We start from the raw sequence: 56,729 nt of genomic DNA, 5'->3' as shown, positions 1-56,729 counted from the left end.
AGCTGCCCCGCGACGACGCGGCGGCCGGCGATAAAAACGTAGTCCGCGAAGAGCGTGCCGCGGCGCCAAGCCGCCCTGCGCCGCAGCCGCGCGCCGCCGATAACGGCAGCAGCGCCCCTGCCCGCCGCTCAACGCCGCGCAAGCGTCCTCCTTTCCCCCTCGCCGAGAGCAACGACTCGATGACCGTGATCCCGCGCGAACAGCACTCGATTTCCCGCAAAGACATCAGCGAGAATGCGCTGAAAGTGCTTTATCGCCTGAACAAGTCCGGCTACGAGGCCTATCTGGTCGGCGGCGGCGTACGCGATCTGTTGCTCGGCAAAAAGCCGAAAGACTTCGACATCACCACCAACGCCACGCCGGAGCAAGTGCGCAAGCTGTTCCGCAACTGCCGCCTGGTCGGTCGCCGCTTCCGCCTGGCGCACGTGATGTTCGGGCCGGAGATCATCGAAGTGGCCACTTTCCGCGGCCACCACGAACAGAATCAGGAATCCGACAAGAACTCCTCCCAGCAGGCGCAAAACGGCATGCTGCTGCGCGACAACATCTTCGGCTCGATCGAGGAAGACGCCCAGCGCCGTGATTTCACCATCAACAGCCTGTACTACGGCGTGGCGGATTTCACCCTGCGCGATTACGTCGGCGGCCTGAACGACCTGAAACAAGGCGTGATTCGCCTGATCGGCGATCCGGAAACCCGCTACCGCGAAGATCCGGTGCGCATGTTGCGCGCGGTGCGCTTCGCCGCCAAACTGGATATGCGCATCAGCGAAGAAACCGCCGAGCCGATCCCGCGTCTGGCCTCGCTGCTGCATGAGATCCCACCGGCGCGTCTGTTCGAAGAATCCCTCAAGCTGCTGCAGGCGGGTTACGGTTTCCAGACCTACCTGAAGCTGTGCGAATACCAGCTGTTCCAACCGCTGTTCCCGCTGATCGCCCGAAACTTTACGCCGAACCACGATACGCCGATGGAACGCATTCTGGTGCAGGTGCTGAAGAACACCGATCATCGTCTGCAGAACGACATGCGCGTCAATCCGGCGTTCCTGTTCGCCGCCATGCTGTGGTACCCGCTGCTGGAGCACGCGCAGAAGCTGGCGCAGGAAAGCGGCCTGGCCTATTACGACGCCTTCGCGCTGGCGATGAACGACGTGCTCGACGAGCAGTGCCGCTCGTTGGCCATCCCGAAACGCATCACCACGCTGGTGCGCGATATCTGGCAGCTGCAGCTGCGCCTGTCCCGCCGCCAGGGCAAACGCGCGCACAAACTGATGGAGCATCCGAAATTCCGCGCAGCCTATGATTTGCTGGCGCTGCGCGCGGAAGTGGAAGACAATCAGGAAATGTTGCGTCTGGCCGAGTGGTGGGGCGAATTCCAGGACGCCACGCCGGCGCGGCAGAAAGCCATGCTGAGCACCCTGGGTGACGATCCGGCGCCGCGCCGCGCGCGTCAACGCCGCCCTCGCCGCCGGGCACCGCGTAAAGAAGGGGCATAATGATCCGCGTTTATATCGCGCTGGGCAGCAACCTGGCGCAGCCGCTGCAACAGGTTAAAGCCGCACTGGAGGCGCTGGAGCATCTCCCGCGCACCCGGTTGGTCACCTGTTCTTCGTTTTACCGCACCAAGCCGCTGGGGCCGCAAAACCAGCCGGACTTTCTCAATGCGGTGGTGGCACTGGATACCCTGTTGCCGCCCGAACAGCTGCTCGACCATACCCAGGCGATAGAACGCAATCAGGGGCGCGTGCGCAAGGACGAACGCTGGGGGCCACGCACGCTCGATCTGGACATCATGCTGTACGGCGACAAGGTGATCCATACCGAGCGTCTGACGGTGCCGCATTACGGCCTGAAAGAGCGCGAATTCATGCTCTACCCGCTGGCGGAAATCGCCCCTGACCTGATTTTCCCCGATGGCGAACCGCTCGCCAGCTGCCTCAAGCGCGTGCCGGAAAACGGCATGGCGCTGTGGCATCAGCCCAAACCGAAGTCCTGACCCGCCTACAGCGCCAGCCGCGCAACGAACCCGCCCGCCGGGCGATTGGCGAAGCTGACCTGCAAACCATGCAGCCCGGCGATGCGCTGTACGATCGATAATCCCAGCCCGCTGCCGGTTTGTTCCTGCCCCGGCGGGCGATAGAAGCGTTCTCCCAGCCGCGCCAGATGCTCCGTGGTCACCCCCGGACCGTCGTCCTCCACCGTCAGCGAGCGTTCGCTCAATGTCACGGTGACCACGCCGCCCTTCGGGGTGTAGCGCACCGCGTTGTCCAGCAAGTTGCGCAATAGCAGCGACAGCAGTAAGGTCTGGCCCTGACGCGCCGGCGGCGTTCCCTGCTGTTCATAACGCAGCGTCACGCCCGCCGCATGAGCCTGCTTATCCTGTTCCGCCAGGGTCATCGTCACCAGTTCGTTCCAGTCGACCGGCGCCAGCTCGGCCAAATCCGACAGCGAATCCAGCCGCGACAGCGTGAGCAGTTGATCCACCAGCCGGGTGGCGCGATCGATGCCCACCGTCAAATTGTCCAGCGCATGCTCGCGCATCGGCGCATCGTCCCCCGCCAACTGCACCACTTCGGTCTGCACCCGCAGCGCCGCCAGCGGGCTACGCAGCTCGTGCGCGGCATCGGAGGTGAAGCGCCGTTCCCGCACCAGCAAAGCGTTGATGCGGGCGAACAGCGCATTGAGCGCATCCACCAGCGGACGCACCTCGGTCGGCACCTGGCGCGCGTCCAGCGGCGTCTCGTCATCGGGTGCGCGCCGGCGCAAACCGGCCGCCACCGCGCGTAGCGGCCGCAGCTCGCGCCCTACCATCAGCGCGATCAGCAGCATCAGCACCGGCAGCGTCACCAGCCAGGGCACCAGCTGGCCGGTCACCATGCCCAGCGCCATATCGCGCCGGTAATCCCATTCCTGACCAACCACGATACGGTAACGACCATCCGGGCTGGTCAGCCACAGCAGACGCCAGCTGTCGTCATCACCTTTGCGCTCGCCGTCGGTAAAACCTTCTCGCTCTTCGTCAAACAGGAAGTCGGCGCCGTTCTCGCCGTCGTTGAGCAGCATCTTGCCCTGGCGATCGAAGATGGCGAACGCCAGCGCGTCGTCGTCCTGCTCGCCACGCTTGCCGTGGTGCACCAGCTTCTTGGTTTTCGGCAGGCTGCGCGCGCTTTCATCGGCCAGCAGATCGCCAAGGTTGGCGGTCGCCAGCCGTTTGGCGAACAGCATCTGTTGGGTGTCGAACACTTCGTTGATGGTGTTGCGCGACATCACCCAGGCCACCACGCTGGCGGTGCTCCAGGTCAGCAGCGCCAACAGGCTGAAGATCAGGATCAGACGCAGCCGCAGGCTGAGACGCTTCACGGCGCATCCCCCAGCGTGTAACCCACGCCGTGGATGGTGCGGATGAAACCGTTGCCCAGCTTGCGCCGCAGGTGATGAATATGCACTTCCACCGCGTTGCTGCTCACCTCGTCGTCCCAGTTATACAGCTTCTCCTGAATCAACGGCCGCGCCAGCACCCGCCCCTTGTTGTGCAGGAACAGTTCCAGCACCGCCAATTCACGCGGCGTCAGCGTCACCGGCTCGCCGTTGCAGCTCACGCTGCGGGTGGCGCTGTCGAACACCACGTTGCCGTGCGTCAACTGCGGCATCAGTTGGCCGTGGCGACGACGGATCAGCGCCTGCAGCCGCGCCGCCACTTCGGCCAACGCGAACGGCTTGCACAGGTAATCGTCGGCGCCGCTTTGCAGCCCGCTGACCCGCTGCTCCAGCGCGTCGCGGGCGGTGAGGATCAATACCGGCACATCCTGTCCGGCCTGGCGCCACTGGCGCAGCAGATCCAGGCCATCGAGGCCCGGCAGACTGAGATCGAGGATCACCGCGTCGTAGGGCGCGCTGTCCAGCGCGTTTTTACCGACGGCGCCATCGGTGAACCAGTCCAGATTGAAGCCGAGTTTGGTCAGCCCGGCCTTGATGCCGTCCCCGATCAGTTTGTCATCTTCGATCAGCAAAATTCGCATGAGTATCCCTTTTAAGTCATGGCGCCATTGCACCACAAGGTTCTTAAGAACCGCTTAAGCATGGCGATCCGCGCTACCCACCCCGATCGGGTTACAGTAGAATGGCTGCACTTTTTTTGCAGCCTGGGCCTGCGTACGCCGCACGGCCCGTTTCAGGAGACGTTGTGATGAAACCCACCACCGTGACCCATTTGCGCCAGTGGAAACAGGAGCAACGCAAGTTTGCTACCCTTACCGCCTACGATGCCAGCTTTGCCAAACTGTTTGAAGAGCAAGGCATCAAAGTCCTGTTGGTGGGCGATTCGCTGGGCATGACGCTGCAGGGCCACGACTCCACGCTGCCGGTCACCGTCGCCGACGTGGCCTATCACACGCGCGCCGTGCGCCGCGGCGCGCCGGCCTGCCTGCTGCTGGCCGATCTGCCGTTCATGAGTTACGCCACCCCCGAACAGACCTTCGCCAATGCCGCCGAGCTGATGCGCGCCGGCGCCAACATGGTGAAACTGGAAGGCGGCAGTTGGCTGTGCGACACGGTGAAAATGCTCGCCGAGCGCGCGGTGCCGGTGTGCGGCCACCTGGGCCTGACGCCGCAGTCGGTCAACGTGTTCGGCGGCTATAAGGTGCAAGGGCGCGACGAACTGGCCGCCAAACAGCTGCTGCAGGACGCGCAGAATCTGGAGCTGGCCGGCATTCAGCTGCTGGTACTGGAGTGCGTGCCGACCGAGCTGGCGCGCCAGATCACCGAAGCGCTGTCCATTCCGGTCATCGGTATCGGCGCCGGCAACGGCACCGACGGCCAGATCCTGGTGATGCACGACGCCTTCGGCATCACCGGCGGCCACACGCCGAAGTTCGCCAAGAACTTCCTGGCGCAGAGCGGCGATATCCGCACGGCGGTGCAGCACTACATTCAGGAAGTGGAGCAAGGCCTCTACCCGGCGGCTGAACACTCTTTTAACTAAGCGATGGTTCCAGGAGTCACCCAATGATTATTATCGAAACCCTGCCGATGCTGCGCCAGCAGATCCGCCGCTGGCGCCAGGAAGGCAAACGCATCGCGCTGGTGCCGACCATGGGCAACCTGCACGACGGCCACATGACGCTGGTCGATGAAGCGCGCGCCCGTGCCGACGTGGTAGTGGTGAGCATCTTCGTCAACCCGATGCAGTTCGAGCGACCGGACGATCTGGCGCGCTACCCGCGCACGCTGCAGGAAGACAGCGAGAAGCTGACCCGCCGCGGCGTCGATCTGGTGTTCGCGCCGGCCCCGGCCGCGGTCTATCCGCAGGGGCTGGAGCAGCAGACCTACGTCGACGTGCCGGGCATCTCCACCATCCTGGAAGGCGCCAGCCGGCCGGGCCACTTCCGCGGCGTTTCCACCATCGTCAGCAAGCTGTTCAACCTGGTGCAACCTGATTTGGCCTGTTTCGGCGAGAAGGATTACCAACAGCTGGCGCTGATCCGCAAAATGGTGGCGGACATGGGTTACGACATCGACATCGTCGGCGTGCCGACCGTACGCGCCAAAGACGGCCTGGCCCTCAGTTCGCGCAACGGTTACCTGACCGCCGAAGAGCGCAAGATCGCGCCGCAGCTGAGCAAGATCATGAACGCGCTGGCGCAACAGCTGGCCAATGGCGAACGCCATGTCGAAGAACTGCTGGAGCAGACTGCCGAGCAGCTGCGCGCCGCCGGCTTTACGCCGGATGAGCTATTCATTCGCGACGCCGACAGTCTGCAGCCGCTGACGGTGGACAGCCAACGGGCGGTGGTGCTGATGGCCGCCTGGTTGGGCAAGGCGCGTCTTATCGACAACCAGCAAGTCGATCTGACGCTGTAAGCCATTTTTTATACTGTCGTCACCCTGAAGCCAAGACCATTGGTAGACAATCGCGGGGCAATCGGTGACGATAGAGATTGCAGGGATGCAGGAGAGATGTTCAACCCCAGCGCCTGTGAAGGCCGATATTCAGTTAGGTAAAGCTATGATACGTACTATGCTGCAAGGCAAGCTGCATCGCGTCAAAGTCACTCAGGCTGACTTGCACTATGAAGGGTCCTGCGCCATCGACCAGGATTTCCTGGAGGCCGCCGGCATTCTGGAATATGAAGCGATCGACATCTACAACGTGGATAACGGCCAGCGCTTCTCCACCTACGCCATCGCCGCCGAGCGCGGTTCGCGCATCATTTCGGTCAACGGCGCCGCCGCGCGCTGCGCCTGCGTGGGCGACAAGCTGATCATCTGCTCCTATGTGCAGATGACCGACGCCGACGCTCGCCAACATCACCCGAAAGTCGCCTATTTCGAAGGTGACAACAACCTGCAGCGCAAGGCGAAAGCCGTGCCGGTTCAGGTCGCCTGACAATAAAAACGGGCGCCTTGCGCGCCCGTTCTCCCTTACTGCACCACCACCGTGCCCGGCTTGTTGGCTATTCGATCCGCCATGGTCTGGATCGAATCGGTGCGCAGAATATACAGCCGCTTCAGCGTATAGGGATTATCCCCCGGCTTCACCTTGCCCTGCACCGTGGTCACCGCCATATGGAAGCCGGCATCCTGCGCCGCCTGAATCGCCCGCTGATTGTAGCCGCCGAACGGATAAGACAGATACAGCACGTGCGGATTGAACTGCGACAGCGCGCGGCGTGAACGCTCAAAATCTAACTCGATATTGTGCAGCGAGCGGCTCAGCAAAATCGGCTGGCGATTGCCGTCGGTGCGGTGCAGGAAGTGGGTATGCGACTGTACGTCGAACACATCCTGAATCTGCTTCAGCTCCGAGATGCTCATAAACTGCAGCGAGTCCGGGTTCCATTTTTGCGGGTGGCGCTTGATGCGCGAAGAGATGATGAACGCCGTCGCGCGGAAACCGTAATCCTTCAATACCGGATAAGCGTAGCGATAAACCGATTTCAGCCCGTCGTCGAAGGTCAGCACGATCGCCTTGCCCGGCAGGTTGATCTGGTTCTTCAGGTAGGCTTCCAACTGATACAGCGAAATGGTGTCGTAGCCCGCCTGTTTCAGGTAGGTCATCTGGTTGCTGAACGCCGCGTCTGAGGTGGTGGTCGACGTGTGGCGGAAGCGCTTGTTCTCTTCGTTTTTCAGCAGGTGGTGGTAAGTCAGCACCGGTATGCCGTTATCGATCTCGCAGTCCAGTTCATTGACGAACCCCAGCCGATCGCCGATGTTGACCTCGTACCAGGTGTTGTTAAGCCGATCCTTCAGCTTGCCGATGATCGGGTAACGCAGGTTGCCTTCCAGCGTGCCAAAGACCTCGCTCTCTTTGTCCGCCGCAGTGTAAACGTCGATCGCCTTTTGGGTGATCAAATTCTGGTTGGTCAGCGGCTTGTTCAGTTCGCCCAGATCGTCTTGCACCTTGCGCGACTTCTTCAGCTCACGCACGTCATCTTTATCGATAAAGCCGGTGCCGTGCCCGAATTTGAATTCGTAGTATTCCGCATCTGCCGGGAACACCTGGATCAGCTGCCCGCGTTTCACTTCCCCTACCGGGATCACATGTTCGCCCACCAACGCATAAACTTCGCTGTCGCGTTGCGCTTCCATGTATTCAGATTTAACCGCGCTGTCTTCCGACAGCAAATTCGCCAGGCTCACAGGGGAAACCAACGACATCAGAATGCCGAGTAACCCAGCCGCTAACTTGTATTGAGGCCGCATGATGATGTTCTGCTTACGAGTGCGTAATGACAAAAGTGAAGGAAATGTGGAGCGCCAGCATAGCACGATTTGAACAACGGGGAACTAACGGTTATTTGAGCAATTCTATTGATTTACGCGCCGTCTGCGCCAGATCAAGGAAAGCGCCCCCGCCGGGAAAGCGAGGGCGCGCCGGGATCAGCTGCGCAGGCCGCGGCCGCGCTCGATCAGGTACCAGGACGCCAGGTAGAACACCGCGATAAACGCCACCAGCACCGCCATGGTGAAGACCAGCGGCACGTCGTTAACGCCGAGAAAACCGTAGCGGAAACCGCTGATCATATAGACGATCGGGTTCAGCTTGGACACCGCCTGCCAGAATGGCGGCAGCAGCGACAGCGAGTAGAACACCCCGCCCAGGTAGGTCAGCGGCGTCAGCACGAAGGTCGGGATCAGACTGATGTCGTCGAAGGTGGTGGCGAACACCGCGTTGATCAGCCCCGCCAGCGAGAACAGGATCGCCGTCAGCAGCAGCGTCAGCGCAATCACCCACCAGGCGTGCACCTGGAGCGGTACGAAGAACAGCGAGATGATGGTCACCAGCACACCGACGCAGATGCCGCGCGCCACGCCGCCGCCGACATAACCGGCGATCACCACGTGGGTCGGCACCGGCGCCACCAGCAGTTCCTCAATGTTGCGCTGGAACTTGGCGCTGAAGAACGACGAGGCGACGTTGGCGTAGGAGTTGGTGATCACCGCCATCATGATAAGGCCGGGCACGATGAACTGCATGTAGCTGAAGCCGTGCATATCGCCGATGCGCGAACCTATCAGGTTGCCGAAGATGATGAAGTACAGCGTCATGGTAATCACCGGCGGCACCAGGGTCTGGATCCAGATGCGCGCGAAGCGGTTCACCTCTTTGGCCCAGATGCTCTGCAAGGCCACCCAATACAAACGCGTCATGCTTTCTCTCCATTGCCGTTAACCAGGGTGACAAACAGCTCTTCCAGGCGATTCGCCTTGTTGCGCATGCTCAGCACCTGCACGCCCTGCGCGCTCAGCTGGGCGAACAGGCCGTTCAGCCCCTGCTCGCGCATCACTTCCACTTCCAGCGTCGAGGTATCCGTCAGGCGGCTATGATAACCGTCCAGCTTCGGCAGCGGGCTTTTCGCCGCCAGATCGAGGATGAAGGTTTCCGACTTCAGTTTGGCCAGCAGCCCCTTCATCGACGTGTTTTCCACCAGCTCTCCGTTCTGGATGATGCCGATGTTGCGGCACAGCATTTCCGCCTCTTCCAGATAGTGGGTGGTGAGGATGATGGTAGTGCCCTGGGCGTTCAGCTCTTTCAGGAAGCCCCACATTGAGCGGCGCAGCTCGATATCCACCCCGGCGGTCGGTTCATCGAGGATCAGCAGCTTCGGCTGATGCATCAGCGCGCGGGCGATCATCAGGCGGCGCTTCATGCCGCCGGACAGCATGCGGGCGCGCTCGTTGCGCTTGCCCCACAGGTCCAGCTGATTGAGGTATTTTTCGGCGCGGGCCATCGCTTCACGCCGCGTGACGCCGTAGTAACCCGCCTGGTTCACCACGATCTGCAACACGGTCTCGAACGGGTTGAAGTTGAACTCCTGCGGCACCAGGCCGAGCTGGCGCTTGGCGTTGACGATGTCTTTATCGATGTCGTAACCGAACACCCGCACGCTGCCGGCGGTTTTGTTCACCAGCGAGCTGATGATGCCGATGGTGGTGGATTTTCCGGCGCCGTTGGGCCCCAGCAGGGCATAAAAATCCCCCGCTTCGACGCTCAGGTCGATGCCGCGCAGCGCCTTGACGCCACCGGCGTAAGTCTTGGTCAGCTGCGCTAATTCCAGTGCATAATTCATATGTAAAATAGTACCTTATGACGATGAGTATGCCGCCGCGCCCCTGTTTGCGAGGCTTGAGACAATAACAATAATCCTAGCATTAGCGGCGTTTTCACTGAGTCGAATCCGTGCGGAAAATGAGGTTGCGCCACTGTTCCGATTTCCAAATTGTGACGCTTACCCTATATTACCCCAACGCAATCTGTTCGTTACGAGTCAATAACCTCCATGAAAGAAATCGAAGAGCTTATCGCCAACAACCAGGCTTGGTCGGCCAGCATCAGCCAGGAAGACCCGGAATTTTTTGAACGTTTAGCCCAGGCGCAAAAGCCCCGTTTCTTATGGATTGGTTGCTCTGACAGCCGCGTTCCCGCAGAACGCCTGACCGGTCTTGAGCCGGGTGAACTGTTCGTCCACCGCAACGTAGCGAACCTCGTTATCCATACCGATCTTAACTGCCTGTCGGTGGTGCAGTATGCGGTAGATGTGCTGGAAGTCGAACACATCATCATCTGCGGCCACCTGGGTTGCGGCGGCGTACAGGCGGCGGTGGAAAACCCGGAGCTGGGTTTGATCGACAACTGGCTGCTGCACATTCGCGATCTGTGGTACAAGCACAGCTCGCTGCTGGGCGAGCTGCCGCCGGAACAGCGTTTCGACATGCTGTGCGAGATCAACGTCATTGAGCAGGTATACAACCTGGGCCACTCCACCATCATGCAGTCCGCCTGGAAGCGCGGTCAGAAGGTGATGATCCACGGCTGGGTATACGGCATTCAGGACGGCCGTCTGCGCGATATGGAAGTGCTGGCGACCAGCCGCGAGAGCCTGGAGATGGGCTACCGCAAAGCGATAGCCAAACTGAAGCAGGATAAAGGCGTATAACCCCGCTGCGGGCGCGGTTTGCCGCGCCCCACATCGATCACTCGTCCAGCAGCACCACTTTGCCGACGTACGGCAGGTGACGATAGCGCTGAGCGTAGTCGATGCCATACCCCACCACGAACTCATCCGGGATCGAGAAGCCGACATATTCGACCGGCACCTGCACTTCACGGCGCTCAGGTTTGTCCAACAGGGTGCAAATCGCCAGCGATTTCGGCCCGCGCAGCGCCAAAATCTCGCGCACCTTGTTCAGCGTATTGCCGGAATCGATGATGTCTTCCACGATCAGCACGTCTTTGCCACGAATGTCTTCGTCCAGATCCTTGAGGATCTTCACGTCGCGGGTGGTGGACATGCCGCTGCCGTAGCTGGAGGCGGTCATAAAGTCGACTTCGTGCGGCACGTCGATCGCGCGGCACAGATCGGCCATGAACATGAAGGAGCCGCGCAGCAGCCCGACCAGCACCATGTCACTGCCGCTGTCGCGGTAATGTTCGGTGATCTGGCGGCCAAGTTCGGCGATACGGGTCTTAACTTCCTGCTCGGAAATCATTACGTCTACAGTGTGTTTCATAGTATTCAGGTCAGTTGCCGGAAGAAAGGCGCAGAGTTTAGCATAGCCTTTCGCCGGTGGCGACGCGAGCGCACCGCCACCTGAGCGCCGGACCGCGATCAATCGGCGACGGTGAAGCCCATCATCATGCCGGTATCTTCGTGCTCCAGCAGGTGGCAGTGGGCCATATACGCATGTTCGCTGCTGGCCGGATGGTCGAAACGCACCAGCACTTCGCTGCGCCATCCTTCGACGCGCACCGTGTCCTTCCAGCCACTGCGGTGCGCCGCCGGCGGTTTGCCGTTTTCCGACAAGATGCGGAACTGAGTGCCGTGAATATGGAACGGGTGCAGCATCATGTCGCCCTCGCCGGAAATGGTCCATTTTTCATACTGGCCCCGTTTGGCGGCGAACATCGGCTTGGCCATATCGAAGGCCTTGCCGTTGATCATGTTGCCATGGCTGAAATCGAACGGTTTGGCTTTGCCCTGCGCACCACCGTGATCCATACCGGCCATCTTGCCATGATCCATGCCTTTCATGTTGCCCATGTTGCCATGGTCCATGTTCTGCATGCCGCCCTTTTCCATACCCGGCATGTTGCCGTGGTCCATGCCTTTCATGTCTGTGCCGCCCATCGCGCCGTGATCCATGCTCATGCCGGCCATCGCCTGGTGGCCATAGCGATCCATCAACGCCTGCATGCCCAGCATATCCAGCTGCGGATCCATCATCAGCTGTAGCCAGCGCTCCTGGATGCCGGCGGTGGCAGGCAATGTCGGCAGCTTCACCAGGCTGTCCGGCATGGTTTTGACGCCCTGCGCCAACGATGGCTGAATGCGCAACACCGGCAGCGCTTGATCGAACGGCGCCAGCGTCATGCCCATCTGCTTAACCGGCAGCGTCACGATATCGAACGCTTTCCCGTCGGAAGCATCGACCAGCACTTCAAAGCGTTCGCCCATCAACATCGGCAACTCGGTCAGTTTCACCGGCTCCGCCAGGAAACCGCCGTCGCTGGCGATGACGAACAGCGGACGATTGTCGCTGGCCGCCAGATTCAACGAACGGGCGTTGCAGCCGTTAAGGAAACGCAGACGCAGCCAACCGCGCGGCGCCAGATGCTGCGGATACTGCGCGCCGTTGGTGAACATGCGATCGCCAAACCAGCCCACCGCCGCGCTCATTACGTCCAGGCGGTATTCGATCTGCGCGTCTTTGCCCAACCGCTTATCCTGCAGGATCACCGGAATATCATCCTGCCCCCAGGTTTTCGGCAGCGGCAGTTTGGCGCTTTCTTCATCTTCCAGCAGCACCAGCCCCGCCAGCCCCATCATCACCTGGCTGCCGGTTTTACCGTGGGTATGCGGGTGGAACCAACAGGTGGCCGCCGGCTGTTCGACGGTGAAATTCACCGTGCGCGTCGCGCCGGGATGGATCAGCGCCTGCGGGCCGCCATCGACATCGCCGGGAATTTCCAGACCGTGCCAGTGGACGGTGCTGGCCTCCGCCAGGCGGTTTTTGATATCGACCGTCACCGGTTGGCCCCGCTGCAGTTTCACCGCCGGCCCGAGCAACGCGCCGTTGAATCCCCAGGTTTTGGTCGCGGCACCGGGCACCCAGCGGGTTTCCCCCGCCTGCAGCGCCAGCGCAATCTTTCCCTGCGCGTCCGGCGTCAACAGCGGCGGCACCGGTAAAGACGGCCGATCGGCCGCCCAGGCGGCCCGGCTCCATAACGGCAGTGCGCTCGCAGCGCCCAGCGCGGCGGTTAATTTAATAAAATCACGGCGTAACATCGCTGACTCCCTTTTCCCAGTGACATAGCTCAATGCCGCCAGCCTAAACCTTCCCCTTGGCGGAAGGTCAAGCCTTTCCTGGCGGTATTTTAAGCTATGCCTCACAATCAAGAGAGTGCGACTGGCGAACGTGACGCTGGCCCGCCGGTAATAAAATTTGGTGCCTTTACAGGCAAGTGTGGTAACGTCTGCAGACGACAAACAGGTCTATTTCATGATGAAAAAAACAACGTTATCGATGCTGCTGCTGGCGATGCTGGGCTTCTCCAACGCCAGTCTGGCGCTGAATGAATCCGAGGCGGAAGATCTGGCCGATCTGACGGCGGTATTTATTTATTTGAAAAATGATTGCGGCTACAACGATTTGCCAAACGCGCAAATCAAACGCGCCATCGTCTATTTCGCGCAACAAAATCGCTGGGATCTGAGCAACTACAACAGCTTTAACATGAAGGCGCTGGGCGAAGACAGCTATCGCGATCTCAGCGGCATCGCCATTCCAACGCCTAAAAAGTGCAAATCGCTGGCGCGCGACTCTTTGAGCCTGCTGGCTTACGCCAATTAATTCCTCCCCCTTCTCCCGTCCGCCTTCCGCTCCCTCTGTCTGAAATTCAACCGTGCATCGCCAGGCAGAGTTAGCTATTATGTTGCGCCGATTTTTCATGGCTGTTATTACGGAGTTTCCCGCACATGACCCAGAAAGAAATTTGGTACGAAACGCTGCATACGGGCTTCGGCCAGTACTTCTCGGTAGAGAAGGTACTGTACCGCGAGAAGACCGATCATCAGGATCTGGTGATCTTCGAGAACCCGGTGCTGGGGCGCGTGATGGCGCTCGACGGCGTGGTGCAAACCACCGAGCGTGACGAGTTCATCTATCACGAAATGCTGACCCATGTGCCGCTGCTGGCGCACGGCGCGGCGAAGAAAGTGCTGATCATCGGCGGCGGCGACGGCGGCATGCTGCGTGAAGTCAGCCGGCACCCCGGCGTGGAGCAGATCACCATGGTCGAGATCGACGCCGGTGTCGTCGAATTCTGCCGCCAGTACCTGCCCAACCACAGCGCCGGTGCCTATGACGATCCGCGTTTCAAACTGGTGATCGACGACGGCGTCAATTTCGTGAATCAAACCGACGAAACATTCGATGTGATCATTTCCGACTGCACCGATCCGATCGGCCCCGGCGAAAGCCTGTTCACCTCGGCGTTTTATGAAGGCTGCGCCCGCTGCCTGAATGAGGGCGGCATTTTCGTCGCGCAAAACGGCGTCTGTTTCCTGCAGCAGGACGAGGCGGTCAACAGCCACGCCAAACTGAGCCGCTATTTTACCGACGTCAGCTTCTATCAGGCAGCGATCCCGACCTATTACGGCGGCATCATGACCTTCGCCTGGGCGAGCCAGAATCCGGCGCTGCGCCAGCTCGGTCTACCTGCCTTGCAACAGCGCTTTAACCAAAGCGGCCTGCACTGCCGTTACTACAACCCGGCAATTCACGTCGGCAGTTTTGCCCTGCCGCAATATTTGCTCAATGCCCTGAACGTAACACGTTAAGCGAGAAGATAAAGGAGGTGACCCAAATTGCATAAGCTAAAACTGCACGGCTTCAACAACCTGACCAAGAGCCTGAGTTTTTGTATTTACGATATTTGTTACGCCAAGACCGCAGACGATCGCGACGGCTATATCGCCTACATTGACGAACAATATAATGCCAACCGGCTGACCGAGATCCTGAGCGAAACCTGCTCGATCATCGGCGCCAATATTCTGAATATCGCGCGCCAGGACTACGATCCGCAGGGCGCCAGCGTCACCATCCTGGTCAGCGAAGAACCGATCGACCCGAAAGACGTCGATACGTCGGAACACCCCGGCCCACTGCCGAATACGGTCGTCGCGCACCTGGACAAGAGCCATATCTGCGTGCACACCTACCCGGAAAGCCACCCGGAAGGCGGGCTTTGCACCTTCCGCGCCGATATCGAGGTTTCGACCTGCGGCGTCATTTCGCCCCTCAAGGCGCTGAACTACTTAATTCACCAGTTGGAATCCGACATCGTCACCATGGACTATCGCGTGCGCGGTTTTACCCGCGACGTGAACGGCGTGAAACATTACATCGATCATGAGATCAATTCGATTCAGAACTTTATGTCGGAAGACATCAAAGCGCTGTACCACATGATGGACGTGAACGTTTATCAGGAAAATATCTTCCATACCAAGATGTTGCTGAAAGACTTCGATCTGAAGCACTACCTGTTTAACGCAGAACCGGAAGCGTTGAGCGCCGCCGAGCGCAAACAGATCACCGATCTGTTGTGGAAAGAGATGCAGGAAATCTATTACGGCCGCAATATCCCGCATCTGTGATGGAAGGGGCGCGACGCGGTGCGCCGCGCCCCGATGCTTAATACTTCAGCATGAAAGAACGATAGGCCTTCAACACCAGCAGGAAATCCTCAACGCCGCAGAATGAGAGGCTTTCTTCGTCGTAGTAATTCATCCCCTCTTCCATTTCATCGCCTTCGAACTCCAGCTGATTGGCGCGGATCATCACCTCTTCACCATCCATCAACAGCGTATATTCATGGCCTTCCAACTGCCATTGACGCTCGCTGCCTTTTACCTCGGCCGCACCGGCTTCAATGCGGTCCAGCAGGTTGAAATCGCCTTTGACTTCTTCGTTGATCCAGTGGCCAATCGCTTCATGCCCCATCGAAAATCTGACGATCACCTGACCGGTAACGTCACGCAGAAATTCGTAATCCATAGCATGCCCTCCTGAGCCCTTTTTCTTAGTGTAAACATAAATTGATTGCTAACTCAGTGAGCGCTCGCAAAGTTGGCAACTCGGCAAAATAAAACCTCGGCGGCGCGCAATATAGCGGCTTGCGGCGGTGATGGGAAGACGCCGGATGCGATCTATCAAGGAAAGGGAAATGAATACATCATCGCCGTGCGGCGCAGGCTCGCCATGCGGAAAGTGTGCCGAGCGTCGGCAGATAACAGGCTATTTATTTGAATCATGTAGAGACCGTGAAGATGTATGTCATGATTTTATCAGATTAATTATTTCCATTTAAAATAAACAAGTTACCAATTAATGATGCGAGGAGGCTTGATTGACATCTCCTCAATATCGATTAGCTTTTAAATAAAGGAGCTTGAATTGTGTTCACTAGCGGCCAGAGGTGTCCTCACCTCCTTCATACCTATCACCACGATCAGGATGTGTGCCATGAAATACATAATCTCCATTATCGCACTGAGCGTAATGTTCTCTGCATCGGCGTTCGCCGCCAAGCAAATCACGCTTGAAGAATCAGCCAATTACACCAAACTTGGCGATCTCTCCGTTCAACAGACCGGCCTGCCTACCGTCGGCCATAAATACATTTCCGCAGCCGTTGATAAAAAATGTAATGAACTCAGTGGGCTGGACGGGAAGGACTGCTTCTATCGCATCGTCTCCGCCAGCGGACAAGAGAGCGACCACAAAGACATCCATGTAGAGATATTTAAAAAATAGCCCATGCAGCCGCGTGCCGACCTCGTCTCGCCACCGTGAAGATGTCGCCGGATGCAGACCATTTCCTGTATCAGGAGATTGAAAATGAACGCTATTTTATCGAAATATCCTATGTTGTTGCTGGCGTGTTTGCTGCTGTTGCCCACGACCAGAGCGGCCGCAGACGTCATCGTCAATATCGGCCCGGAACCCGCTTGCCCCTATGGCTACTACGATTATGCGCCTTACTATTGCGCCCCTTACGGCTATTACGGCCCCGATTGGTTTATCGGCGGCAGATTTATCGGCGCAGGGCCCTGGTTCCACGGTCCACGAGAATTTCGCGGCCATGTGGATAACCGCTTCGATCCCAAACACGGCTACCGAGGCGCATTTCCGGAGCGTGGAGATGTCCCCTTCAACCATTTTAGGGGCAACGAGATGCGCAATGGGCGTGGCTAACCGTATGAATATCTGGATGAAAAAAATGGGGCCCTTAATGGGCCCCATCGTTTGATTTAATGCCAATCCGAATTAAACCGCGGTTTGGAAGATCACGCCGTCGGCTTTTTCGGTGTACTGCCCCAGTTGGTCAAAGTTCAGGTAGCGGTAGGTATCCGCCGCCGTCTTGTCAACCTGCGCCATATAGGTCTGGTACTCGTCCGGCGTCGGCAGGCGGCCCAGCAGGGACGCAACCGCAGCCAGTTCGGCAGAGGCCAGATAGACGTTGGCGCCGGTGCCCAGACGGTTCGGGAAGTTACGGGTCGAGGTGGAAACCACCGTCGCGCCGTCCGCTACGCGCGCCTGGTTGCCCATGCACAGCGAGCAGCCCGGGATCTCGATACGCGCGCCGCTCTTGCCGAAGACGCTGTAATAGCCCTCTTCGGTCAGCTGAGCCGCGTCCATCTTGGTTGGCGGCGCCACCCACAGACGGGTCGGCAACTGCCCCTTGTGCTGATCCAGCAGCTTGCCGGCAGCGCGGAAGTGGCCGATGTTGGTCATGCAAGAACCGATGAACACTTCATCGATTTTGCTGTTGGCCACGTCGGACAGCAGGCGTGCATCGTCAGGATCGTTCGGCGCACACAGGATCGGCTCTTTGATCTCGTTCAGATCGATGTCGATCACCGCCGCATATTCAGCATCCGCATCGCCTTCCAGCAACTGTGGATCCGCCAGCCATTTCTCCATGCCCTGAATACGGCGCTCCAGCGTACGGCGATCGCCGTAGCCTTCGGAGATCATCCACTTCAGCAGCACGATGTTGGAGTTCAGGTACTCTTCGATCGGCGCCTTGTCCAGCTTGATGGTACAACCGGCGGCGGAACGTTCGGCGGACGCATCGGTCAGCTCAAACGCCTGCTCGACCTTCAGATCCGGCAGGCCTTCGATCTCCAGAATGCGGCCGGAGAAGATGTTTTTCTTGCCCTTCTTCTCGACGGTCAGCAGACCCTGCTGGATCGCGTAGTAAGGGATGGCATGCACCAGATCGCGCAGGGTGATGCCCGGCTGCATTTTGCCTTTGAAGCGCACCAGCACCGACTCAGGCATATCCAGCGGCATGACGCCGGTCGCGGCGGCAAACGCCACCAGGCCGGAACCGGCCGGGAAGGAAATGCCGATCGGGAAACGGGTGTGGGAATCGCCGCCGGTGCCGACGGTGTCAGGCAGCAGCATGCGGTTCAGCCAGGAGTGGATCACGCCGTCGCCCGGACGCAGCGAGACGCCGCCACGGTTCATGATGAAGTCAGGCAGCGTGTGGTGCGTGGTCACATCAACCGGTTTCGGGTATGCGGCGGTATGGCAGAACGACTGCATGACCAGATCGGCGGAGAAACCGAGGCAGGCCAGGTCTTTCAGCTCATCGCGGGTCATCGGGCCGGTGGTGTCCTGAGAACCGACGGAGGTCATCTTCGGTTCGCAGTATTCGCCAGGGCGAATGCCGGCGACGCCGCAGGCGCGGCCCACCATTTTCTGCGCCAGCGAGAAGCCTTTGCTGCTGGCGGCAACCGGTTTGGCGATGCGGAACACGTCGCTGTGCGGCAGGCCCAGCGCTTCGCGCGCCTTGGTGGTCAGGCCGCGACCGATGATCAGCGGGATGCGGCCGCCGGCGCGCACTTCATCCAGCAGCACGTCGGTTTTCAGCTCGAAGTTGGCGATCAGCGCGCCGGTCTCGTGGTTGCGCACTTCACCTTTGTACGGGTAAACGTCGATCACGTCGCCCATGTTCAGCTCGGACACGTCCACTTCGATCGGCAATGCGCCGGCATCTTCCATGGTATTGAAGAAGATTGGCGCAATCTTGCCGCCCAGCACCACGCCGCCGCCGCGCTTGTTCGGCACGTGCGGGATGTCGTCGCCCATAAACCACAGCACGGAGTTGGTGGCGGATTTACGGGAAGAACCGGTGCCGACCACGTCGCCGACGTAGGCCAGCGGGAAGCCTTTCTTGTTCAGCAGCTCGATCTGTTTGATCGGGCCAACGCTGCCCGGCTGATCCGGCACGATGCCTTCACGTTCGTTTTTCAGCATCGCCAGCGCGTGCAGCGGGATATCCGGGCGCGACCAGGCGTCCGGCGCCGGAGAAAGGTCGTCGGTGTTGGTTTCGCCGGTGACTTTGAACACGGTGACGGTGATCTTTTCCGCCAGTTCAGGGCGCGACAGGTACCATTCGGCGTCTGCCCAGGACTGCATGATCTGCTTGGCGTGCGGATTGCCGGCCTTCGCCTTCTCTTCCACATCGTAGAAGTTGTCGAACATCAGCAGCGTGTGGGACAGCGCTTTGGCGGCGATCGGCGCCAGCTTTTCGTTGTCCAGCGCTTCAATCAGCGGATGAATGTTATAGCCACCTTGCATGGTGCCTAACAGTTCAATCGCTTTCTCGGGGGTAACCAGGGGGGATGTCGCTTCACCTTTGGCGATGGCCGCCAGGAAACCTGCTTTGACGTAGGCGGCTTCATCGACGCCCGGTGGAACACGGTTAATCAGCAGGTCTAACAGGAATTCTTCTTCGCCTTTTGGCGGATTCTTCAGTAGTTCGACCAGCGCGGCCATTTGGGTGGCGTCTAGCGGCTTAGGGGCGATGCCCTCAGCAGCACGCTCGGCTACGTGCTTACGGTATTCTTCTAGCACGACGTTCTCCTCGCTCTCATTGTCATTTATTGTGCCTGGCGTATATGCAAACCGGGTTTATACCCTTGGGTTTCACACTGTGGCTAGGCGATCGGCCCGTAAAGTCCCCGAAACGGTGATTGGGGTAAACAAGCACGGTCAAACAGCGTTGCAGCATGAAAGACTGATGGGTAGAGCGCACGGCGATATTGATGCCATCTATCCTGACGGGGCACTGCTGTCGATGTCCTGGACTGTAAGGTACAGTGCCCGGTTCCGCTCAGCCAGCATATCAGGATTTGAAACGGTTGTTAATTCGTTCACATAAAAGCAACATTAAATCTTTGCTGAATCGTTGAGCGCAGCGTAATCGGCTGCCGGACTAGCAGGGCATTATATCCATAGAGTTAGAATGGATATAAGCATGGGGATCGGAATTTGGCGCAGCGGCCACAAAAAAACCGCTCCCTGAATCTGAGCCCAAAAAAACGGCCCCTTTTCAGGAGCCGCTTGTTAACCGGTCAAGCCAGCAGAATTACTTCTTCTTGGCTTTCGGGTTAGGCAGGTCGGTGATGCTGCCTTCATAGATTTCCGCCGCCAGACCCACGGATTCGTGCAGGGTCGGGTGAGCGTGGATGGTCAGCGCGATGTCTTCCGCGTCGCAGCCCATCTCGATAGCCAGACCGATTTCACCCAGCAGCTCGCCGCCGTTGGTGCCGACAATCGCGCCACCGATGATGCGGTGAGTTTCTTTGTCGAAGATCAGTTTGGTCATGCCGTCTGCACAGTCGGAAGCGATCGCACGGCCGGAAGCCGCCCACGGGAAGGTGGAGGTTTCGTAGCTGATGCCTTTCTCTTTCGCTTCTTTCTCGGTCAGACCCACCCATGCCACTTCCGGCTCGGTGTAAGCGATGGATGGGATCACTTTCGGGTCGAAGTAGTGCTTCATGCCGGCGATGACTTCCGCGGCAACGTGGCCTTCGTGCACGCCTTTGTGCGCCAGCATCGGCTGACCGACGATGTCGCCGATAGCGAAGATGTGCGGCACGTTGGTGCGCAGCTGTTTGTCGACGTTGATGAAGCCACGCTCGTCAACTTCAACACCGGCTTTGCCGGCATCCAGCAGTTTGCCGTTCGGCACGCGGCCGATCGCCACCAGCACCGCGTCGTAACGCTGTGGTTCTGCCGGCGCTTTTTTACCTTCCATCGTGACGTAGATGCCGTCTTCTTTGGCTTCTACCGCGGTCACTTTGGTTTCCAGCATCAGGTTGAACTGCTTGCTGATGCGCTTGGTGAAGACTTTCACCACGTCTTTATCTGCAGCCGGGATAACCTGATCGAACATTTCAACCACGTCGATCTGTGAACCCAGCGCATGGTATACGGTGCCCATTTCCAGGCCGATGATGCCGCCGCCCATAACCAGCAGACGCTCTGGGACGGTTTTCAGTTCCAGCGCATCGGTAGAATCCCACACGCGTGGATCTTCATGAGGAATGAATGGCAGTTGGATCGGACGAGAACCTGCAGCGATGATGGCGTTGTCGAAGTTGATGGTGGTTGGGCCGTTTTCGCCTTCCACAACCAGGGTGTTAGCGCCGGTGAACTTGCCCAGGCCGTTGACCACTTTCACTTTACGGCCTTTCGCCATGCCAGCCAGACCGCCGGTCAGCTGAGTGATGACTTTTTCTTTCCAGACGCGCACTTTATCGATGTCGGTTTTCGGCTCGCCGAAAACGATGCCGTGTTCGGCCAGCGCTTTGGCTTCTTCGATCACTTTGGCAACGTGCAGCAGTGCTTTGGAAGGGATACATCCCACGTTCAGGCAAACCCCGCCCAGAGTGGAATAACGTTCAACCAGAACGGTTTCAAGACCTAAGTCAGCGCAACGAAAGGCTGCAGAGTAACCTGCCGGGCCCGCCCCAAGTACCACGACCTGAGTTTTAATTTCAGTACTCATCATGACCTCTTAATTGATTGTCCGGCGGGTCAGACGTCATTTTTATTGCTAATCGATCTCATAACGCCCTTCATCCACCGGGACGCTTACACCGCGAGCAGTTTACAGAATTGTTAATAATCTGCAAAGCGTGTTCGAGTGACCCGTGTCTCAACAATTTTGTCGAGTAATGCAAAATCCGACAAAACTGCTACAGAATCGTCAGGGGCGCAGCATGCTGCGCCCCTTTTGCATTACATCACCAGACGGCGAATGTCGGACAACATGTTGTTGATGATGGTGATGAAGCGCGCACCATCGGCACCGTCGATAACGCGGTGGTCGAAGGACAGCGACATCGGCATCATCAGGCGCGGCATGAACTCTTTACCGTTCCAGACCGGCTCCATCGCAGACTTGGAGACGCCCAGGATTGCCACTTCCGGCGCATTGACGATCGGCGCGAAGTGAGTCGTCCCGATACCGCCCAGGCTGGAGATGGTGAAGCAACCGCCCTGCATCTCGCCCGCGGTCAGCTTGCCGTCGCGCGCTTTCTTGGAGATGGCCATCAGTTCGCGAGACAGCTCGGTGATGCTCTTCTTGTTCACGTCCTTGAACACCGGAACCACCAGGCCGTTCGGGGTATCTACCGCCACGCCGATGTTGATGTATTTCTTCAGCGTCAGCTTCTGGCCATCTTCGGACAGCGAGCTGTTGAAGCGCGGCATCTGCTCCAGAGCGGCGGCGACGGCTTTCATGATGAACACGACAGGCGTGAACTTCACGTCCAGCTTGCGCTTGGCCGCTTCTTCGTTCTGCTGCTTGCGGAACGCTTCCAGATCGGTGATGTCGGTTTTGTCGAAGTGAGTCACGTGCGGGATCATCACCCAGTTGCGGCTCAGGTTCGCGCCAGAGATTTTCTGGATGCGGCCCATTTCGACTTCTTCGATCTCGCCGAACTTGCTGAAGTCCACTTTCGGCCATGGCAGCATGCCCGGCAGACCGCCGCCGGCAGCAGCCGGGGCCGCTTCGGCGCGTTTCACCGCGTCTTTCACGTAAGTCTGAACGTCTTCGCGCAGGATGCGGCCTTTACGACCGGTGCCTTTCACTTTCGCCAGGTTAACGCCGAACTCACGCGCCAGACGACGAATGACCGGGGTCGCGTGCACGTAGGCCGCGTTCTCGGCGAACTCGCCCTTGTCGTCAGCTTTCGCAGCTGGTGCGGCGGCTTTAGCGGCGGCCGGAGCCGGCGCAGCTTCCGCTTTAGCAGCTGGAGCGGCGGCAGCGGCTGGCGCAGCGCCTTCCACTTCGAACACCATGATCAGGGAGCCGGTTTTCACTTTGTCGCCGGTCGCGATCTTGATCTCTTTCACGGTGCCCGCGAACGGCGCAGGGACTTCCATGGAAGCCTTGTCGCCTTCAACGGTGATCAGGGACTGCTCGGCTTCCACCTTGTCGCCCACTTTCACCAGGATCTCGGTCACTTCAACTTCGTCGGCGCCGATGTCCGGCACGGCAACGTCTTTGGCCGCAGCGGCAGCCGGGGCAGCTGCTGCCGCCGCCGGTTTTTCTTCCGCTTTCGCCGCCGGTGCAGCTTCCGCTGCGCCTGCCGCTTCGAAGATCATGATCAGTTTGCCGGTTTCAGTTTTATCGCCGACCGCCACTTTGATCTCTTTCACCACGCCCGCCTGCGGGGATGGCACTTCCATGGAAGCCTTGTCGCCCTCCACGGTGATCAGCGATTGTTCCGCTTCAACTTTATCGCCGACCTTCACCAGAATCTCGGTGATTTCGACTTCATCTGCACCGATGTCCGGTACGTTGATTTCGATAGACATTATTCAGTACCTCTTAGGCCAGACGCGGGTTAACTTTTTCTGGGTTGATGTTGAATTTCTTGATTGCATCAGCAACCACAGAAGCTTCGATCTCACCGCGTTTAGCCAGTTCGCCCAGAGCAGCAACCACCACGTAAGACGCATCGACTTCGAAGTGGTGACGCAGGTTTTCGCGGCTGTCCGAACGACCGAAGCCGTCGGTGCCCAGTACGCGATAATCGCTGGCCGGCACATAAGTACGAACCTGCTCGGCGAACAGTTTCATGTAGTCGGTAGAGGCTACCGCCGGCGCGTCGCTCATCACCTGAGCGATGTAAGGCACGCGTGGCGTTTCGGTTGGGTGCAGCATGTTCCAGCGCTCGCAGTCCTGGCCGTCGCGCGCCAGTTCGGTGAACGAGGTCACGCTGTAGGTGTCGGAACCCACGCCGTAGTCCTTCGCCAGGATCTGCGCAGCTTCACGCACGTGGCGCAGGATGGCCCCGGAGCCCAGCAGCTGTACTTTGCCTTTGCTGCCTTCCAGCGTTTCCAGCTTGTAGATACCCTTGCGAATACCCTCTTCCGCACCCTGCGGCATCGCAGGCATGTGGTAGTTTTCGTTCAGCGTGGTCAGGTAGTAGTACACGTTTTCTGGGTTGTCGCCATACATGCGCACCAGACCGTCGTGCATGATTACCGCTACTTCGTACGCGTAAGCCGGATCGTAAGAGATGCAGTTAGGGATGGTCAGAGACTGAATGTGGCTGTGGCCATCTTCGTGCTGCAGACCTTCGCCGTTCAGGGTAGTACGGCCCGACGTCCCGCCGATCAGGAAGCCGCGCGCCTGTTGGTCGCCTGCTGCCCAGCACAGGTCGCCGATACGTTGGAAACCGAACATCGAGTAGTAGATGTAGAACGGAATCATCGGCAGATCGTTGGTGCTGTAGGAAGTCGCTGCGGCCAGCCAGGAAGAAGCTGCGCCCAGTTCGTTGATGCCTTCCTGCAGGATTTGGCCTTTCTCGTCTTCTTTGTAGTAAGCAACCTGCTCACGGTCCTGCGGAGTGTACTGCTGGCCGTTCGGGCTGTAGATACCGATCTGACGGAACAGACCTTCCATACCGAAGGTACGCGCTTCGTCAGCGATGATTGGCACCAGGCGATCTTTGATCGACTTGTTCTTCAGCATCACGTTCAGGGCACGCACGAAGGCGATAGTGGTGGAGATCTCTTTGTTCTGCTCTTCCAGCAGCGAGCTGAAATCTTCCAGCGCCGGCATTTCCAGCTTCTGGGTGAACTCCGGCAGACGAGTCGGCACGTAGCCTTTCAGCGCCTGGCGACGTTCGTGCAAGTATTTGTACTCTTCGGAATCTTTCTCGAAGGTGATGTACGGCAGTTTTTCGATGTCAGCATCGGCAACCGGCACGTTGAAACGATCGCGGAAGTGGTGAACCCCTTCCATGTTCATTTTCTTCACCTGGTGAGCGATGTTTTTACCTTCCGCGGTTTCACCCATGCCGTAACCTTTGATGGTGTGGGCCAGGATAACGGTCGGTTTGCCTTTGGTGTCCTGCGCTTTTTTCAGTGCAGCGAAGATTTTCTTCGGATCGTGACCACCACGGTTCAGCGCCCAGATTTCGTCGTCGGTCATGTCTTTGACCAGCGCAGCGGTTTCCGGGTAGCGGCCGAAGAAGTGCTCGCGCACGTAAGCGCCGTCTTTGGATTTGAAGGTCTGGTAGTCGCCGTCCAGGGTCTCGTTCATCAGCTGAACCAGTTTACCGCTGGTGTCTTTACGCAGCAGCTCGTCCCAACGGCCGCCCCAGATCACTTTCAGCACCTGCCAGCCTGCGCCGGAGAAGATGCCTTCCAGTTCGTTGATGATCTTGCCGTTACCGGTGACCGGGCCGTCCAGACGCTGCAGGTTGCAGTTGATGACGAACACCAGGTTGTCCAGCTTCTCGCGGGTCGCGATGGTGATAGCGCCTTTGGATTCCGGCTCATCCATCTCGCCGTCGCCCAGGAAGGCGTAAACGGTTTGATCAGAGGTGTCTTTCAAGCCACGGTGTTCCAGGTATTTCAGGAACTTCGCCTGATAGATGGCGCTGATTGGGCCCAGGCCCATGGAAACGGTCGGGAACTGCCAGAATTCCGGCATCAGCTTAGGATGCGGGTAAGACGACAGGCCGTTGCCATGCACTTCCTGACGGAAGTTGTTCATTTGTTCTTCGGTCAGGCGGCCTTCAAGGAAGGCACGCGCGTAAACGCCCGGAGAGATGTGGCCCTGGAAGTACACCAGGTCGCCGCCGTCTTTCTCGTTGCGTGCGCGGAAGAAGTGGTTAAAGCAGACTTCATAGAAGGTCGCGGAAGACTGGAAGGAAGCCATGTGGCCGCCCAGCTCCAGGTCTTTTTTGGATGCGCGCAGAACGGTCATGACCGCGTTCCAACGGATCGCTGAACGAATGCGGCGCTCCAGATCCAGGTTGCCCGGGTAAGCCGGTTCGTCTTCGACCGCGATGGTGTTGACGTAGTTGTGCGCTGCAGCACCGGCCGCAACGTTAACGCCGCCTTTGCGGGCTTCTCCCAATACCTGATCAATCAGAAACTGAGCTCGCTCAACACCCTCTTCACGGATGACCGATTCGATCGCCTGCAGCCAGTCGCGGGTTTCGATCGGATCCACGTCATTGTTTAAACGTTCTGACATGGTGGTATTCCTTATCTGTCTAATGGTTTGTTTGGAGCCTGTCTTCCTGTGCTCTGTGAAAAAACACACGAAGACAGGCCCATCAGTTTAGTTGCCGCTTAAGTACTTAACTAAGTACCTCGAACTTAACCCCCGCAGGCTGGTGTACCCTGAAGAGGACAGCTCTTAATCCTTGCGTTGCTGGAGACGCCGTAGCGATCTCTCGCGTCGGGTATGCTCCCGGCTGAGATCCAGCAAGATTTCCTCGATAAACGCCAAGTGGCGATGCGAGGCTTCACGGGCCTTTTCCGGCTCGCGTGCCACAATCGCCTCAAAAATTCCGGCGCGGTGGCTGCTCACTTTTGCCAACATCTCACGGCGCGAGTAGAGCAATTCAAAGTTCTGACGCACGTTCTGTTCCAGCATCGGCCCCATGCAGCGTAGCAGGTGAAGTAACACAACGTTGTGGGCGGCTTCGGTCACGGCGATTTGATACTGCATGACCGCATCGGCTTCGGCGTCGAGATCGCCGCTGTCCTGAGCCTGCTGAATCACAATGTGGCAATCGCGGATGCGCGCCAGATCTTCATCGGTGCCGCGCAGCGCCGCGTAATAGGCGGCGATGCCTTCCAGCGCGTGACGGGTTTCCAGCAGATCGAACTGTGATTCGGGATGGTCGGCCAGCAGCTCGGCCAGCGGATCGCTGAAGCTCTGCCACAGATTAGTTTGCACGAAGGTGCCGCCGCCCTGACGGCGCAGGAGCAGCCCTTTCGCTTCCAGGCGCTGAATGGCCTCTCTCAGAGAAGGACGGGAGACATCAAACTGTTTCGCCAGCTCGCGCTCCGGAGGCAGTTTTTCGCCTGGGCGCAGTGTCCCCTCGAGGATCAGATATTCGAGCTGTTGCTCGATAACATCTGACAACTTGGGTTGGCGGATTTTGCTGTAGGCCATGAGTGAATTCTTCTCTGCGAATGGCGCGGAGTCAATTGGTAATACCAATTTCAAAAACGTGACGGTAAAGTAACAAAGTATTCACCTCCTGTCCATACGGGCCTTGATCGAAATCAGGTTACCCGCACATTTTAACACCCCGCTGAAAACCCCGCTGCAAACCGGTAACGCCGTGATGGTATTACCATTTACGCGACGGGTTATGGATTTAACTTTTACCAAACCTTACGCAAGGAAGAGTGCAAACTTTTTGCCCGAGTTTTATTGCATGGTTATTACGCTTTGATGAATGACTATTTGGCGAACAATACGGCGCTGGTTTGTTCATTATTTGAACGCAGCCCACCGCACAGATCTACGTTATTTTTGCGCATTATGTGATTTGTTGCTTATTTCATGCACTGAATCCCCCCCGCCGTCACACAACCCGCATTTTGTTTCCTAAACTGCTGCAATCTTAATCACTCACACGACAAAGCAGGTGCAAACCGACGCACATAACATTATTCTCTGCCAAACGGTAGCGGCGCCGTGGAATTAATAGATATAACGTCGTAAATAAAACAAAACACACATCGTAACCACTGCTTTACAGGCATGTGGGCATTCACAACGACAGAGGGTTAGATTGATGGATGGTCAACAGCATGGTGACCAGCTGAAACGCGGCCTGAAAAACCGCCATATTCAGCTCATCGCCTTAGGTGGCGCAATCGGCACCGGATTATTTCTCGGTATCGCTCAAACAATAAAAATGGCCGGCCCGTCAGTGCTTCTCGGCTACGCCATCGGTGGCTTCATCGCGTTTCTGATCATGCGCCAGCTGGGGGAAATGGTGGTGGAAGAGCCGGTCGCCGGTTCCTTCAGCCACTTCGCCTACAAATACTGGGGCAACTTCGCCGGCTTCGCCTCCGGCTGGAACTACTGGGTGCTGTATGTCCTGGTGGCGATGGCGGAGCTGACCGCGGTCGGCATCTACGTACAGTACTGGTGGCCGGAGATCCCCACCTGGGTTTCCGCCGCGGTGTTCTTCCTGGCGATCAACGCCATTAACCTGGCCAACGTCAAAGTTTACGGCGAGATGGAGTTCTGGTTCGCCATCATCAAGGTGGTAGCGATTATCGGCATGATCGTGTTCGGCGCCTACCTGCTGTTCAGCGGCCTGGGCGGCCCGGAAGCCACCGTCACCAACCTGTGGGCGCAAGGCGGGTTCTTCCCGAACGGCATCATGGGCCTGGTGATGGCGATGGCGGTGATCATGTTCTCCTTCGGCGGCCTCGAGCTGGTCGGCATCACCGCCGCCGAAGCCGACAACCCGCAAAAGAGCATCCCGAAAGCCACCAATCAGGTGATCTACCGCATCCTGATCTTCTATATCGGTTCATTGGCCATTCTGCTGTCGCTGTACCCGTGGGGCAAAGTGGTCGAAGGCGGCAGCCCGTTCGTGCTGATCTTCCACGCGCTGAACAGTAACCTGGTAGCGACCGTGCTGAACATCGTGGTGCTCACCGCCGCGCTGTCGGTCTACAACAGCTGTGTCTACTGCAACAGCCGCATGCTGTACGGCCTGGCGCAGCAGGGCAACGGGCCGAAAAGCCTGCTGAAGGTCGATGGCCGCGGCGTGCCGGTGGTGGCCATCGGCATTTCCGCCCTCGCCACCGCGCTGTGCGTGCTGATTAACTACCTGATCCCGGGCCGCGCCTTCGAANGTGCCGGTGGTGGCCATCGGCATTTCCGCCCTCGCCACCGCGCTGTGCGTGCTGATTAACTACCTGATCCCGGGCCGCGCCTTCGAACTGCTGATGGCGCTGGTGGTGTCGGCGCTGGTGATCAACTGGGCGATGATAAGCCTGGCGCACCTGAAATTCCGCGCCGCCAAAAACCGCGAAGGCGTAGTGCCGAAGTTCAAAGCGTTCTGGTACCCGTTCAGCAACTACCTGTGCCTGCTGTTCATGGCCGGCATCCTGGTGATCATGTATCTGACGCCGGGCATTCAAATCTCGGTGCTGCTGATCCCGGTGTGGGTGGCGATCCTGGCCGTCGGTTACGCCATCAAACAGCGCAGCCAACGCGTCGACGGCGTCACCAGCCGTTGAATCCCGTAACCGCGCAATAAATAAAACGGCCCGCAGATGCGGGCCATTTTTTTGCCTGAACGCCGCTTACTTACGCAGCGCTTTCACCTGCTCGGCGGTGATATCCGCCGGCAAACCGCCCCAGGTCACACGCAGGTAATTCACCAGCTCGGCCACGTCGGCATCGCTCAGCCGCTCACCGAAGCCCGGCATGCTCTGCATGCTTTCACCGTTCGGGAACTGCTGGGCCGGCAAGCCATCCAGCACCGACACGATCAGGTTCTTGCCGTCCGTCTGGCGCAGCGTGGCGTTATCGCGCATCGCCGGCGCGACGTGCGGTTTGCCCTCGCCTTCGCGCGCATGGCAGCCGGCGCACTGATCCAGATAGGTCATGCGCCCGGCATCGCTGCCCTGGCCCACTGTTACCGGCACTGCCGCCGGCGGCTGCTCGCCCATCAGATACAGCGCCAACGCCTGATGGTCTTGCGGCGTCAAATGACGGGTGCTGAGATCCACCACCATATGCATTTCACTGAAGGCGGAACCCTGCGGTGCAAGGCCGGTGCTGAGGAAGCGGCTGACGTCCTGCGGCGTCCAGCCGCGCTGCGCCAGGCCATGCGGCGTAATGTCCGGCGCCATGAAGCGACCGAGATCGCCGCCCTGCATCGGCTTGCCGAGATCCATCTGCCCCAGCGCGCCGCGCGGCGTGTGGCATTCACCACAGTGGCCCAGCACATCGGCCAGATAGCGGCCGCGCTGCCATTGCGGCGAGCTGCCCTGCGAACTGGCCGGCAGCGGATCCTGGCTGCGGAACAGCAGATTCCAGCCGATCAGCGCCATGCGCTGGTTGAACGGGAACGGCATCTCGTTGGCCGGAATGGCCACGTCTACCGCCGGACGCGTCATCAGGTAAGCATAGATATCATCGGCGTCCTGACGCGAAATGCCCTTGTACGAGGTGTAAGGCATCGCCGGATACAGATGGCGCCCGCCCGGTGCCACGCCCTGCGTCAGCGCCAGGAAGAAGTCGTCCTTGCTCCAGCGCCCGATGCCGTGATCGGCCGACGGCGTCAGGTTGCTGCCGTAAATCGTGCCGAACGGCGTGTCCAGCGGATAGCCGCCGGCCAACGGCGCCCCGCCGCTGGCGGTATGACAGGCGGCGCAGTCGGCGGCCTGCGCCAGATAGCGGCCGCGGGCGATCTGTTCGGCGCTGGCGGTCACCTGCTGCACCGGACCGTCGTAACGGCGGTTTTCCCGCCACCACAACAGCGCAATCACCACGATCGCCACCAGCAAAATCAACCCTGCGAGACGTTTTTTCATTGTGCCGTCTCCTTTAACAGCCCCGGCGTTTTCAGCACCACGTCGCGCACCGCTTCGTAGTAACGCACGTAGCCAGTGCAGCGACAGATATGGCTGTCCAGCGCCTGCTCGATGGCGTTTTCCAGCTGATCGCGGGCAATCGGCTCACGCTTGAGCTTTTCCACGAAAATGGTGGCGGCATTGACGAAGCCCGGCGTGCAGTAGCCGCACTGGAAGCTGTAGTGCTCCAGAAACGCCTGCTGGATCGGCGACAGCTCAACCACCTCGCCCTGTTCGTCCACCTTGGCGTGGCCCTCGACGGTGCGCACTTTCTTGCCGTTGAAGAAATGCGCGCCGGTGATGCAGGTACGCACCTCTTCGCTGGTGCCGCTCGGGTGATCGACGATCGCCACGCAAGCGTGGCAAATGCCCTGCCCGCAGCCGAGGCGCGAACCGGTCAGATCGAGATACTCGTGCAGGAAATCGATCATCATCAAGCCTTCCGGCACCTCGATCGGGCCGTACGGTTTCTCGTTGATAGTCAGGGAGATCGGCTGGGTTTTAATGCTCATTGTAATACCTCACGAATATTTTCTGCACGAACGGGCAAATCACGGAAACGGTGGCCGGTGGCGTCGGCGATGGCGTTGACCAGCGCGGCCACGATCGGGATCATCACCACCTCCGCCATGCCTTTCGGCGGATCGGTTTCCGACAGCGCCGGCAGGATGTCGCCGCTCTGTTTCCACACCGCCACGTCGCTGGCGCGCGGCAGGTGGTAACGGTTGAAGTTCCAGGTGCCGTTGCCCGGGCCGTCTTCGTACAGCGGTAAATATTCGTGCAGCGCGTGGCCGATGCCCATCGCCAGCCCGCCCTGCAGCTGGCCGGAAACCAGTTCCGGCACGATCAGGTTGCCGCACTCCATGATCGAATGGTGATTCAGCAGTTCCACCTGGCCGGTGGCGATATCCACCGCCACTTCCGCCAGCGTGCCGACGGCGCTGTAGTAGGTCACCGCCGCATTGTTGCGCTGGGTCGGCGGGTAGTAGACCTGCCCGCGCGCCAGCGGTTTGAATTCGCCGCCGGCGTTGCGCAGCGCCATGCCGTCGACCGGCAGGCGTTCGCTTTTGCCGTTCAGCGTGAAATCGGCCTCCGCCCACTGCCAGCGGTTGAAGACGTGCACCGCCGCGCCGGTGACGCCGCCCATCTTATAAGCCGTCTTGGCCAGCAGTTCGAGGCTCAGCACCGACATGCCCGCCGCCGTCAGGCCGCCTTCGACCCAACGCGCATCTTCGCGCCGCACCACCAACGGCGCCGCCTGGCCGCCGCCGATACCGGCCTGCCACAGCGCCATCGCCGCCGGCCACAGGCCGTGATCGAAGATCAGGCGCGCCGCTTCGCGGGTGCTGTGTGAGAAGTAATAGGCCGAGTTGCTGGCGCTGGACGGCGAACAGTAGCTCGGCGTCCAGTTAGGGTTGGTTTGCAGCTTGTCCTGCTCTTCCTGCGACATCAGGTAAGGATCGCCGCTGGTGACCATCGGCAGCACCGACCAGTCTGTGACCGAGAAGTGCGCTTCGTCGGCCGGTTTGCCCAGCCACTGGGCGCACAGCACCGACTGCGAGGTCGACATGCCGGTGCCCATCTCCGCGCCGCTGTGATGCAGGGTGATGCGGCCATCTTCGCTCAGCTCCACCCGGGCGAACGAAGTTTCCGCCCCGGTGCCGAAATCTTTCTGCACGCAGCCGAAACCAACGCCATAGCGCTTGCCGGGATGACGGCTCTCAAACTCGGCCTTACGTTCGGCGCGCTTGAGCCACATCTCATGCTTCGCCGCCTTCTCCAGCACTTCATCGGCGCGGATCGCACCGGCCGGGATCGCCCCCTGGGTGTTTTTCATACCGGATTTCAGCACGTTGCGCAGGCGAAACTCGATAGGGTCGATCTTCAGCTCGGCGGCCAGTTCATCCACCATCATCTCGGTGGCGGCCATGCTCTGCAGCGTGCCGTAACCACGCGCCGAACCGGCGTCGATGGCGCGTGAAGCTAATCCGACCGACGACAGATCGCTTTTCGGGAAGTAGTAAATCGACTGGGCGGCGGTCGCGCCGACCATCACCACCGAAGGGGTAAAGTTGCTGCGGCCGCCGCCGTCCGCGGTCATGTCACCGAGGAACGACTGCATGACGCCGGTCTGACGGTTCACCGCGATGCGGTAGTTCATGTCGAACGCGTGACGCTTCAGCGCCGTCTGGAACTGTTCGAAGCGGTCGTTGGCCAGGCGCACCGGATGGCCGTCGCCGTACATCGCCGCCACCGCGCCGTAATACGGGAAGTTGTAGTGATCTTTCGAACCGTAGCCCACGGTGTAGCACGGGTGCAGGATCAGCTGTTTCACCGGCGGGTTGCGTTTGGCCAGCATGCGCGGCATTTCGTCGGCCACTTCCTGCGGCGACTGGGTCGGCACCACCAGATGCAGCGTTTGCGTCTGTGCGTCAAACCAGCCGTTGGCGTTGTCCGGCTCCAGCGCCGAGGTGTCGATGGACTGCGTGGTGTAACGGCGCGACATCACCAGCCAATCGGCCGGCGGATTCGCCAGCTCATCGGCGATCAGGCCCGCATAGCGCATGCCTTCCTGATCCAGCTTGCCGCCCTCGCGCCCTTCCGGCCATACCGGCAGGTGTTTTTTCATCGACACCGGGAAAATCGGCGTGTCTTTCAGGCTGGAGAAGCGATCGTCGTCGAACGGCTGCTCACCGCCCACCCGCACATAGCGGAAGCTGCCCCAGGGATCGCGCTCCAGCGGGCCGGTCACCGCGCCGTATTTGATGGTCTCTTCACGGAATTTCAGCTTGTCCTTGGCGAAACGGAAACGGGCGAAGTCGTGATAGATCAGGATTGCCACCGCCTGGCCAAGATAGGCCGGGGTTTTGCCGCTCGGCAGCAGCATGTCATCACCGTAGAACGCCGGGAAAGCCAGGCCGTCGCGCGCCAGATCTTCCGCCGTCACCAGGCGATTCGGCTGCAGGTCGTCCCCCAGCAGCGACAGATCGACCCCTTCGAACAGCCGGTCGGCTTGGGTGACGCGCAGAATAAAGGCGTGTGCCTGTTTCTGCGGCCAGTGCGGCATGTCCACCGCACGGATATCGCGTGCGAACACCTTCTGCCCCATAACCTTGGCGCGGCCGTCGATGCGGAAACGCACGCGCTTGGCCTGCGGATCCCAGTTGGGCGACTGGAGGATTTTTTGCTCGAACAGCGCGGCGTAGGCGCGGCTGTACAAAGGCGCGAGGTACACGGATACCCCCGCAATCACGGCGCTTTTGATAAAGCGGCGCCGCGACGGGTTGAAATTGCTCATAAATAAGTCCTTCACGTCTTTCTTGTAATTGGTTTTTGTTCGCGGTGTTGTTGCGCAAACGCTGACGACCTTGCCGTAGACGTCATAAGCATATGCTTATAACTAAAATTATGTGATGATTAACAGGCTGTTTTCAACAAAAAAACATTTGCAAAACACTTATGGTTTGTATGCTAATAAATAATTTGCGCAAACGCGGGCTTCAACCATGACTACGGGCATTGTCATTACCGCCGCCGGACGCGGGGAGCGATTTATTCAGGCCGGCGGCCAGGGCAACAAGTTAAACGCAGGATTTGCCGATGCGGCGGGCGAGCGGCGTTCGCTGTTCGAGCACACCCTATGCCAGGCGCTGGCCTCCGGCCTGCCGGTACAGGTCGTGACCCGGCCGGATAATCTGCCGGTACTGGCAGCCTGCGCCGCCAACCAGGTGCCGGTCACCCTGCTCGCCAGCGCGGGCCTCGGCGACTCGATCGCCGCGGGCGTTGCGGCCACGTCGCACTGGCAAGGCTGGTTGATCCACCTGGCGGATATGCCGTTCGTCAGCGCCGATGTCTTTCGGCAGGTGGCGAACGCCTTACGGCAACACGCGATCGTGCGCCCCAGCTATGCGCAACAGCCCGGTCACCCGGTCGGCTTTTCCGCCCTATTGCGCAAACAACTTTGCCAATTGCACGGCGATAATGGCGCGCGTGGGCTGCTGCAAGGCGCAGCGGTACACCTGTTGCCGCTTGAGCACCCCGGCGTCGTGCAGGATATTGATCTTCCATCGCAACTCCCGGCCAGCGAGTAAATTCACCTATGCAACATCTTGATTTCACCGTGGTCAGCCAGGCGATAAGCTGGCTGCAACAACAGCCGGTCTGGCTATGCACCGTGCTCAGCACCTACGGCTCTTCGCCGCGGTCGCCGGGCGCGCTGATGGCGGCGACCCGTGACGGCCGCTACAGCGGCTCATTGTCGGGCGGGTGCGTGGAGGAAGACTTTCTGCGGCGCGTGGCCGCCGGGGAGTATCAGGCGGCCAGCCAGGTGATCCGTTACGGCGAAGGCGGCATGACGCCCAATGTAGCGCTGCCGTGCGGCGGCGTGTTGGACGTGCTGATCGAGTATCTGCCGGCGGGAGAAGCCAGCGTCGCTTACCTGCAGCGCATCGCCGGCGCGCTGGAAGGGCATCATGCGTTGCTCAAACGCCTGACGCTGCCCAACGCCTGCCATAGCCTTGAGCAGAGCCATTTCACCAGCGCCACTCAGGTTGAACGCCGGCTCGAGCAGATCACCCTGCATATCGCGGCCGCGCCGCGCCTGCTGATCGCCGGGCTGTCCAGCGTGGCGCTGTACTGCGCCGATTTCGCCGTAGCGCTGGGGTTTGAGGTGCTGGTGTGCGAGAACCGCCCTGAGGCGCTGGACAACTTCGCCGCCGAGCTGAAGCCCGGCGTGACGCTGCTGCGCCAGTTTCCGGCCAAGTTCATCGAGGAAGGCGGCTGCCATGCCAACACCGCCGTCGTGGCGCTGACCCACGATCCGCGGATGGACGACCTGACACTGATGGAAGCGATCCACACCCCGGCGTTTTACATCGGCGCCATGGGCTCGCTCAGAAACAGCGCGCGGCGGCGCCAGCGTTTGCAGCAGATCGCCGAGTTCACGCCGCAGGAGCTGGAACGCATCCATGCGCCGATCGGCCTGCCGCTCGGCAGCAAAACCCCGGCGGAAATCGCCCTGGCGGTGATGGCGGCTATCGTGCAGCAAAAAAACCGGCTGCCGGCCGCCGACGGGCTCAGTGCAGCGGCACCACCGGCACCAGATGCTGCAGCTCCAGGTGCAGCTCCTCTTTCCCGCTCAGCGAATAGCTGAACACCGTCATGTCCGGCCCGTCACCGCGGGCCAGCCCCATTTCGGGCAGCACCTGCGTGTAAATCTTAATGATGTGATCGTTGAGCGCCACCGGCTTGCCTGAATAGCGAAAACGGCAAAACTCGCCGTGGATCTCCGGCAGCGGCTCCAGCGCCACGCCTTCGCGCAGCGGATATTCCGTCTTCACGCCCAGGGTATAGTCGACTCTGACCCGCTCGCCGTCCGGCACCAGCTGGGTAAATGAATAGGTCTGCGTCGGGCGCTCGCCCAACAAGGTGTAGAACTGCGCCCGCAGCGCGCTGCGCAGCGGCAGGTGCGACTTATCCAGATTCTCGATATCCAGATGGTACGCGTAATGCTTGCCGTGAAACGCGTATTGTCCTCTGGCGATGCTGACGCGTTCGACCTGAATATCGCCGGGCTGGCTGGCCGCCAGCGAACGCACCAGGTTGCTGAAGTCCTGTTTGCGGGCATGGCGATACACGCTGGGCGATTCGGCGAAGTGTTTCTTGAAACAGCGCGAGAACGTCTGCTGATTATCGAATTGATATTCTACCGAAATATCGAGGATGCTCTTCTGCGTGAAACGCAAGGCGAAAGCGGCGAGATAGAGGCGGCGAGCGCGAATGTAAGAGGCTAACGACAATCCGGTCTGCTTCTTGAACATGCGCTGCAGGTACCATTTCGTATAGCCTGACTTGGCGGAAACGATATCCAACGACAGCGGATTGGTCAGGTTATCTTCAATCCAGACCAGCAGTTCCCTGATATGATTTTCCTGCGTTCCCATGTGATTGCTGAAACCTTCTGTTGCCGATATTCCATTAGTCGAATTTTAGTGCTATCCGCGTAGGGTATACAGGTTAAAACTCGGCGTCCAGCAAGCTACAGGACTTTACACAATCCCCCTTCGCCGCCCGCTGGCGGCGAAGGGGCAACGCTTATTTCAGACAGCTGGAGCATTGACCGGCCTGGATCTTCTGGAAGAAGTCATTGCCTTTGTCATCCACTAGGATAAACGCCGGGAAATCTTCCACTTCGATTTTCCAGATCGCTTCCATACCCAGCTCAGGATACTCCACGCACTCCAGGCTCTTGATGCTCTGCTGCGCCAGCACCGCCGCCGGGCCGCCGATGCTGCCGAGGTAGAAACCGCCGTGCTTGTGGCAGGCATCCGTCACCTGCTGGCTGCGGTTGCCTTTCGCCAGCATGATCATGCTGCCGCCGTGGGATTGCAGCAGATCGACATAGGAATCCATACGCCCGGCGGTGGTTGGCCCCAACGAACCGGACGCATAGCCTTCCGGCGTTTTGGCCGGGCCGGCGTAATAGATCGGGTGATCCTTGACGTACTGCGGCAGGCCTTCACCGCGATCCAGACGCTCTTTCAGCTTGGCGTGCGCGATATCGCGACCGACGATGATGGTGCCGCTCAGCGACAGACGGGTGGAAACCGGGTACTGCGACAGCTGTTTGAGGATCTCGGCCATCGGGCGGTTGAGATCGACCTTGATCGCCTCGCCCTCCCCGGCCTGGCGCAGCTCCTGAGGAATGAATTTACCCGGATTGTGCTCCAGTTTTTCCAGCCAGATACCGTCGCGGTTGATCTTGCCTTTGATGTTTCGGTCCGCCGAGCAGGAGACACCCATGCCGACCGGGCAGGACGCGCCGTGGCGCGGCAGGCGCACTACGCGGATATCGTGCGCGAAGTATTTACCGCCGAACTGTGCGCCCAGCCCCAGGTTCTGCGCTTCTTGCAGCAGTTCCGCTTCGAGTTCCAGATCGCGGAACGCCTGGCCATGCTCGTTGCCTTCGGTCGGCAGACCGTCGTAATACTTGGTCGAGGCCAGCTTGACGGTTTTCAGCGTCGCTTCTGCCGAGGTGCCGCCGATGACGAACGCCACGTGATACGGCGGGCAAGCCGCAGTGCCCAGCGTGCGCATCTTGTCGACCAGATAGTTTTTCAGTTTGCCCGGCGACAGCAGCGCCTTGGTTTCCTGATACAGATAGGTTTTGTTGGCGGAGCCGCCGCCCTTGGCGATGCACAGGAACTTGTACTCTTCGCCGTCCACGCTGTAGAGATCGATCTGCGCCGGCAGGTTGCTGCCGGTATTGACCTCTTTGTACATATCCAGCGCGGCGTTCTGCGAATAGCGCAGGTTTTCTTCGATGTAGGTGTTATACACCCCGCGCGACAGGGCAGCTTCATCGCCGCCGCCAGTCCAGACGCGTTGGCCTTTCTTGCCGACGATGATCGCCGTGCCGGTGTCCTGGCAGGTCGGTAAAATACCCTTGGCGGCGATTTCTGAGTTACGCAGAAATTGCAGCGCAACGTACTTGTCGTTTTCGCTGGCGTCCGGATCTTTGAGGATATCGGCCACCTGCTGTTGGTGCGCCGGGCGCAGCATGAACGACGCGTCGTGGAACGCGTGCTGGGCAAGCAGGGTTAACGCTTCAGGGGCAACTTTCAGAATTTCCTGGCCTTCAAATTCGCTCACGGAAACGTGGTCGCGGCTCAGCAGGTAGTATTCGGTATCGTCTTTCTTCAGCGGGAACGGATCTTGATAGTGGAACGGTTTATTCGACATTGATCTCTCACTTGCAACATCAGCTGCGTTAAATTCACACTTGCGGCGCACGGCTCGGCGCCTTGTCAAAAAACTGCCTCCACCTTACGTATTTTTAATCAGTCAGTTATTGCGCCAAATCGCAAAATAACCGCTCTTTGCGTAAGGGATTACCACAGGCGGCGTTTCAACCTTGCTCGGTGAGAACTGCGGGTACAGGCTCATCATGCACGCTTTATTATCCCGCAGTTAACACATTGATTACAATCCATCGGCAGCGATCGCCTTATCAATGTGGTGAAAAAGCGCCGGATGCGGATTTGCGACGGGCATATTGTCAGCCGCCCCGCCATTGCTTAAGCTAGCCGCAATGAACAAACCAAGAATCCCCATCGCGCTGCAACAAGCGGTGATGCGCTGCCTGCGAGAAAAGCTGCAGTTGGCCCGCCAGCATTTTGCCGTCGAATTCCCCGAACCCAGCATCGTCTATCAGCAACGCGGCACCAGCGCGGGCACCGCCTGGCTGCAAAGTTGGGAAATCCGCCTGAATCCGGTGCTGCTGCTGGAAAACCAACAGCCGTTTATCGATGAAGTGGTGCCGCACGAGCTGGCGCACCTGCTGGTGTTTCGCCAATTCGGCCGGGTGGCGCCGCACGGCCGCGAATGGCGCTGGATGATGGAAAGCGTGTTGTTGACGCCCGCAAGCCGCACTCACCGTTTCGAAACCGCCTCGGTGCAAAGCAAAACCTTCCCCTACCGCTGCGGCTGCGGGCAGCACCAGCTCACCATCCGCCGCCATAACCGCGTGCTGCGCGGCGAAAGCGAATACCGCTGCCGCCGCTGCGGTGAGAAACTGAAATTTCTCGCCAGCGAGAACCTTTAGCTAAACGATTTATACGTTAAAACAAGCAAATATCGCCATTTGCCACTGCCGGCAAGTTCCGCTACCCTGCCTGCTTTTCCAATTTTGAGCTGTTTTGGAATATGCTTCGCAGAATTTTGTTTATGGCGGTTTTCACCGCAGGCGCCGCACAGGCGCACGGCATCAATAACTTCTCTCAGGCCAAAGCGGCGGCGGCCAAGATTAACCAGGATGCGCCAGGCAGTTTTTACTGCGGCTGCCGTATCGACTGGCAAGGTAAAAAAGGCATCCCGGATCTCGCCGGCTGTGGCTATCAGGTGCGTAAAAACGCCCAGCGCGCACAGCGCATCGAATGGGAACACGTGGTGCCGGCCTGGCAGTTCGGCCACCAGCTGCAGTGCTGGCAAGACGGCGGGCGCAAGAACTGCAACAAAGACGCCACCTATCGCCAAATAGAAACCGATCTGCACAACCTGCAGCCGGCGATCGGCGAAGTGAACGGCGACCGCAACAACTTCATGTACAGCCAATGGAACGGCGGCGAAGGCCAGTACGGACAGTGTCCGATGAAAGTGGACTTCAAGAATAAACAGGCGGAACCGCCTGCCCGCGCCCGCGGTGCCATCGCCCGCACCTACTTCTACATGCGCGATCGCTACCAGCTGCGGCTATCGCGCCAGCAAACCCAGCTGTTCGAGGTGTGGAACCGGCAATATCCGGTGAGCCAATGGGAATGTCAGCGCGAAGCACGTATCGCCAAGGTGCAGGGCAACCACAACCCCTATATTCAACAGGCTTGTCAGCAGCGGAAAAGCTAACCTACTATAGCCGTTATCTTTCATGGTGCCGCCAACCTGCGGCACCGTTTCGTCAGGATCAGACTACCCATGCGCATACCCCGCATTTACCATCCGCAACCGCTGACCGACCAGGCGGAGATCGCCCTCAGCGAGGACGCCGCCAACCATGTCGGGCGCGTGCTGCGCATGAGCGCCGGCCAGGCGCTGCAGCTGTTCGACGGCAGCAACCAGGTGTTCGACGCCGAGATAGTTCGGGTGGACAAGAAGAGCGTGCTGGTGCGCCTCGGCGACGGCCGCGTAGATGACATCGAATCGCCGCTCAACCTGCATCTGGGCCAGGTGATCTCGCGCGGCGAGAAGATGGAGTTCACCATCCAGAAATCCATCGAGCTGGGCGTCAACGTCATCACCCCGCTGTTTTCCGAACGCTGCGGCGTCAAACTGGACGGCGAGCGTCTGGCGAAGAAAATCCAGCAATGGCAAAAGATCGCCATCGCCGCCTGCGAACAGTGCGGCCGCAACCGCATTCCGGAAATCCGCGAGGCGATGTCGCTGGAGGCCTGGTGCGCCGAGCAGGACGGCAGCCTGAAGCTCAACCTGCACCCGCGTGCCAGCCACAGCATCAACACGTTGCCGCAGCCGGTGGATCGCGTTCGCCTGCTGATCGGCCCGGAAGGCGGTTTGTCCGCTGACGAAATCGCCATGACCACCGACCACGGATTTACTGATATTCTGCTGGGACCACGCGTTCTGCGTACCGAAACCACAGCGCTCACCGCCATTACCGCTCTGCAGGTCCGCTTCGGCGACCTGGGTTAAAGGAGAAAAGATGATTAAGCTCGGCATCGTGATGGACCCAATCGATTCCATCAACATCAAGAAAGACACCAGCTTCGCCATGCTGCTCGAAGCGCAGCGCCGCGGTTACGAATTGCACTACATGGAGATGAACGATCTCTATCTGCATGCCGGTGACGGGCGCGCCCGCACCCGCCTGCTGAGCGTGAAGGAAGACAAGGAGAGCTGGTTCAGCTTCGGCGCCGAGCAGGATCTGGCGCTGCACGAGCTGGACGTGATCCTGATGCGCAAGGATCCGCCGTTCGATACCGAATACATCTACGCGACCTACATTCTGGAACGCGCCGAGGTTAAAGGCACGCTGGTGGTCAACAAGCCGCAAAGCCTGCGCGATTGCAACGAGAAGCTGTTCACCGCCTGGTTCCCGGAGCTGACGCCGGATACGCTGGTCAGCCGCAGCGCCGCGCACATCCGCAAATTCCACCAGCAGCACGGCGACATCATCCTGAAGCCGCTGGACGGCATGGGCGGCGCGTCGATCTTCCGCGTGAAGCAGGACGATCCTAACCTGTCGGTGATCATCGAAACCCTGACCGAACACGGCAGCCGTTTCTGCATGGCGCAGAACTTCCTGCCGGCGATCAAGGACGGTGACAAGCGCATCCTGGTCGTCGACGGCGAGCCGGTGCCTTACTGCCTGGCGCGCATTCCGGCGCAGGGCGAGACCCGCGGCAACCTGGCGGCCGGCGGCCGTGGCGAAGCGCGCCCGCTGAGCGAGAGCGACTGGAAAATCGCCCGCACCGTCGCCCCGACGCTGAAAGAGAAAGGGCTGATCTTCGTCGGCCTGGACGTGATCGGCGACCGCCTGACTGAAATCAACGTCACCAGCCCGACCTGCGCGCGCGAGATCGAAGCGGCATTCCCGATTTCGATTACCGGCATGCTGATGGACGCCATTGAAAAGCGCCTGGCGGCGAAGTAATGCGCAATGCGGGCGGCATGCCGCCCGCTGTTCTGCATCGCGCCCGCCAAAGCGCGCCTTGAAAGGCGGCGGGTATAGCCGCATACTGGCGGCTGTTTATTTTCTCACCCATTGATTACCTTATACTAACGCCATGAATTTACAGCACCATTTTCTGATCGCCATGCCAACCTTGCAGGATCCTCGCTTCAAACGCTCGGTGATTTATATCTGCGAGCACAATGAAGAAGGCGCCATGGGTTTGGTGATCAATAAACCGGTGGAGCAATTCACGGTAGCCACGGTGCTGAGCAAGCTGAAGATCATGCCGCCTGCGCGCGATCCGGCCATCAGCCTGGACAAACCGGTGTTCGCCGGCGGCCCCCTGGCGGACGATCGTGGGTTTATCCTGCATACGCCGCGCCACGGCTTCGGCGCCAGCATTCAAATTTCTCCCAACACCATGATCACCACCTCGAAAGACGTGCTGGAGACGCTCGGCACCCCGGAACAACCGGACGACGTGCTGGTGGCGCTGGGCTATGCAGGTTGGGAAAAGGGCCAGCTGGAGCAAGAGGTGTTGGAAAACGCCTGGCTGACCATCGAAGCCAACACCGACATTCTGTTCCGCACGCCGATCGCCAGCCGCTGGCGCGAGGCGGGGAACCTTCTGGGCATCGATATTCGCAGCATCGCCAACCACGCAGGACACGCCTGATGAGCAACCGCACCATTATCGCCTTCGACTTCGGCACCAAAAGCATCGGCGCGGCCATCGGCCAGGAGCTGACCGGCAGCGCTCGCGCACTGGCGGCGTTCAAAGCGCAGGACGGTTCGCCGGACTGGCTGAAAATTGAAAAACTGCTGAAGGAGTGGCAGCCGGATCTGGTGGTGGTCGGCCTGCCGCTGAACATGGACGGCACCGAACAGCCCGTTACCGCCCAGGCGCGCAAATTCGCCAATCGCCTGCACGGCCGTTTCGGCATCCAGATCGAGCTGCAAGACGAGCGCCTGAGCACCGTAGAAGCGCGCGCCAACCTGTTCGATCGCGGCGGCTTCCGCGCACTCGATAAAGGCAGCGTGGACTCCGCCTCCGCGGTGGTGATCCTCGAAAGCTGGTTCGAACGGCAGCTGGGCTAAAAGCCCGCCCTCTCCCCCGCGTTATCCCCCAGCAAACCGACGTCGATCCGCTGCTGCAAACCTTGCTCAAAGGTTTGCATGCCGGACTGCGCGCCGGTTTGCAACACGCTCGCCAGCTGATGCGTTTTCCCTTCGCGGATCAGGCTGCTGACCGCCGCCGTCGCCGTCAGCACTTCGAAGATCGCCACTCGCCCGCCGCCGGGCCGTCTCATCAGCTTTTGCGCGATCACCGCCTGCAGGCTGCCCGCCAGTTGGGCGCGCACATAGGGTTTCTCGTCCGCCGGAAACACGTCCACCAGCCGCTCCACCGCCTGCGGCGCGCTGCGGGTGTGCAGCGTCGCCAGCACCAGGTGGCCGGTCTCCGCCGCGGTGAGCGCCAGCCGGATGGTGGCGACATCACGCAGCTCGCCCAGCAGGATCACGTCGGGATCTTCGCGCAGCGCGGCGCGCAACGCCGCATCGAAGCTGTGGCTGTCGCGGCCGATCTCTCGCTGCTGGATCAGCGATCGTCGGCTGCGGTGCAGAAATTCGATCGGATCTTCCAGCGTCAGAATGTGCCGCTGCTGATGCCGGTTGATCTCGTCGATCATCGCCGCCAGCGTGGTGGATTTACCGCTGCCGGTGGCGCCGCTGATCAGGATCAAGCCGTCGTCGCGCCGCAGCAGCGCCGGGACGATGGCCGGCGCCGCCAGCTCGGCAAGCGAGGGCGACTGCCCAGCGATGCGCCGCAACGCGAGAGACATCCCCGCGCTTTGTTGAAAAACATTGGCGCGCAGCCGCTCCCCGCCCGGCCGGTGCAACGCCAGATCGATCTGCCCCAACCGCTGCAGGCTCTCGCGCTGCTGCGCATTCAGCAATTCGTCGCAGAGGGTCTGCACGCCTTGCGCCGTCAGCGTTGGCGCCGCCGCCAGCGGCTGCAGTTCACCGTCGATGCGCAACATCGGCGGATGACCGGCACAAAGGTGCAGATCGGAAGCATTATGCTTTACACTAAGGGCCACGAATTCATCGATATCCATATCACTCTCCCGGGTCAATAATGAGCACTATCCAACAGAACCTGCAGGATGTCAGAAACCGCATCGCGGCCGCCGCGCAAAACTGCGCGCGGGCGCCAGAAGAAGTTGCCCTGCTTGCCGTCAGCAAAACCAAACCTGTGGCGGCGATCGCAGAAGCCATCGCCGCCGGCCAGCGCGCCTTCGGCGAGAACTACGTGCAGGAAGGGGTAGACAAGATCCGGCATTTCGCCGAATCGCCGCAGGGCGGCGAGCTGGTGTGGCACTTTATCGGCCCGCTGCAATCCAATAAGAGTCGGCTGGTGGCGGAACACTTCGCCTGGTGCCATACCGTGGATCGGCTGCGCATCGCCCAGCGCCTGAGCGATCAGCGCCCGGCCGACATGCCGCCGCTCAACGTGCTGATTCAAATCAACATCAGCGACGAGCAAAGCAAATCCGGCATCGCGCTGGCCGAACTGCCGGCGCTGGCCGAGGCGATCGCCGCGCTGCCGAACCTGGCGCTGCGCGGCCTGATGGCCATCCCGGCACCGGAAGCAGATTATCAGCGGCAGCTGGCGGTATTCAGCCGGATGAACGACGCATTTCTCGCCCTGCGTCAGCGTTATCCCCAGGTCGATACGCTGTCGATGGGCATGACGGACGACATGGCGGCGGCGATCGCCGCCGGCAGCACCCTGGTGCGCATCGGCACCGCAATTTTTGGCGCCCGCGACTACTCGCAGGCCTGACAAAACAGACGAGGGATTTGATGCAACATCGCAAGATTACCTTTATCGGCGCCGGCAACATGGCGCGTGCAATCATCGCCGGCCTGGTGGCGGGCGGCTATCCGGCCAAATCCATCAGCGTCTGCGCCCCTTCGCCGAAAAACCGTGACGCGCTGGCGGCGGACTACGGCATCGTCAGCAGCGGCGACAACATCGCCTGCGCGCGCGAGGCCGACGTGGTGGTGCTGGCGGTCAAACCGCAGATGATGGCCGACGTGTGCCAACCGCTGCGCGAGCAGGTCGATTTCAGCGGCAAACTGGTGCTGTCGATCGCCGCCGGCATTCAGGTCAGCCGGTTCTATCAGCTGCTGGGCGACAAGCTGGACATCGTGCGCATCATGCCCAACACCCCGTCGCTGGTCGGCAAAGGTATGAGCGGGCTGTACGCGCCGGCGCAGGTCAGCCAGCAGGATCGCGATTACACCGGCGATTTAATGGCGTCGGTCGGTAAAGTTTGCTGGGTAGATGACGAAAATGGCATCAACGGCGTGATCGCCGCCGCGGGCAGCGCCCCGGCTTATTTCTTCCTGTTTATGGAAGCGATGCAAAAAGAAGCCGAGCGCATGGGCTTCGATAGCCAGACCGCGCGCGATCTGGTGCAGCAGGCCGCTTCCGGCGCCGCCGCGCTGGTTGAAGCCAACCCGGATACGCCGCTGGGCACGCTGCGCGAGCAGGTGACCTCCAAAGGCGGCACCACCGCCGAAGCGCTGCGAGTGTTCAATGAACACCAATTGCCGGAAACCGTGGCGCAAGCGATGCAGGCCGCCGTTTCCCGTGCACAAGAGATGGAAAAATTATTTTAAATAACCACGAGTTAAGGAGAAGGACCACTTCATGCTAACGCTGACTTTCCTGGTCAAGACCGTTGTTGATCTGTACGTGATGGTGCTGTTGCTGCGCATTTGGATGCAGTGGGCACGCACCGATTTTTACAACCCGTTCTCGCAGTTTGTGGTGAAGATCACCCAGCCGGTGGTCGGCCCGCTGCGCCGCATCCTACCATCGCTGGGGCCTATCGACAGCGCTTCGCTGTTGCTGGCATTCCTGCTGATGACCATCAAGTACCCGCTGCTGCTGCTGATCCAGGACGGCGCGATATCGCTCAGCCCCTATAACCTGCTGTTCGGCCTGATCTCGCTGGTGAAGTCCGTCGGCTACCTGATCTTCTGGGTGATGATCATTCGCGCGCTGATGAGCTGGGTAAGCCAGGGCCGCAGCCCGATCGACTACGTGATGTACCAGTTGACCGAACCCTTGATGGCACCGATCCGCCGCATCATCCCGGCGATGGGCGGCATCGACTTTTCCGCCATGGTGGTGATCCTGATCCTCTATCTGCTCAACTACCTGGGCATGGATCTGTTCCCCCAACTTTGGTTCCTGCTGTGAGTGCAGTCACTCCGGTGCTGGACGGGCTGGCGATCAGGCTATATATTCAGCCGAAAGCCAGCCGCGACCAAATTATCGGCTTGCATGGCGACGAACTGAAAGTCGCCATCACCGCCCCGCCGGTCGACGGCCAAGCCAACGCCCATCTGATCAAGTTTATCGCCAAGCAGTTCAAAGTGGCGAAAAGCAACGTCACCATCGAGAAAGGCGAACTGGGGCGGCATAAACAGTTACGCATCGTGAATCCGCAACAGCTCCCCGCCGTGGTCGCGGCGCTCATCGAATAATTTTCAAGGTAGTCATTATGCAAAAAGTCGTTCTTGCCACCGGTAATCCGGGCAAAGTGCGCGAACTCGCCGACCTGTTGGCCGATTTCGGCCTGGACGTGGTCGCGCAAACCGATCTGGGCGTGGAATCCGCCGAAGAGACCGGCCTGACGTTTATCGAAAACGCCATTCTGAAAGCGCGCCATGCGGCACAGGTCACCGGCCTGCCGGCGATCGCCGACGACTCCGGCCTGGCGGTAGATGCGCTGGGCGGCGCGCCGGGCATCTACTCCGCACGCTACGCCGGTGAAGACGCCGACGATCGGCAGAACCTCGACAAGCTGTTGGCGGCGCTGAAAGACGTGGCGCCAGGCCAGCGCGGCGCGCAATTCCACTGCGTGCTGGTCTATCTGCGCCACGCGCAAGACCCGACGCCGCTGGTGTTCCACGGCAGCTGGGCCGGCGAGATCGCCGAGCAGGCAGCCGGTGAAAGCGGCTTCGGTTACGATCCTGTCTTCTACGTGCCGGAACTGGGCCGCACCGCCGCCGAGCTGAGCCGCGACGAAAAGCGGGCGATTTCTCACCGCGGCAAGGCGCTGAAGCTGATGTTGGAAACCCTGCGCAATGCTTAAGCTGCCCCCGCTGAGTCTCTACATCCACATCCCGTGGTGCGTGCAGAAATGCCCGTACTGCGATTTCAACTCCCATGCGCTGAAGGGTGACGTGCCGCATCAGGAGTATGTCGATCATCTGTTGGCGGATCTGGATGCCGATCTACCGCTGGCCGGCGGCCGGGAGATAAGCACCATATTTATCGGCGGCGGCACCCCCAGCCTGCTGAGCGCCGAGGCGATGCAAGCCTTGCTGGACGGCGTGCGGGCGCGCATTCGCGTCGCCGACGACGCCGAAATCACCATGGAAGCCAATCCCGGTACCGTGGAGGCCGATCGCTTCAGCGGCTACCAGCGCGCCGGCGTCAACCGCATCTCCATCGGGGTGCAGAGCTTCAGCGCCGAGAAGCTGACCCGCCTGGGGCGCATCCACGGCCCGGAAGAGGCCAAGCGCGCGGCGACTCTGGCGACTGGCCTCGGCCTGCGCAGCTTCAACCTCGATCTGATGCACGGCCTGCCGGACCAGTCGCTGGAAGAGGCGCTGGACGATCTGCGCCAGGCTATCGCCCTCAACCCGCCGCACCTGTCGTGGTATCAGCTGACCATCGAGCCGAACACCCTGTTCAGTTCACGCCCGCCGGTTTTGCCGGACGACGATGCGCTGTGGGACATCTTCGAACGCGGTCACCGGCTGTTGAGCGCCGCCGGCTATCAGCAGTACGAAACCTCGGCCTACGCCAAGCCGGGCTACCAATGCCAACACAACCTCAATTACTGGCGCTTCGGCGACTATCTGGGGATCGGCTGCGGCGCGCACGGCAAGGTGACCTTCAGCGACGGCCGCATCCTGCGCACCGCCAAGACCAAACACCCGCGCGGCTTCATGCGCGGCGACTACATGGACAAGCAGCATGAGGTGGCGGCGGCGGATCGGCCGTTCGAGTTCTTCATGAACCGCTTCCGCTTGCTGGAAGCCGCACCGCGCGCCGACTTCGTCAACTACACCGGGCTGGCGGAAAGCGTCATTCGCCCGCAATTGGACGAGGCGTTGGCCAAAGGCTATCTGGAGGAAACCGCGGAGCACTGGCAGATCACCGAGAAGGGCAAACTGTTCCTCAACTCGCTGCTGGAGCTGTTCCTGGCGGACGACGAGTAAAAAAAAGCGCTGAATAATCAGCGCTTTTTATTGGTGTTAATCCGGGTAAAACGTCTGAGACAGAATCTGCTGAGTTTCCCAGATGCCGTTTTCCGGATAGACATCCAGCCCAGTTTCGGCCGTAGCGAGCGCAACGGCCTTCGACCAGACGACATCCAGCCAATCAGCATCGCCCAGTTTACCTTTTAGGCTAGGCGACTCTTTCAAGCTGTAAAGCACCTCTTTACGCTGCGCTTTAATCGTTCTCTCCCAGCTGGTTCCGCGCCTGGCCGGCTGATATTTCCATTTAAGCAAATGTGCAATCAGCACCGTCATCCGGCTAGCAAGTTCCCTTTGCTCGCTCTTCCCCACGTCCTCAATCTCCTCGGCGATCTTTTCAATATCGATCTCAGACAATTTTCCGGAGCGCAAAAGAGCGGCCTGTTCATTTGCCCAGGCAACAACATCGGTTTCGTAGCGTGTATGGCTCATAGCGTCCTCCGTCAACATCCATAAATCTGTACGTAGTTTAACCAGTCTGTCAGATAAGCTTCAGAAGGTCAAAAAACAGACTACCGAGAAGGTTCTTAAATCATTTCAACGCCTTCAGCAGATCCTTGCGCTGAGTTTCCAGTGCGGTGACGCGGTTGCACACATCGTGGCCGAAGTTCTGGAAGTCCTGCTCCTGGTTGTTCCACTCGTTCTGGATCGCCTTCTGCAAGCCACCCAGGTTGCCCATGATCGCCTGCAGCGGGTTGCCGCCGCTGTTGGCAGCCTGTTTGACGCCCATCTCGTTCAGGCTGTCCTGCAGCACGCCGCCCATGCTCTGCTGCACGATGTTGCGGCCGTCCTGTTCCACCTGGTCGATCGCCTTGTGGTGGAAGGTCAGGCCGTCGCTGCGGTGCTCGATGATACGGTTCATTTGCTGTTTCAGCTGGCCATTCAGGGTGGTCAGGCGGTTGCGCACGTTGCTGTTGCTGCCCAGCTCTTTGACAATCACCTTATCCAGCGCCGAGCGGGCTTTCTCCAGGTGTTTCTGCGCGCCGTCGTCGATCCACGGCAGCTGCTTGCGCAGCGCGCTCTGGTAACTGAAGGCTTTCTGCCGCTGGCTGTCGTTCAGGCTCAGCGCCTGGCCGTTGCGGATCACGTCGCCGTCCGGCGAGATTTGCAGGTCGCCGCTGGCGCCTTTCACCTGCACGCTTTGCGGGCTGATGATCACATCGTCCTGGGGTTTAACGCTGCATTGGTACTCGGCGTGGGCCTGCGCGGCAGTCGCCGCCAGCAGCAGTAAGGCTAACCCGGTTTTCTTCAACATAGCTTCTCCTGACTCCCATCCAGATTGGGATTAAAAAATCGAACGACCGATACGTTGAGACAACAGTTCCAGCGCCGCAGTTCCCGCCAGCGAGTTGCCGGATGCATCCAGCTCCGGCGACCAGACGACGATCGACAGCTCATCCGGCACGATGGCCACGATGCCGCCGCCCACGCCGGACTTGCCAGGCATTCCCACCCGATAGGCGAATTCGCCGGCACCGTCGTACATGCCGCTGGTCATCATCAGGGCGTTGATCTGCCGGGCCTGCAGCGGGCTGATCACCGCCTCGCCGCTGAGATCGCGGCCGTGGTTAGCCAGATAGACGAAGCTGCGCGCCAGTTCCACGCAGCTCATGCGCAGCGCGCAGTAGTGGAAATAGGTTTGCAGCACGGTGATCACGTCGTTTTCGAAGTTGCCGAACGACTTCATCAGATAGGCGATGGCCGCATTGCGATCGGAGTGTTCGAACTCGGAGCGCGCCACCCGCAGGTCATAGGCCAGATCGTCTTCGCCGGCCAACTGACGCACCACCTCCAGCATGCGCTGTTTGGGGGCGCTGAGCCGGGTTTGCAGCATGTCGCACACCACCAGCGCGCCGGGGTTGATAAACGGATTGCGCGGTTTGCCCTGCTCCATCTCCAGCTGCAGCAGCGAGTTGAACGGCAGGCCGGAAGGCTCTTTGCCCACGCGCCGCCAGATCTCAGGCTCCTGATAGCGCGTCAGCGCCAGCGTCAGGCTCAGCACTTTAGAGATCGACTGGATAGAGAAGCGCTCCGCGGCGTCGCCGGCCTGGAACAGTTCACCGTCCACCGTGCAAACGGCGATCGCCAACCGGTCGGCGGGCACTTCTGCCAACGCAGGGATGTAGTCGGCCACTTTCCCCTGGCCAATCAGCGGGCGCACCTGTTGCAGGATCTCCTCCAGCAACGCGTTATCCAATGTTGTTACCACCTCGGTCACACTCCGGGCAAAACAAAGGCGCCGTTAAGGCACCTTAGATCAATAAAACGGCGCGGCACGAAGCCGCGCTCATCGGGCAAGCGCGATCAATCCCACCAGATATCGAACAGATCGCTGACCTTAACGTCGGTCAGTTTGCGCGCTTCCAGCCAGTTTTTCACCAGTTCGCGCTGCTCGTCGGTGCAGTGGCCGATCTTCTGCAGGCAGATCAGACCTTCCCACTGCAGGTAGCCGCTGCCGTCAAACGCCAGACCGTTCGGCTCGATCACTTCATCGATGAAGGTATCCAGCGTGCTGTCGATGTCTTCCACCGACGTGCCTTCGGCGAAGCGCCAGGCTACGGAGAAACCCAGCTCCTGAAACTCTTCAATGTGCAATTTTTTACGTAAACGACGACTGCGGTTCTTAGCCATTATTCTTTCCTCTCAAACATCAAGTCCCAAACGCCATGTCCCAGGCGCTGGCCGCGTAATTCAAATTTCGTCAGCGGGCGTGAATCCGGACGCGGCACGTAATCATTATCGCTGGAAAGATTACGATAGCCTGCGACCTCATTCATAACCTCTAACATATGTTCCGCATAAGGTTGCCAATCGGTGGCCATGTGGAAGACGCCGCCGGTCTTCAGTTTGCGCAGTACCAGTTCGACAAACGGCGTTTGCACGATGCGGCGCTTATTGTGGCGCGCCTTGTGCCACGGATCGGGGAAGAACAGCTGCACCATGTCCAGCGAGCCGTCCGGGATCATGTTTTCCAGCACTTCAACCGCGTCATGACACATCACGCGCAGGTTGCTCAGCTTCGCCTCGTGGGCGTCGGCCAGGCAGGCGCCCACGCCCGGCGAGTGCACCTCAATCCCTAAAAAGTTCTGCTGCGGGTTGTTGCCCGCCATGGTCACCAGCGAGGCGCCCATGCCAAAACCGATCTCCAGCACCGTCGGCGCTTCGCGGCCAAACAGCGCGGCGAGATCGACAGCTTCAGCCTGATACTCCACGCCCATCACCGGCCAATAGTTCTCCAGCGCGTGCTGCTGGCCTTTGGTCAGCCGCCCCTGGCGGCGGACAAAACTGCGGATACGGCGCATCGCGCGGCCGTTCTCATCAAATTCCGGGGAGATGACGTCATTAATCATAGTGCTTTCTGTCTGTTTGGCTGCCAATTAGGGAAACGCGCATTATGCAAAGATACATTGGTTTAGCAAGTGTTCATCTTCTGTACCCGCCGTGCGGCGTCGGAAAGTTCCGGTTTACAGCATCATGACTCTATGCTGCAATCTCGCTTCATTTTCTGCCGGATAACGACTCTGCTCATGATGCAAGCACAACAATTCGCACAGGTGGTGCTTGACTGGTACCAGCGCTACGGCCGCAAAACCCTGCCGTGGCAGTTGGAGAAAACCGCCTATCAAGTATGGCTCTCCGAGGTGATGTTGCAACAGACTCAGGTTGCCACCGTCATTCCTTATTTTCAGCGCTTTATGGCTCGTTTTCCCAACGTGCGTGCGCTGGCGGAAGCCCCGCTGGACGAAGTGTTGCATCTGTGGACCGGTCTCGGCTATTACGCCCGCGCCCGCAACCTGCACAAGGCGGCTCAGACCATTGTCTCACAGCACGGCGGCGAGTTCCCGACAACCTTCGAAGAAATCGCCGATTTGCCGGGCGTCGGCCGCTCCACCGCCGGCGCGGTGCTGTCGTTGGCGCTGGGCCAACACTATCCGATCCTCGACGGCAACGTGAAGCGCGTGCTGGCCCGCTGCTACGCGGTAGAAGGTTGGCCGGGCAAGAAAGAGGTCGAAAACCGGCTGTGGAAAATCAGCGAAGAGGTCACCCCGGCACAGGGCGTCGGCCAGTTCAACCAGGCGATGATGGATCTGGGCGCCATGGTCTGCACCCGCTCCAAACCCAAGTGTGAACTCTGCCCGCTCAACGTCGGCTGCCTGTCTTACGCCAATCACAGCTGGGCCAACTACCCCGGCAAGAAACCCAAGCAGACCCTGCCGGAAAAAACCGCTTATTTCTTGTTGCTGCAGCACGGCGACCGCGTGTGGCTGGAACAACGCCCGGCGGTGGGCCTGTGGGGCGGCCTGTTCTGCTTCCCGCAGTTCAGCGCGCGCGTGGATTTGGAACTCTGGCTGCAGCAGCGCGGTCTGAAAGGCAAGCGCCTCGAGCAGTTGACCGCGTTTCGCCACACGTTCAGCCATTTCCATCTCGATATCGTGCCGATGTGGCTGTCGCTCGATGCGGCGGGCAGCGGCATGGATGAGGGCGCAGGTCTCTGGTATAACTTAGCGCAGCCGCCATCGGTCGGGCTGGCAGCGCCGGTGGATCGCCTGTTGCAACAGTTGGCGAAGCAGCCCCCGATCCAACAAAACTTATATGGCGATAGCGCCATCGATGAGGAATTAGCATGAGCCGCACCATTTTTTGTACTTTCCTGCAGCGCGACGCCGAAGGCCAGGATTTCCAGCTTTATCCGGGCGACGTCGGCAAACGCATCTACAACGAGATCTCCAAGGAGGCCTGGGGCGAGTGGATGAAGAAGCAGACCATGCTGATCAACGAGAAGAAGCTGAACATGATGAACGTGGACGACCGCAAGCTGCTGGAAGAGGAAATGATCAAGTTCCTGTTCGAAGGACACGACGTGCACATCGAAGGCTATACGCCGCCGAGCGAATAACGCTGTTGGGGCCAGGCGCTGGCCCGCTTCAATCCTCTTATACTTCTTCCAAACGGCTTTAAGATGAAGAAAATTTTAGCTTTGCTCGTAATAGCGCCTTTGCTGATCTCCTGTTCCGGCAAAAAAAGTGAAGAAATCAACGAAGCCTGGATCAAAGATACCAACGGCTTCGACATTCTGATGGGCCAATTCGCCCACAACATCGAGAACATCTGGGGTCTGAACGAAGTTCTGATCGCCGGGCCAAAAGACTACGTCAAGTACACCGACCAATACCAAACCCGCAGCCACATCAACTTCGACACCGGCGCCATTACCGTCGAGACCATCGCCACCACCGATCCGGCCGCGCATCTGCGCCAGGCGATCATCAGCACGCTGCTGATGGGTGACGATCCGGGCTCCATCGATCTCTATTCCGACGCCAACGATATCCAGATCAGCAAAGAGCCGTTCCTGTATGGCCAGGTGCTGGATAACAAAGGCGCGCCGATCCGCTGGGAATGGCGCGCGGCGCACTTCGCCGATTATCTGCTGCAGACCAAGCTGCAAAAACGCACCTCCGGCCTGCACGTGATCTACTCGGTCACCATCCAGCTGGTACCTAACCACCTGGACAAACGTGCGCACAAATACCTGCCGATGGTGCGCAAGGCGTCGGAAAAATACGGCGTGGACGAGTCACTGATTCTGGCGATCATGCAGACCGAATCGAGCTTCAACCCGTATGCGGTGAGCGGTTCTGACGCACTAGGCCTGATGCAGGTCATGCAGCATAGCGCCGGCAAGGACGTCTTCCAGATGCGCGGCAAGTGGGGCGTGCCGAGCCGCAGCTACCTGTTCGATCCGGAGAACAACATCGACACCGGCACCGCCTATCTGGCAATCCTGCAGAACAACTACCTGGGCGGCATTCAGAACCCGACCTCGCGCCGCTATGCGGTGATCACCGCCTACAACGGCGGCGCAGGCAGCGTGCTGCGGGTGTTCTCCGGCGACAGAACGCGCGCGGTGGGCATCATCAACGGCATGCAGCCGGGCGACGTGTATCAGACGCTGACCACCAAACACCCGGCCGCCGAGTCGCGCCGCTATCTGGTGAAAGTGAATACCGCACAGAAGAGCTACCGCAGAAAGTAACGCTTCCCGCGTGGATAAATGAGAAGGGCCGGTGCGAACCGGCCCTTTTTTTACTGCTTGATCATATAGCCGAAGATGCGCTTCCAGCCGTGATCTTTCTTCTCGATGTAGACCCCCTGCAGCTCCGGCGAGAAGCCCGGCAGGCGGTTGATGCCCTCCTCCAGCGCCAGGAAGTAGCGCTGCACCGCCCCGCCCCACACTTCACCCGGCACCACGCACAGCACGCCCGGCGGATACGGCAAGGCCCCTTCCGCCGCGATGCGCCCTGCAGCCTGGCCGATCGGCACCAGCTCGACGTTGTCGCGGATAAACTCCACGTTGGCGTCCTGCGGGTTCATCACCACCGGCGGGAAATGATCCTGACGGAACATCTCTTTTTGCAGCTGTTTGACGTCAAAGCTGACGTACAGATCGTGCATCTCCTGACACAGCCGGCGAATGCTGTAGCCGCGATAACGCTGCTCGTTCTTGCGGTACACCGTCGGCAGCACCACGCTCAGCGGCGCATCTTCTTCAACATAGCGTTCGAACTGCGCCAGCATCTCTACCAGTTGCTCCATCTTGGCCGGGTTCTCCGCCGGGGTCAGCAGGAACAGGATCGAATTGAGATCGCACTTCTCCGGCACGATGCCGTTCTCGCGCAGGAAGTTGGCCAGAATGGTGGCCGGCACGCCGAACGCGGTGTATTGGCCGGTCGCGGCGTCAATGCCCGGCGTAGTCAGCAGCAGCTTGCACGGATCGACCAAATACTGATCCTGGGCATAGCCTTCAAAGCCGTGCCACGTTTCCCCCGGCACAAAGGTGAAGAAACGCGCGTCGTTGGCGATCAGATCGGTATCGTGATCCTGCCAATCTTTGCCCGCCACCTGCTGCGGAATAAACGGTTTCAGTTGGGAACAGCGCTTGAGCAGCTGTTTGCGCGTCTCGATGCCCAGCTTGACGCAGTCCATCCACATGCGGCGCCCGGCGGGGCCGGCGTGCATCTTGGCGTTGACGTCCAGCGCGGCGAACAGCGGATAGAACGGACTGGTCGACGCATGCAGCATAAACGCATTGTTCAGGTGCTTATGGTTGCAGTGGCGCTTTTGCCCTTTGATATGGTCGTCTTTCTTATGGATCTGCGACGTCTGCGAGAACCCCGCCTGCTGCTTATGCACCGACTGAGTGACGAAGATGCCCGGATCGTGCTCGTCCAGCTCCAGCAGCAGCGGCGAGCACTCTTTCAGCATCGGAATAAAACCTTCGTAGCCCACCCAGGCGGAGTCGAACAGAATGTAGTCGCACAGGTGGCCGATGGTGTCGATCACCTGGCGAGCGTTGTAAATCGTGCCGTCGTAGGTGCCGAGCTGAATGATGGCCAGCCGGAACGGCCGCGCTGCCGCAGCCTTCTCCGGCGCCACTTCGCGGATCTGCTCGCGCAGGTAACGTTCGTCGAAGCAGTGCGCATCGATGCCGCCGATAAAGCCGAACGGGTTGCGGGCGGTTTCCAGATAGACCGGCGTAGCACCGGCCTGGATCAGCGCCCCGTGGTGGTTGGATTTGTGGTTGTTGCGATCGAACAGCACCAGATCGCCGCGGGTCAGCAGCGCGTTGGTCACCACCTTGTTGGCCGCCGAGGTACCGTTGAGCACGAAGTAGGTTTTATCGGCGTTGAACACCCGCGCCGCGTGCTTCTGCGCATCTTTGGCCGAGCCTTCATGGATCAGCAGATCGCCCAGCTTGACGTCAGCGTTGCACATGTCGGAACGGAAAAGGGTTTCACCGTAGAAATCGAAAAACTGCCGGCCGGCCGGGTGCTTGCGGAAAAACTCGCCGCCCTGGTGCCCCGGGCATGCAAAGGTAGAATTTTCCATCTCGACGTAGGTCTTCAGCGTTTTGAAGAACGGCGGCAGCAGCGCCTGCTCATAGGCATCGGCTGCGGCCTCCAGCTGCGCCATGTAGAACGGCTTGCTGGCGCCGGCCAGCAGCGCGAACACCCCACTGACGAACGGCAGATAGTCCGGGGAAAGATGCTCGTCCCCTTCCACCGCCACGAAGGTCGGAATGTCGAACCCCGTCGCCTGCAAGCGCGCCAGAATGCCGGCGTTCACGTCGGCGACCGACACCACCACCGCCGCCACGTCGGTGTAGTCCGTCTGCTCTACGCGCACGATCTGGCGCAGCGTCTCAATGGTGGCGACCAGGCTGGCGCTGGTCGCGATTTTCAATTCTTTCATCATGCTGACTCTCAAACGGTGAAGGATGAGGGTGTGCCACCGGCACGGTAATGAGATAACGCGGTTATCCCGGCAAAAGCGATGCCCGGGCACGGCAGCATAAGCGACGTGCGTGACCGCCTCATGATCGGGGATCGTGACGGTTATCGGAGGAACTGATCTGGGCAGCGTCCGACAGGCATCAGTAAAATCAGGGCCGCAGCGCTGGCTTTACGCATGCCTAACAGCGAGCATCAGGCGGGCTTACCGCATGGCCGGCAGGCGTATTCGGACGGATGACGTACGGAGGAAGCAGCGACGGAACGGTGGCGGCGTCAGATGTCTGGAGCACGAAAGCGTTTGAGCGACAAAACCAGTCATGCCAATAACCCTCTGACTTATAAGAAGCGTGAACACCGTCAGGGAACGGAGAGTGCTAAAATTTGCGCAATGATTGCATGATTCGCTGCGGGGTTCAAGCAAGAGTCATCTTGATTGAGCGTCCGTTGATTAAACCTTAATACGCTGTTATTTAAATAGAATTATATATAAACCCATTTCCTTTACGGTATAAATACACGTTTTATATGCATATTTATTGGATGACAATCGCCGCCTGCCTCACCCCACACCTGGCTCGCTGCCTGAAAATAGAGCAACCGATCGGCTTTGTGACAGAAAGCGATTGACGCCATCCGGCCAATACGGTTTAATGCGCCCCGTTGCCCGGATAGCTCAG

The 56,729-nt window shown here is 59.6% G+C and carries 53 protein-coding genes and 1 pseudogene (1 of these 54 running past the window's edge); 29 read left to right on the top strand and 25 right to left on the bottom strand.

Annotated elements, in window-relative coordinates:
• Positions 1–1,496: the 3' portion of a polynucleotide adenylyltransferase PcnB gene (pcnB, locus tag GKN89_RS22730; protein ID WP_071532880.1), read on the top strand. The gene continues 52 nt to the left of window position 1, outside the view; 1,496 of the gene's 1,548 nt are visible here — the last part of the coding sequence; the start codon falls outside the window, past its left edge; it ends in the stop codon at positions 1,494–1,496.
• Positions 1,496–1,996: a 2-amino-4-hydroxy-6-hydroxymethyldihydropteridine diphosphokinase gene (gene folK, locus GKN89_RS22725; RefSeq protein ID WP_019456064.1), complete on the top strand. Its 501-nt coding sequence runs from the start codon at positions 1,496–1,498 to the stop codon at positions 1,994–1,996. Before pcnB ends, folK begins: the two co-directional genes overlap by 1 nt.
• Before the next feature lie 5 nt (positions 1,997–2,001).
• On the opposite strand, the gene qseC is transcribed toward folK, so the two are convergent.
• Together qseC and qseB are read right to left on the bottom strand one after the other, a co-directional pair.
• Positions 2,002–3,360 (bottom strand): quorum sensing histidine kinase QseC, encoded by a 1,359-nt coding sequence (gene qseC / locus GKN89_RS22720; RefSeq protein ID WP_063919676.1) that lies wholly within the window; start codon positions 3,358–3,360, stop codon positions 2,002–2,004.
• Positions 3,357–4,019 (bottom strand): quorum sensing response regulator transcription factor QseB, encoded by a 663-nt coding sequence (qseB, locus tag GKN89_RS22715; protein ID WP_004937550.1) that lies wholly within the window; start codon positions 4,017–4,019, stop codon positions 3,357–3,359. Before qseB ends, qseC begins: the two co-directional genes overlap by 4 nt.
• A 167-nt stretch (positions 4,020–4,186) precedes the next feature.
• Here qseB and panB point away from each other — a divergent pair, with 167 nt between their 5' ends.
• The 3 genes from panB to panD all read left to right on the top strand — a co-directional run bounded on the left by panB (position 4,187) and on the right by panD (position 6,385).
• Positions 4,187–4,981: a 3-methyl-2-oxobutanoate hydroxymethyltransferase gene (panB, locus tag GKN89_RS22710; protein ID WP_004937548.1), complete on the top strand. Its 795-nt coding sequence runs from the start codon at positions 4,187–4,189 to the stop codon at positions 4,979–4,981.
• A gap of 23 nt (positions 4,982–5,004) precedes the next feature.
• On the top strand, positions 5,005–5,859 hold the full coding sequence (panC, locus tag GKN89_RS22705; protein ID WP_019456066.1) for a pantoate--beta-alanine ligase: 855 nt from the start codon (positions 5,005–5,007) through the stop codon (positions 5,857–5,859).
• Positions 5,860–6,004: 145 nt separating this feature from the next.
• A complete protein-coding gene (gene panD / locus GKN89_RS22700) occupies positions 6,005–6,385 on the top strand; it encodes an aspartate 1-decarboxylase (protein ID WP_004937544.1) in 381 nt (126 codons plus the stop codon).
• A 35-nt stretch (positions 6,386–6,420) separates the two neighbouring features.
• On the opposite strand, the gene GKN89_RS22695 is transcribed toward panD, so the two are convergent.
• The 3 genes from GKN89_RS22695 to GKN89_RS22685 form a co-directional block, all read right to left on the bottom strand.
• Positions 6,421–7,701: a polysaccharide deacetylase family protein gene (locus GKN89_RS22695; RefSeq protein ID WP_154747823.1), complete on the bottom strand. Its 1,281-nt coding sequence runs from the start codon at positions 7,699–7,701 to the stop codon at positions 6,421–6,423.
• Positions 7,702–7,878: 177 nt separating this feature from the next.
• Complete coding sequence (locus GKN89_RS22690; RefSeq protein ID WP_019456068.1) at positions 7,879–8,649, bottom strand: ABC transporter permease; 771 nt, start codon at positions 8,647–8,649, stop codon at positions 7,879–7,881.
• On the bottom strand, positions 8,646–9,569 hold the full coding sequence (locus GKN89_RS22685) for an ABC transporter ATP-binding protein (protein WP_015379030.1): 924 nt from the start codon (positions 9,567–9,569) through the stop codon (positions 8,646–8,648). Before GKN89_RS22685 ends, GKN89_RS22690 begins: the two co-directional genes overlap by 4 nt.
• A 210-nt stretch (positions 9,570–9,779) precedes the next feature.
• Here GKN89_RS22685 and can point away from each other — a divergent pair, with 210 nt between their 5' ends.
• Positions 9,780–10,436: a carbonate dehydratase gene (gene can / locus GKN89_RS22680; protein WP_019456069.1), complete on the top strand. Its 657-nt coding sequence runs from the start codon at positions 9,780–9,782 to the stop codon at positions 10,434–10,436.
• A 37-nt stretch (positions 10,437–10,473) separates the two neighbouring features.
• Here the strand turns inward: can and hpt are convergent, their stop codons facing one another.
• A complete protein-coding gene (gene hpt, locus GKN89_RS22675) occupies positions 10,474–11,010 on the bottom strand; it encodes a hypoxanthine phosphoribosyltransferase (RefSeq protein WP_048234659.1) in 537 nt (178 codons plus the stop codon).
• Positions 11,011–11,108: 98 nt separating this feature from the next.
• Positions 11,109–12,785 (bottom strand): multicopper oxidase CueO, encoded by a 1,677-nt coding sequence (cueO, locus tag GKN89_RS22670; RefSeq protein ID WP_154747822.1) that lies wholly within the window; start codon positions 12,783–12,785, stop codon positions 11,109–11,111.
• A 217-nt stretch (positions 12,786–13,002) separates the two neighbouring features.
• On the opposite strand from cueO, the gene GKN89_RS22665 reads away from it, so the two are divergent.
• The 3 genes from GKN89_RS22665 (at position 13,003) to speD (ending at position 15,161) form a co-directional block, all read left to right on the top strand.
• Positions 13,003–13,350: a YacC family pilotin-like protein gene (locus tag GKN89_RS22665; RefSeq protein ID WP_004937515.1), complete on the top strand. Its 348-nt coding sequence runs from the start codon at positions 13,003–13,005 to the stop codon at positions 13,348–13,350.
• Positions 13,351–13,475: 125 nt separating this feature from the next.
• Positions 13,476–14,339, top strand: coding sequence for a polyamine aminopropyltransferase (speE, locus tag GKN89_RS22660; RefSeq protein WP_154747821.1), 864 nt, complete (start codon positions 13,476–13,478; stop codon positions 14,337–14,339).
• 27 nt (positions 14,340–14,366) lie between these two features.
• Positions 14,367–15,161, top strand: coding sequence for an adenosylmethionine decarboxylase (gene speD, locus GKN89_RS22655; RefSeq protein WP_126171765.1), 795 nt, complete (start codon positions 14,367–14,369; stop codon positions 15,159–15,161).
• Positions 15,162–15,198: 37 nt separating this feature from the next.
• On the opposite strand, the gene yacL is transcribed toward speD, so the two are convergent.
• Positions 15,199–15,561, bottom strand: a complete 363-nt coding sequence (gene yacL / locus GKN89_RS22650) for a protein YacL (RefSeq protein WP_004937507.1) — start codon at positions 15,559–15,561, stop codon at positions 15,199–15,201.
• A 468-nt stretch (positions 15,562–16,029) separates the two neighbouring features.
• On the opposite strand from yacL, the gene GKN89_RS22645 reads away from it, so the two are divergent.
• Entirely contained in the window at positions 16,030–16,320 is a 291-nt protein-coding gene (locus tag GKN89_RS22645) for a hypothetical protein (protein WP_025160355.1), read from the top strand.
• Positions 16,321–16,404: 84 nt separating this feature from the next.
• Entirely contained in the window at positions 16,405–16,761 is a 357-nt protein-coding gene (locus tag GKN89_RS22640; RefSeq protein WP_071532881.1) for a hypothetical protein, read from the top strand.
• Between the two features lie 72 nt (positions 16,762–16,833).
• On the opposite strand, the gene acnB is transcribed toward GKN89_RS22640, so the two are convergent.
• The 5 genes from acnB to pdhR all read right to left on the bottom strand — a co-directional run bounded on the left by acnB (position 16,834) and on the right by pdhR (position 26,794).
• Entirely contained in the window at positions 16,834–19,431 is a 2,598-nt protein-coding gene (acnB, locus tag GKN89_RS22635) for a bifunctional aconitate hydratase 2/2-methylisocitrate dehydratase (protein WP_004937504.1), read from the bottom strand.
• A 514-nt stretch (positions 19,432–19,945) separates the two neighbouring features.
• Complete coding sequence (lpdA, locus tag GKN89_RS22630) at positions 19,946–21,370, bottom strand: dihydrolipoyl dehydrogenase (protein ID WP_004937500.1); 1,425 nt, start codon at positions 21,368–21,370, stop codon at positions 19,946–19,948.
• Between the two features lie 233 nt (positions 21,371–21,603).
• Positions 21,604–23,187 (bottom strand): pyruvate dehydrogenase complex dihydrolipoyllysine-residue acetyltransferase, encoded by a 1,584-nt coding sequence (gene aceF / locus GKN89_RS22625; RefSeq protein ID WP_154747820.1) that lies wholly within the window; start codon positions 23,185–23,187, stop codon positions 21,604–21,606.
• 13 nt (positions 23,188–23,200) lie between these two features.
• Positions 23,201–25,864 carry a pyruvate dehydrogenase (acetyl-transferring), homodimeric type gene (aceE, locus tag GKN89_RS22620; RefSeq protein ID WP_063919683.1) on the bottom strand — a complete coding sequence of 888 codons (2,664 nt, stop codon included), beginning with the start codon at positions 25,862–25,864 and terminating at the stop codon, positions 23,201–23,203.
• Positions 25,865–26,029: 165 nt separating this feature from the next.
• On the bottom strand, positions 26,030–26,794 hold the full coding sequence (gene pdhR / locus GKN89_RS22615; protein ID WP_004937490.1) for a pyruvate dehydrogenase complex transcriptional repressor PdhR: 765 nt from the start codon (positions 26,792–26,794) through the stop codon (positions 26,030–26,032).
• A 631-nt stretch (positions 26,795–27,425) separates the two neighbouring features.
• On the opposite strand from pdhR, the pseudogene GKN89_RS22610 reads away from it, so the two are divergent.
• Positions 27,426–28,890: pseudogene (locus GKN89_RS22610) on the top strand (amino acid permease).
• Between the two features lie 66 nt (positions 28,891–28,956).
• Here the strand turns inward: GKN89_RS22610 and GKN89_RS22605 are convergent.
• The 3 genes from GKN89_RS22605 to GKN89_RS22595 are packed head-to-tail and all read right to left on the bottom strand — an operon-like array spanning position 28,957 to position 33,529.
• Positions 28,957–30,192, bottom strand: coding sequence for a cytochrome c (locus GKN89_RS22605; protein ID WP_154747819.1), 1,236 nt, complete (start codon positions 30,190–30,192; stop codon positions 28,957–28,959).
• Positions 30,189–30,743, bottom strand: coding sequence for a (2Fe-2S)-binding protein (locus GKN89_RS22600; RefSeq protein ID WP_063919685.1), 555 nt, complete (start codon positions 30,741–30,743; stop codon positions 30,189–30,191). Before GKN89_RS22600 ends, GKN89_RS22605 begins: the two co-directional genes overlap by 4 nt.
• Positions 30,740–33,529: a xanthine dehydrogenase family protein molybdopterin-binding subunit gene (locus tag GKN89_RS22595; protein WP_154747818.1), complete on the bottom strand. Its 2,790-nt coding sequence runs from the start codon at positions 33,527–33,529 to the stop codon at positions 30,740–30,742. Before GKN89_RS22595 ends, GKN89_RS22600 begins: the two co-directional genes overlap by 4 nt.
• A gap of 208 nt (positions 33,530–33,737) precedes the next feature.
• On the opposite strand from GKN89_RS22595, the gene GKN89_RS22590 reads away from it, so the two are divergent.
• Both GKN89_RS22590 and GKN89_RS22585 read left to right on the top strand, forming a co-directional pair.
• Entirely contained in the window at positions 33,738–34,322 is a 585-nt protein-coding gene (locus GKN89_RS22590) for an NTP transferase domain-containing protein (RefSeq protein ID WP_063919687.1), read from the top strand.
• 8 nt (positions 34,323–34,330) lie between these two features.
• Positions 34,331–35,383, top strand: coding sequence for an XdhC family protein (locus GKN89_RS22585; protein ID WP_154747817.1), 1,053 nt, complete (start codon positions 34,331–34,333; stop codon positions 35,381–35,383).
• Here the strand turns inward: GKN89_RS22585 and GKN89_RS22580 are convergent.
• Together GKN89_RS22580 and fumA are read right to left on the bottom strand one after the other, a co-directional pair.
• The gene (locus GKN89_RS22580; protein WP_019456084.1) at positions 35,307–36,173 is read right to left on the bottom strand and encodes a helix-turn-helix domain-containing protein; all 867 of its coding nucleotides are present in this window, start codon (positions 36,171–36,173) and stop codon (positions 35,307–35,309) included. The two genes, GKN89_RS22585 and GKN89_RS22580, sit on opposite strands and share 77 nt — an antisense overlap.
• A gap of 151 nt (positions 36,174–36,324) precedes the next feature.
• Positions 36,325–37,971, bottom strand: coding sequence for a class I fumarate hydratase FumA (gene fumA, locus GKN89_RS22575; RefSeq protein ID WP_019456085.1), 1,647 nt, complete (start codon positions 37,969–37,971; stop codon positions 36,325–36,327).
• A 349-nt stretch (positions 37,972–38,320) separates the two neighbouring features.
• Here fumA and GKN89_RS22570 point away from each other — a divergent pair, with 349 nt between their 5' ends.
• The 6 genes from GKN89_RS22570 (at position 38,321) to ruvX (ending at position 42,511) form a co-directional block, all read left to right on the top strand.
• Positions 38,321–38,833, top strand: a complete 513-nt coding sequence (locus GKN89_RS22570; protein WP_004937462.1) for a SprT family zinc-dependent metalloprotease — start codon at positions 38,321–38,323, stop codon at positions 38,831–38,833.
• A gap of 101 nt (positions 38,834–38,934) precedes the next feature.
• Complete coding sequence (endA, locus tag GKN89_RS22565) at positions 38,935–39,630, top strand: deoxyribonuclease I (RefSeq protein WP_063919691.1); 696 nt, start codon at positions 38,935–38,937, stop codon at positions 39,628–39,630.
• A gap of 69 nt (positions 39,631–39,699) precedes the next feature.
• Positions 39,700–40,431 carry a 16S rRNA (uracil(1498)-N(3))-methyltransferase gene (rsmE, locus tag GKN89_RS22560; RefSeq protein ID WP_019456087.1) on the top strand — a complete coding sequence of 244 codons (732 nt, stop codon included), beginning with the start codon at positions 39,700–39,702 and terminating at the stop codon, positions 40,429–40,431.
• 10 nt (positions 40,432–40,441) lie between these two features.
• A complete protein-coding gene (gshB, locus tag GKN89_RS22555; protein WP_015379045.1) occupies positions 40,442–41,392 on the top strand; it encodes a glutathione synthase in 951 nt (316 codons plus the stop codon).
• A 133-nt stretch (positions 41,393–41,525) separates the two neighbouring features.
• Positions 41,526–42,089 carry a YqgE/AlgH family protein gene (locus GKN89_RS22550; RefSeq protein ID WP_004937452.1) on the top strand — a complete coding sequence of 188 codons (564 nt, stop codon included), beginning with the start codon at positions 41,526–41,528 and terminating at the stop codon, positions 42,087–42,089.
• Positions 42,089–42,511, top strand: a complete 423-nt coding sequence (gene ruvX, locus GKN89_RS22545) for a Holliday junction resolvase RuvX (protein WP_019456088.1) — start codon at positions 42,089–42,091, stop codon at positions 42,509–42,511. The genes GKN89_RS22550 and ruvX overlap by 1 nt, the downstream gene beginning before the upstream one ends.
• On the opposite strand, the gene GKN89_RS22540 is transcribed toward ruvX, so the two are convergent.
• Positions 42,508–43,530, bottom strand: a complete 1,023-nt coding sequence (locus GKN89_RS22540; protein WP_154747816.1) for a type IV pilus twitching motility protein PilT — start codon at positions 43,528–43,530, stop codon at positions 42,508–42,510. The two genes, ruvX and GKN89_RS22540, sit on opposite strands and share 4 nt — an antisense overlap.
• Positions 43,531–43,550: 20 nt before the next feature.
• Here GKN89_RS22540 and GKN89_RS22535 point away from each other — a divergent pair, with 20 nt between their 5' ends.
• Genes GKN89_RS22535 through hemW form a run of 6 tightly spaced genes read left to right on the top strand, consistent with a single transcriptional unit; the run spans position 43,551 to position 47,719 of the window.
• Positions 43,551–44,258 carry a YggS family pyridoxal phosphate-dependent enzyme gene (locus GKN89_RS22535; RefSeq protein WP_019456090.1) on the top strand — a complete coding sequence of 236 codons (708 nt, stop codon included), beginning with the start codon at positions 43,551–43,553 and terminating at the stop codon, positions 44,256–44,258.
• A 20-nt stretch (positions 44,259–44,278) separates the two neighbouring features.
• Positions 44,279–45,100 (top strand): pyrroline-5-carboxylate reductase, encoded by an 822-nt coding sequence (proC, locus tag GKN89_RS22530; protein ID WP_154747815.1) that lies wholly within the window; start codon positions 44,279–44,281, stop codon positions 45,098–45,100.
• 31 nt (positions 45,101–45,131) lie between these two features.
• On the top strand, positions 45,132–45,686 hold the full coding sequence (locus tag GKN89_RS22525; protein WP_019456092.1) for a YggT family protein: 555 nt from the start codon (positions 45,132–45,134) through the stop codon (positions 45,684–45,686).
• A complete protein-coding gene (gene yggU, locus GKN89_RS22520) occupies positions 45,683–45,973 on the top strand; it encodes a DUF167 family protein YggU (protein ID WP_074055088.1) in 291 nt (96 codons plus the stop codon). Before GKN89_RS22525 ends, yggU begins: the two co-directional genes overlap by 4 nt.
• A 17-nt stretch (positions 45,974–45,990) precedes the next feature.
• On the top strand, positions 45,991–46,584 hold the full coding sequence (locus GKN89_RS22515) for an XTP/dITP diphosphatase (RefSeq protein WP_154747813.1): 594 nt from the start codon (positions 45,991–45,993) through the stop codon (positions 46,582–46,584).
• Positions 46,577–47,719 carry a radical SAM family heme chaperone HemW gene (gene hemW / locus GKN89_RS22510; RefSeq protein ID WP_154747812.1) on the top strand — a complete coding sequence of 381 codons (1,143 nt, stop codon included), beginning with the start codon at positions 46,577–46,579 and terminating at the stop codon, positions 47,717–47,719. The genes GKN89_RS22515 and hemW overlap by 8 nt, the downstream gene beginning before the upstream one ends.
• Positions 47,720–47,755: 36 nt before the next feature.
• Here the strand turns inward: hemW and GKN89_RS22505 are convergent, their stop codons facing one another.
• The 5 genes from GKN89_RS22505 to trmB form a co-directional block, all read right to left on the bottom strand.
• The gene (locus GKN89_RS22505) at positions 47,756–48,190 is read right to left on the bottom strand and encodes a DUF29 domain-containing protein (RefSeq protein WP_019456096.1); all 435 of its coding nucleotides are present in this window, start codon (positions 48,188–48,190) and stop codon (positions 47,756–47,758) included.
• A gap of 100 nt (positions 48,191–48,290) precedes the next feature.
• On the bottom strand, positions 48,291–49,013 hold the full coding sequence (locus tag GKN89_RS22500; protein ID WP_060441034.1) for a DUF2884 domain-containing protein: 723 nt from the start codon (positions 49,011–49,013) through the stop codon (positions 48,291–48,293).
• Between the two features lie 30 nt (positions 49,014–49,043).
• Complete coding sequence (glsB, locus tag GKN89_RS22495) at positions 49,044–49,967, bottom strand: glutaminase B (protein WP_004937414.1); 924 nt, start codon at positions 49,965–49,967, stop codon at positions 49,044–49,046.
• Positions 49,968–50,062: 95 nt separating this feature from the next.
• On the bottom strand, positions 50,063–50,389 hold the full coding sequence (locus tag GKN89_RS22490) for a YggL family protein (protein ID WP_019456098.1): 327 nt from the start codon (positions 50,387–50,389) through the stop codon (positions 50,063–50,065).
• A complete protein-coding gene (gene trmB, locus GKN89_RS22485; RefSeq protein WP_154747811.1) occupies positions 50,389–51,108 on the bottom strand; it encodes a tRNA (guanosine(46)-N7)-methyltransferase TrmB in 720 nt (239 codons plus the stop codon). Before trmB ends, GKN89_RS22490 begins: the two co-directional genes overlap by 1 nt.
• 177 nt (positions 51,109–51,285) lie before the next feature.
• Between trmB and mutY the strand changes: the two genes are divergently transcribed.
• From mutY to mltC, 3 genes are all read left to right on the top strand, one after another.
• Positions 51,286–52,386, top strand: coding sequence for an A/G-specific adenine glycosylase (mutY, locus tag GKN89_RS22480; protein WP_230329026.1), 1,101 nt, complete (start codon positions 51,286–51,288; stop codon positions 52,384–52,386).
• Positions 52,383–52,655 (top strand): oxidative damage protection protein, encoded by a 273-nt coding sequence (locus GKN89_RS22475; RefSeq protein WP_004937404.1) that lies wholly within the window; start codon positions 52,383–52,385, stop codon positions 52,653–52,655. The genes mutY and GKN89_RS22475 overlap by 4 nt, the downstream gene beginning before the upstream one ends.
• A 63-nt stretch (positions 52,656–52,718) precedes the next feature.
• Positions 52,719–53,795, top strand: a complete 1,077-nt coding sequence (mltC, locus tag GKN89_RS22470) for a membrane-bound lytic murein transglycosylase MltC (RefSeq protein ID WP_154747810.1) — start codon at positions 52,719–52,721, stop codon at positions 53,793–53,795.
• A 50-nt stretch (positions 53,796–53,845) separates the two neighbouring features.
• Here mltC and speF read toward each other — a convergent pair whose 3' ends face one another.
• Positions 53,846–56,011, bottom strand: a complete 2,166-nt coding sequence (gene speF, locus GKN89_RS22465; protein ID WP_154747826.1) for an ornithine decarboxylase SpeF — start codon at positions 56,009–56,011, stop codon at positions 53,846–53,848.
• Between the last annotated feature and the right edge of the window lie 718 nt (positions 56,012–56,729).

The organism is Serratia sp. YC16 (genome assembly GCF_009707615.1).
In the GTDB taxonomy this organism is placed as follows: Bacteria; Pseudomonadota; Gammaproteobacteria; order Enterobacterales; family Enterobacteriaceae; genus Serratia; species Serratia surfactantfaciens.
The sequence above is the reverse complement of the archived record's forward strand: the minus strand, read 5'-3'. Positions and strand labels throughout refer to the sequence as shown.

Excerpts from the sequence above, each read along its gene's own strand:
- folK (WP_019456064.1), top strand. The coding sequence starts at position 1,496 with ATGATCCGCGTTTATATCGCGCTGGGCAGCAACCTGGCGCAGCCGCTG.
- qseB (WP_004937550.1), bottom strand. The coding sequence starts at position 4,019 with ATGCGAATTTTGCTGATCGAAGATGACAAACTGATCGGGGACGGCATC.
- panB (WP_004937548.1), top strand. The coding sequence starts at position 4,187 with ATGAAACCCACCACCGTGACCCATTTGCGCCAGTGGAAACAGGAGCAA.
- panC (WP_019456066.1), top strand. The coding sequence starts at position 5,005 with ATGATTATTATCGAAACCCTGCCGATGCTGCGCCAGCAGATCCGCCGC.
- panD (WP_004937544.1), top strand. The coding sequence starts at position 6,005 with ATGATACGTACTATGCTGCAAGGCAAGCTGCATCGCGTCAAAGTCACT.
- GKN89_RS22695 (WP_154747823.1), bottom strand. The coding sequence starts at position 7,701 with ATGCGGCCTCAATACAAGTTAGCGGCTGGGTTACTCGGCATTCTGATG.
- GKN89_RS22690 (WP_019456068.1), bottom strand. The coding sequence starts at position 8,649 with ATGACGCGTTTGTATTGGGTGGCCTTGCAGAGCATCTGGGCCAAAGAG.
- GKN89_RS22685 (WP_015379030.1), bottom strand. The coding sequence starts at position 9,569 with ATGAATTATGCACTGGAATTAGCGCAGCTGACCAAGACTTACGCCGGT.
- can (WP_019456069.1), top strand. The coding sequence starts at position 9,780 with ATGAAAGAAATCGAAGAGCTTATCGCCAACAACCAGGCTTGGTCGGCC.
- hpt (WP_048234659.1), bottom strand. The coding sequence starts at position 11,010 with ATGAAACACACTGTAGACGTAATGATTTCCGAGCAGGAAGTTAAGACC.
- cueO (WP_154747822.1), bottom strand. The coding sequence starts at position 12,785 with ATGTTACGCCGTGATTTTATTAAATTAACCGCCGCGCTGGGCGCTGCG.
- GKN89_RS22665 (WP_004937515.1), top strand. The coding sequence starts at position 13,003 with ATGAAAAAAACAACGTTATCGATGCTGCTGCTGGCGATGCTGGGCTTC.
- speE (WP_154747821.1), top strand. The coding sequence starts at position 13,476 with ATGACCCAGAAAGAAATTTGGTACGAAACGCTGCATACGGGCTTCGGC.
- yacL (WP_004937507.1), bottom strand. The coding sequence starts at position 15,561 with ATGGATTACGAATTTCTGCGTGACGTTACCGGTCAGGTGATCGTCAGA.
- GKN89_RS22645 (WP_025160355.1), top strand. The coding sequence starts at position 16,030 with ATGAAATACATAATCTCCATTATCGCACTGAGCGTAATGTTCTCTGCA.
- GKN89_RS22640 (WP_071532881.1), top strand. The coding sequence starts at position 16,405 with ATGAACGCTATTTTATCGAAATATCCTATGTTGTTGCTGGCGTGTTTG.
- lpdA (WP_004937500.1), bottom strand. The coding sequence starts at position 21,370 with ATGAGTACTGAAATTAAAACTCAGGTCGTGGTACTTGGGGCGGGCCCG.
- aceF (WP_154747820.1), bottom strand. The coding sequence starts at position 23,187 with ATGTCTATCGAAATCAACGTACCGGACATCGGTGCAGATGAAGTCGAA.
- aceE (WP_063919683.1), bottom strand. The coding sequence starts at position 25,864 with ATGTCAGAACGTTTAAACAATGACGTGGATCCGATCGAAACCCGCGAC.
- pdhR (WP_004937490.1), bottom strand. The coding sequence starts at position 26,794 with ATGGCCTACAGCAAAATCCGCCAACCCAAGTTGTCAGATGTTATCGAG.
- GKN89_RS22605 (WP_154747819.1), bottom strand. The coding sequence starts at position 30,192 with ATGAAAAAACGTCTCGCAGGGTTGATTTTGCTGGTGGCGATCGTGGTG.
- GKN89_RS22600 (WP_063919685.1), bottom strand. The coding sequence starts at position 30,743 with ATGAGCATTAAAACCCAGCCGATCTCCCTGACTATCAACGAGAAACCG.
- GKN89_RS22595 (WP_154747818.1), bottom strand. The coding sequence starts at position 33,529 with ATGAGCAATTTCAACCCGTCGCGGCGCCGCTTTATCAAAAGCGCCGTG.
- GKN89_RS22590 (WP_063919687.1), top strand. The coding sequence starts at position 33,738 with ATGACTACGGGCATTGTCATTACCGCCGCCGGACGCGGGGAGCGATTT.
- GKN89_RS22585 (WP_154747817.1), top strand. The coding sequence starts at position 34,331 with ATGCAACATCTTGATTTCACCGTGGTCAGCCAGGCGATAAGCTGGCTG.
- GKN89_RS22580 (WP_019456084.1), bottom strand. The coding sequence starts at position 36,173 with ATGGGAACGCAGGAAAATCATATCAGGGAACTGCTGGTCTGGATTGAA.
- fumA (WP_019456085.1), bottom strand. The coding sequence starts at position 37,971 with ATGTCGAATAAACCGTTCCACTATCAAGATCCGTTCCCGCTGAAGAAA.
- GKN89_RS22570 (WP_004937462.1), top strand. The coding sequence starts at position 38,321 with ATGAACAAACCAAGAATCCCCATCGCGCTGCAACAAGCGGTGATGCGC.
- endA (WP_063919691.1), top strand. The coding sequence starts at position 38,935 with ATGCTTCGCAGAATTTTGTTTATGGCGGTTTTCACCGCAGGCGCCGCA.
- rsmE (WP_019456087.1), top strand. The coding sequence starts at position 39,700 with ATGCGCATACCCCGCATTTACCATCCGCAACCGCTGACCGACCAGGCG.
- gshB (WP_015379045.1), top strand. The coding sequence starts at position 40,442 with ATGATTAAGCTCGGCATCGTGATGGACCCAATCGATTCCATCAACATC.
- GKN89_RS22550 (WP_004937452.1), top strand. The coding sequence starts at position 41,526 with ATGAATTTACAGCACCATTTTCTGATCGCCATGCCAACCTTGCAGGAT.
- ruvX (WP_019456088.1), top strand. The coding sequence starts at position 42,089 with ATGAGCAACCGCACCATTATCGCCTTCGACTTCGGCACCAAAAGCATC.
- GKN89_RS22540 (WP_154747816.1), bottom strand. The coding sequence starts at position 43,530 with ATGGATATCGATGAATTCGTGGCCCTTAGTGTAAAGCATAATGCTTCC.
- GKN89_RS22535 (WP_019456090.1), top strand. The coding sequence starts at position 43,551 with ATGAGCACTATCCAACAGAACCTGCAGGATGTCAGAAACCGCATCGCG.
- proC (WP_154747815.1), top strand. The coding sequence starts at position 44,279 with ATGCAACATCGCAAGATTACCTTTATCGGCGCCGGCAACATGGCGCGT.
- GKN89_RS22525 (WP_019456092.1), top strand. The coding sequence starts at position 45,132 with ATGCTAACGCTGACTTTCCTGGTCAAGACCGTTGTTGATCTGTACGTG.
- GKN89_RS22515 (WP_154747813.1), top strand. The coding sequence starts at position 45,991 with ATGCAAAAAGTCGTTCTTGCCACCGGTAATCCGGGCAAAGTGCGCGAA.
- hemW (WP_154747812.1), top strand. The coding sequence starts at position 46,577 with ATGCTTAAGCTGCCCCCGCTGAGTCTCTACATCCACATCCCGTGGTGC.
- GKN89_RS22505 (WP_019456096.1), bottom strand. The coding sequence starts at position 48,190 with ATGAGCCATACACGCTACGAAACCGATGTTGTTGCCTGGGCAAATGAA.
- GKN89_RS22500 (WP_060441034.1), bottom strand. The coding sequence starts at position 49,013 with ATGTTGAAGAAAACCGGGTTAGCCTTACTGCTGCTGGCGGCGACTGCC.
- GKN89_RS22490 (WP_019456098.1), bottom strand. The coding sequence starts at position 50,389 with ATGGCTAAGAACCGCAGTCGTCGTTTACGTAAAAAATTGCACATTGAA.
- trmB (WP_154747811.1), bottom strand. The coding sequence starts at position 51,108 with ATGATTAATGACGTCATCTCCCCGGAATTTGATGAGAACGGCCGCGCG.
- mutY (WP_230329026.1), top strand. The coding sequence starts at position 51,286 with ATGATGCAAGCACAACAATTCGCACAGGTGGTGCTTGACTGGTACCAG.
- GKN89_RS22475 (WP_004937404.1), top strand. The coding sequence starts at position 52,383 with ATGAGCCGCACCATTTTTTGTACTTTCCTGCAGCGCGACGCCGAAGGC.
- mltC (WP_154747810.1), top strand. The coding sequence starts at position 52,719 with ATGAAGAAAATTTTAGCTTTGCTCGTAATAGCGCCTTTGCTGATCTCC.
- speF (WP_154747826.1), bottom strand. The coding sequence starts at position 56,011 with ATGAAAGAATTGAAAATCGCGACCAGCGCCAGCCTGGTCGCCACCATT.